At 30.8% G+C, this 57,671-nt stretch carries 52 protein-coding genes, 1 pseudogene and 1 riboswitch (2 of these 54 cut by a window edge); of the genes and pseudogenes, 48 read left to right on the top strand and 5 right to left on the bottom strand.

Features of this window, described 5'->3' with window-relative positions:
• From H8923_RS09770 to H8923_RS09805, 8 genes are all read left to right on the top strand, one after another.
• Positions 1-210, top strand: partial view of a single-stranded DNA-binding protein gene (locus H8923_RS09770; RefSeq protein WP_153972219.1) — the 3' portion only. It extends 429 nt beyond the left edge of the window; 210 of the gene's 639 nt are visible here — the last part of the coding sequence; the start codon falls outside the window, past its left edge; its stop codon occupies positions 208-210.
• Between the two features lie 90 nt (positions 211-300).
• Entirely contained in the window at positions 301-870 is a 570-nt protein-coding gene (locus H8923_RS09775) for a class I SAM-dependent methyltransferase (protein ID WP_187127908.1), read from the top strand.
• An 81-nt stretch (positions 871-951) separates the two neighbouring features.
• Complete coding sequence (locus tag H8923_RS09780) at positions 952-1,089, top strand: hypothetical protein (protein ID WP_172976738.1); 138 nt, start codon at positions 952-954, stop codon at positions 1,087-1,089.
• Positions 1,086-2,867, top strand: coding sequence for a sigma-54 interaction domain-containing protein (locus H8923_RS09785; RefSeq protein ID WP_153972218.1), 1,782 nt, complete (start codon positions 1,086-1,088; stop codon positions 2,865-2,867). The genes H8923_RS09780 and H8923_RS09785 overlap by 4 nt, the downstream gene beginning before the upstream one ends.
• A gap of 216 nt (positions 2,868-3,083) precedes the next feature.
• Positions 3,084-4,388 carry an L-cysteine desulfidase family protein gene (locus H8923_RS09790; protein ID WP_153972217.1) on the top strand — a complete coding sequence of 435 codons (1,305 nt, stop codon included), beginning with the start codon at positions 3,084-3,086 and terminating at the stop codon, positions 4,386-4,388.
• A gap of 69 nt (positions 4,389-4,457) precedes the next feature.
• On the top strand, positions 4,458-4,997 hold the full coding sequence (hpt, locus tag H8923_RS09795) for a hypoxanthine phosphoribosyltransferase (RefSeq protein ID WP_153972216.1): 540 nt from the start codon (positions 4,458-4,460) through the stop codon (positions 4,995-4,997).
• A 199-nt stretch (positions 4,998-5,196) separates the two neighbouring features.
• Complete coding sequence (locus H8923_RS09800) at positions 5,197-5,601, top strand: VOC family protein (RefSeq protein WP_153972215.1); 405 nt, start codon at positions 5,197-5,199, stop codon at positions 5,599-5,601.
• 132 nt (positions 5,602-5,733) lie between these two features.
• Positions 5,734-6,336 carry a DUF4397 domain-containing protein gene (locus tag H8923_RS09805; protein ID WP_153972214.1) on the top strand — a complete coding sequence of 201 codons (603 nt, stop codon included), beginning with the start codon at positions 5,734-5,736 and terminating at the stop codon, positions 6,334-6,336.
• Between the two features lie 74 nt (positions 6,337-6,410).
• On the opposite strand, the gene dapD is transcribed toward H8923_RS09805, so the two are convergent.
• Genes dapD through H8923_RS09825 form a run of 4 tightly spaced genes read right to left on the bottom strand, consistent with a single transcriptional unit; the run spans position 6,411 to position 9,818 of the window.
• Positions 6,411-7,127: a 2,3,4,5-tetrahydropyridine-2,6-dicarboxylate N-acetyltransferase gene (dapD, locus tag H8923_RS09810; RefSeq protein ID WP_153972213.1), complete on the bottom strand. Its 717-nt coding sequence runs from the start codon at positions 7,125-7,127 to the stop codon at positions 6,411-6,413.
• Between the two features lie 30 nt (positions 7,128-7,157).
• A complete protein-coding gene (gene dapB, locus H8923_RS09815) occupies positions 7,158-7,901 on the bottom strand; it encodes a 4-hydroxy-tetrahydrodipicolinate reductase (protein WP_153972212.1) in 744 nt (247 codons plus the stop codon).
• 8 nt (positions 7,902-7,909) lie between these two features.
• Positions 7,910-8,791 (bottom strand): 4-hydroxy-tetrahydrodipicolinate synthase, encoded by an 882-nt coding sequence (gene dapA / locus H8923_RS09820; protein ID WP_153972211.1) that lies wholly within the window; start codon positions 8,789-8,791, stop codon positions 7,910-7,912.
• Between the two features lie 28 nt (positions 8,792-8,819).
• Entirely contained in the window at positions 8,820-9,818 is a 999-nt protein-coding gene (locus H8923_RS09825) for an aspartate-semialdehyde dehydrogenase (RefSeq protein WP_153972210.1), read from the bottom strand.
• A 126-nt stretch (positions 9,819-9,944) separates the two neighbouring features.
• Positions 9,945-10,115: riboswitch (Lysine riboswitch) on the bottom strand.
• 202 nt (positions 10,116-10,317) lie between these two features.
• Between H8923_RS09825 and H8923_RS09830 the strand changes: the two genes are divergently transcribed.
• From H8923_RS09830 to eno (H8923_RS09995), 34 genes and pseudogenes are all read left to right on the top strand, one after another.
• Positions 10,318-11,511: an L-serine ammonia-lyase gene (locus tag H8923_RS09830; protein WP_153972209.1), complete on the top strand. Its 1,194-nt coding sequence runs from the start codon at positions 10,318-10,320 to the stop codon at positions 11,509-11,511.
• Positions 11,512-11,655: 144 nt separating this feature from the next.
• Positions 11,656-12,774: an amidohydrolase gene (locus tag H8923_RS09835; protein ID WP_153972208.1), complete on the top strand. Its 1,119-nt coding sequence runs from the start codon at positions 11,656-11,658 to the stop codon at positions 12,772-12,774.
• A 72-nt stretch (positions 12,775-12,846) separates the two neighbouring features.
• Positions 12,847-13,116 carry a small, acid-soluble spore protein, alpha/beta type gene (locus H8923_RS09840; RefSeq protein ID WP_153972207.1) on the top strand — a complete coding sequence of 90 codons (270 nt, stop codon included), beginning with the start codon at positions 12,847-12,849 and terminating at the stop codon, positions 13,114-13,116.
• Positions 13,103-13,852 (top strand): class I SAM-dependent DNA methyltransferase, encoded by a 750-nt coding sequence (locus tag H8923_RS09845; protein ID WP_153972206.1) that lies wholly within the window; start codon positions 13,103-13,105, stop codon positions 13,850-13,852. Before H8923_RS09840 ends, H8923_RS09845 begins: the two co-directional genes overlap by 14 nt.
• A 23-nt stretch (positions 13,853-13,875) precedes the next feature.
• Positions 13,876-14,751: an Hsp33 family molecular chaperone HslO gene (gene hslO, locus H8923_RS09850; RefSeq protein WP_153972205.1), complete on the top strand. Its 876-nt coding sequence runs from the start codon at positions 13,876-13,878 to the stop codon at positions 14,749-14,751.
• Between the two features lie 174 nt (positions 14,752-14,925).
• Complete coding sequence (locus H8923_RS09855; RefSeq protein ID WP_153972204.1) at positions 14,926-16,746, top strand: sigma-54 interaction domain-containing protein; 1,821 nt, start codon at positions 14,926-14,928, stop codon at positions 16,744-16,746.
• A gap of 223 nt (positions 16,747-16,969) precedes the next feature.
• The gene (gene dpaL / locus H8923_RS09860) at positions 16,970-18,187 is read left to right on the top strand and encodes a diaminopropionate ammonia-lyase (protein ID WP_153972203.1); all 1,218 of its coding nucleotides are present in this window, start codon (positions 16,970-16,972) and stop codon (positions 18,185-18,187) included.
• A 58-nt stretch (positions 18,188-18,245) separates the two neighbouring features.
• Entirely contained in the window at positions 18,246-19,433 is a 1,188-nt protein-coding gene (locus tag H8923_RS09865; RefSeq protein ID WP_153972202.1) for a YgeY family selenium metabolism-linked hydrolase, read from the top strand.
• A gap of 15 nt (positions 19,434-19,448) precedes the next feature.
• Positions 19,449-21,047 (top strand): N-acyl-D-amino-acid deacylase family protein, encoded by a 1,599-nt coding sequence (locus H8923_RS09870; protein ID WP_153972201.1) that lies wholly within the window; start codon positions 19,449-19,451, stop codon positions 21,045-21,047.
• Entirely contained in the window at positions 21,038-22,366 is a 1,329-nt protein-coding gene (gene ssnA / locus H8923_RS09875; protein ID WP_153972200.1) for a putative aminohydrolase SsnA, read from the top strand. Before H8923_RS09870 ends, ssnA begins: the two co-directional genes overlap by 10 nt.
• Before the next feature lie 22 nt (positions 22,367-22,388).
• Positions 22,389-23,732, top strand: a complete 1,344-nt coding sequence (locus tag H8923_RS09880) for a nucleobase:cation symporter-2 family protein (protein ID WP_153972199.1) — start codon at positions 22,389-22,391, stop codon at positions 23,730-23,732.
• 38 nt (positions 23,733-23,770) lie between these two features.
• Positions 23,771-24,859: a 4Fe-4S dicluster-binding protein gene (locus tag H8923_RS09885; RefSeq protein WP_153972198.1), complete on the top strand. Its 1,089-nt coding sequence runs from the start codon at positions 23,771-23,773 to the stop codon at positions 24,857-24,859.
• 12 nt (positions 24,860-24,871) lie between these two features.
• Entirely contained in the window at positions 24,872-26,245 is a 1,374-nt protein-coding gene (gene hydA, locus H8923_RS09890; protein WP_153972197.1) for a dihydropyrimidinase, read from the top strand.
• 14 nt (positions 26,246-26,259) lie between these two features.
• On the top strand, positions 26,260-28,821 hold the full coding sequence (gene xdh / locus H8923_RS09895) for a selenium-dependent xanthine dehydrogenase (RefSeq protein WP_153972196.1): 2,562 nt from the start codon (positions 26,260-26,262) through the stop codon (positions 28,819-28,821).
• Between the two features lie 16 nt (positions 28,822-28,837).
• Positions 28,838-29,215: a RidA family protein gene (locus tag H8923_RS09900; RefSeq protein WP_153972195.1), complete on the top strand. Its 378-nt coding sequence runs from the start codon at positions 28,838-28,840 to the stop codon at positions 29,213-29,215.
• Positions 29,216-29,372: 157 nt separating this feature from the next.
• Complete coding sequence (rpoN, locus tag H8923_RS09905; protein ID WP_153972194.1) at positions 29,373-30,722, top strand: RNA polymerase factor sigma-54; 1,350 nt, start codon at positions 29,373-29,375, stop codon at positions 30,720-30,722.
• Positions 30,723-30,865: 143 nt separating this feature from the next.
• Positions 30,866-31,888 carry a sugar-binding transcriptional regulator gene (locus H8923_RS09910; RefSeq protein WP_153972193.1) on the top strand — a complete coding sequence of 341 codons (1,023 nt, stop codon included), beginning with the start codon at positions 30,866-30,868 and terminating at the stop codon, positions 31,886-31,888.
• Positions 31,889-31,950: 62 nt separating this feature from the next.
• Positions 31,951-32,958, top strand: a complete 1,008-nt coding sequence (gap, locus tag H8923_RS09915) for a type I glyceraldehyde-3-phosphate dehydrogenase (RefSeq protein ID WP_147539618.1) — start codon at positions 31,951-31,953, stop codon at positions 32,956-32,958.
• A gap of 103 nt (positions 32,959-33,061) precedes the next feature.
• Positions 33,062-34,261, top strand: a complete 1,200-nt coding sequence (locus H8923_RS09920) for a phosphoglycerate kinase (RefSeq protein WP_153972192.1) — start codon at positions 33,062-33,064, stop codon at positions 34,259-34,261.
• Between the two features lie 176 nt (positions 34,262-34,437).
• Positions 34,438-35,181, top strand: coding sequence for a triose-phosphate isomerase (gene tpiA, locus H8923_RS09925; RefSeq protein WP_153972191.1), 744 nt, complete (start codon positions 34,438-34,440; stop codon positions 35,179-35,181).
• Between the two features lie 13 nt (positions 35,182-35,194).
• Positions 35,195-36,724: a 2,3-bisphosphoglycerate-independent phosphoglycerate mutase gene (gpmI, locus tag H8923_RS09930; protein WP_153972190.1), complete on the top strand. Its 1,530-nt coding sequence runs from the start codon at positions 35,195-35,197 to the stop codon at positions 36,722-36,724.
• 206 nt (positions 36,725-36,930) lie between these two features.
• Positions 36,931-38,223: a phosphopyruvate hydratase gene (eno, locus tag H8923_RS09935; protein ID WP_187127909.1), complete on the top strand. Its 1,293-nt coding sequence runs from the start codon at positions 36,931-36,933 to the stop codon at positions 38,221-38,223.
• A 135-nt stretch (positions 38,224-38,358) separates the two neighbouring features.
• The gene (locus H8923_RS09940; RefSeq protein WP_153973143.1) at positions 38,359-38,622 is read left to right on the top strand and encodes a sigma factor; all 264 of its coding nucleotides are present in this window, start codon (positions 38,359-38,361) and stop codon (positions 38,620-38,622) included.
• A 32-nt stretch (positions 38,623-38,654) separates the two neighbouring features.
• Positions 38,655-38,915, top strand: a complete 261-nt coding sequence (locus H8923_RS09945) for a CPBP family glutamic-type intramembrane protease (protein WP_153973144.1) — start codon at positions 38,655-38,657, stop codon at positions 38,913-38,915.
• Between the two features lie 287 nt (positions 38,916-39,202).
• On the top strand, positions 39,203-40,579 hold the full coding sequence (locus H8923_RS09950; protein WP_153973145.1) for a GntP family permease: 1,377 nt from the start codon (positions 39,203-39,205) through the stop codon (positions 40,577-40,579).
• A gap of 200 nt (positions 40,580-40,779) precedes the next feature.
• Positions 40,780-40,947, top strand: a complete 168-nt coding sequence (locus tag H8923_RS09955; RefSeq protein ID WP_153973146.1) for a hypothetical protein — start codon at positions 40,780-40,782, stop codon at positions 40,945-40,947.
• Positions 40,948-41,169: 222 nt separating this feature from the next.
• Entirely contained in the window at positions 41,170-42,297 is a 1,128-nt protein-coding gene (locus H8923_RS09960) for a glycerate kinase family protein (protein ID WP_153973147.1), read from the top strand.
• Between the two features lie 184 nt (positions 42,298-42,481).
• Positions 42,482-43,540 carry a CdaR family transcriptional regulator gene (locus tag H8923_RS09965; RefSeq protein ID WP_153973148.1) on the top strand — a complete coding sequence of 353 codons (1,059 nt, stop codon included), beginning with the start codon at positions 42,482-42,484 and terminating at the stop codon, positions 43,538-43,540.
• A 150-nt stretch (positions 43,541-43,690) separates the two neighbouring features.
• Positions 43,691-45,223 carry a galactarate dehydratase gene (garD, locus tag H8923_RS09970; RefSeq protein WP_153973149.1) on the top strand — a complete coding sequence of 511 codons (1,533 nt, stop codon included), beginning with the start codon at positions 43,691-43,693 and terminating at the stop codon, positions 45,221-45,223.
• A gap of 88 nt (positions 45,224-45,311) precedes the next feature.
• Complete coding sequence (gudD, locus tag H8923_RS09975; protein WP_153973150.1) at positions 45,312-46,664, top strand: glucarate dehydratase; 1,353 nt, start codon at positions 45,312-45,314, stop codon at positions 46,662-46,664.
• A 16-nt stretch (positions 46,665-46,680) separates the two neighbouring features.
• On the top strand, positions 46,681-47,598 hold the full coding sequence (locus H8923_RS09980) for a dihydrodipicolinate synthase family protein (protein ID WP_153973151.1): 918 nt from the start codon (positions 46,681-46,683) through the stop codon (positions 47,596-47,598).
• 47 nt (positions 47,599-47,645) lie between these two features.
• Positions 47,646-48,554: a 2-hydroxy-3-oxopropionate reductase gene (garR, locus tag H8923_RS09985; protein WP_317982866.1), complete on the top strand. Its 909-nt coding sequence runs from the start codon at positions 47,646-47,648 to the stop codon at positions 48,552-48,554.
• 272 nt (positions 48,555-48,826) lie between these two features.
• Positions 48,827-50,248: pseudogene (gene pyk / locus H8923_RS09990) on the top strand (pyruvate kinase); the annotation flags it as partial.
• Positions 50,249-50,350: 102 nt separating this feature from the next.
• Complete coding sequence (gene eno / locus H8923_RS09995) at positions 50,351-51,643, top strand: phosphopyruvate hydratase (protein WP_187127910.1); 1,293 nt, start codon at positions 50,351-50,353, stop codon at positions 51,641-51,643.
• A gap of 77 nt (positions 51,644-51,720) precedes the next feature.
• Here the strand turns inward: eno (H8923_RS09995) and H8923_RS10000 are convergent, their stop codons facing one another.
• The gene (locus H8923_RS10000; protein ID WP_153924368.1) at positions 51,721-52,062 is read right to left on the bottom strand and encodes a winged helix-turn-helix transcriptional regulator; all 342 of its coding nucleotides are present in this window, start codon (positions 52,060-52,062) and stop codon (positions 51,721-51,723) included.
• 217 nt (positions 52,063-52,279) lie between these two features.
• Between H8923_RS10000 and H8923_RS10005 the strand changes: the two genes are divergently transcribed.
• The 6 genes from H8923_RS10005 to H8923_RS10030 form a co-directional block, all read left to right on the top strand.
• Positions 52,280-52,915, top strand: coding sequence for a flavodoxin family protein (locus H8923_RS10005; RefSeq protein ID WP_153924371.1), 636 nt, complete (start codon positions 52,280-52,282; stop codon positions 52,913-52,915).
• A 132-nt stretch (positions 52,916-53,047) separates the two neighbouring features.
• The gene (locus tag H8923_RS10010; protein WP_153924374.1) at positions 53,048-54,610 is read left to right on the top strand and encodes a sigma 54-interacting transcriptional regulator; all 1,563 of its coding nucleotides are present in this window, start codon (positions 53,048-53,050) and stop codon (positions 54,608-54,610) included.
• Between the two features lie 280 nt (positions 54,611-54,890).
• The gene (gene megL, locus H8923_RS10015) at positions 54,891-56,084 is read left to right on the top strand and encodes a methionine gamma-lyase (protein WP_153924377.1); all 1,194 of its coding nucleotides are present in this window, start codon (positions 54,891-54,893) and stop codon (positions 56,082-56,084) included.
• 304 nt (positions 56,085-56,388) lie between these two features.
• Positions 56,389-56,964: a 2-oxoacid:acceptor oxidoreductase family protein gene (locus tag H8923_RS10020; protein ID WP_153924380.1), complete on the top strand. Its 576-nt coding sequence runs from the start codon at positions 56,389-56,391 to the stop codon at positions 56,962-56,964.
• The gene (locus tag H8923_RS10025) at positions 56,965-57,273 is read left to right on the top strand and encodes a 4Fe-4S binding protein (RefSeq protein ID WP_153924383.1); all 309 of its coding nucleotides are present in this window, start codon (positions 56,965-56,967) and stop codon (positions 57,271-57,273) included.
• A protein-coding gene (locus tag H8923_RS10030) for a pyruvate ferredoxin oxidoreductase (protein WP_243139882.1) crosses the window boundary here: on the top strand, positions 57,274-57,671 show its start. Its footprint extends 829 nt past the window's final position; the window shows 398 of its 1,227 coding nt (coding positions 1-398); it begins with the start codon at positions 57,274-57,276; its stop codon lies beyond the right edge, outside the window.

Consider the following 57,671-nt stretch of genomic DNA (forward strand, 5'->3'; position numbering starts at 1 on the left):
AAATCAGATTATATACCATCAATTGTTTGGGGACGTAATGCTAAATTTGCAAAGACTTTAAAAGTAGGGGATAGAATACAAATGTGGGGAAGAGTACAAAGTAGAGAATATGAGAAAAAGACAGAAAATGGAGAGACTGTAAAGAAAGTAGCATATGAGGTATCTATATCAAAAATTAAAAAATTATCTGAAAATAACAGTCAATCTTAAATACTTATATTTAGCTATTGAATAGTTGCTCATGATTTATTATAATCTATTCTATGATAAATTTTAGAGGAAGATAAGAGGGGGAGCACTGTGAAAAGCGTATTATATCATGACTATGAGCCAAATGCAGACTTAATTGAAGAATCTGATGATGTAACGTGTTTTTTGGATACCATTAAATATGATATAGGAGACAAAATACTACTTGTTGGAGATATAGGCAACTTAGGTAAAAGGCTTAGGATGCTTGGAGTTAATGTTACTATATTAGAGCATAGCAACTATCAAGATGTATGTCCATCTTTAATAAACAATGAAAATTGTACTGTTGTAAGAGGTGCATTAGAATATATGCCTTTTAATGATAGTTTTTTTGATAAAGTAATAGTATTAGATCATTTTAACCATACGAGCAATTGCAAGAAAGCATCAAATGAAATACGTCGAGTTCTAAAGCGTAAGGGAGAACTTATACTAGAAGATCGTAATTTGAAAAATTTAAAGGTGAAACTAAAATATCTTAAGCATAGACTTTTTGGAGAGCATGTACATTATAACTATCCACAAGAAATACTTAATATATTTGCAAAATTAAACTTTGAAGGTGCCCTTAAAGAAATAGAGAACGAAAGATACATTTATATAGGAAAAAGAAAATAAATGAATTAAAATATAATTGTAGATAAAAATATTTAAAGACTAGGTTATCCTGGTCTTTTATTATAGGAGAGAATAATAGGTATGAATATTAATTTTACATTAATAGTAATAGTAATGTTATTTGTAATACTTATGTCAATTCAATTAACTTTAAATAAAATATATGTGATATTAAGAGAAATAAGAGAATTGATGAAGCTAAAGAAAAATAAGGAATGATAATTATGAATAGTTTGGAGTATATAAAAGAAGATATTCAAAATATAGCAGAGGCTATACTCTCTGTTCTTAACATTGATGTTACTATAGTAGATGAAAATTTAATTAGAATTGCAGGTACAGGTAGATACTTACGAAAAATTGGAGAAAGATTAGATGGCTACTCAGCATTCAAAAAATCTTTAGAAGAGCAAATATCTATAATTATCGATGATCCACATGCAAGTAATATATGTAAGGAATGTGACCATAAAACTTACTGTAAGGAACATGCAGAGGTTTGTTGTCCAATTACATTAGATGGATATTCATATGGTGTTATAGGATTGATTGCCTTTACAGAAAGTCAAAAAGAAATAATAAGAGAAAATAGAGATGGACTTTTAAATTTTTTAGGAAAGATGGCAGATTTAATTTCAAATAAATTAAAAGCTCAAATTAATACTGAGGAGTTAGAATTAGAAAAGAAAAAGCTTGAAACTCTTATAGATAGCATGGATAGGGCTATAGTATCTGTAGAGACAAATGGAAAAATAGATAAGTATAATTCTAAGTTCAAAGAAATATTCAATTTAAATGATAGTGAAGTAGAAGGTAAAAGTGTAGTTAAGGTTTTAAGTTTTATAAATGAGCCATTAAATAAAGATTTTAAAAGATATAAATCAGGTATGTTTTTTTACAGAAAAGATGGATATGAGATAAAAGGGATTTATAATATTAATAAAATCTCAGTCAAAGATAAGCTAAAAGGGTATGTAATTGATTTTATAGATAAAAGAGAAGCTATAAAAAACTATAATAGAATTAATAAAGATTATAAAATAGTATTAGATAATATTATAGGAGAAAGTAATATAATAAAAGCTATTAAAAATGAATCATACATAGCATCTAAGTCGAGTTCTACAGTCCTAATAACAGGTGAGAGTGGTACAGGAAAAGAGTTATTTGCAAGAGCAATTCATAATCATAGTGATAGAGCAGATAATCCTTTTATAGCTGTAAACTGTGCAGCTATACCAGATAATCTTTTAGAGAGTGAATTATTTGGTTATGAGGAAGGTGCTTTTACAGGAGCTAAAAAAGGTGGAAAATTAGGAAAGTTTGAATTAGCTCACAAGGGAACAATTTTTTTAGATGAAATTGGTGATATGAGCTTACATCTACAAGCGAAATTACTTAGAGTTTTACAAGAAAGAGAGCTTGATAAAATAGGTGGAAAATCAAATATTTCAATTGATGTAAGAATCATTTCAGCTACGAATAAAGATTTAGAAGATATGGTTTCGAAGGGTATTTTTAGAGAAGATTTATACTATAGATTAAATGTTATACCAATACATTTACCAAGTTTAAAAGAAAGAAGAGAAGATATACCATTATTAATAGATTACACTATAAAGGAATACTCAAATAAACTTGGAAAAAATGTAGATCATGTAGATAAAGATGTTTTGAAGGTTATGATGGATTATAGATGGCCAGGTAATATAAGAGAACTTCAAAATATCATAGAATATAGTATTAATATGTCATCTTCTTCAGTAATAACTTTAGATTCTATTCCTCAAAAAATAAAAAGTACAAATATTAATGAATTAATAGATGATAATAGAGAAATAAGAACATTAGAAGACTTAGAAAAACAGGAAATTATAAGAGCTTTAAATAAATTTAAAAATTTTAAAAAGGATAAAGAATTGGTAGCTAAGGCCTTAGGTATATCTAGAGCTACTTTATACAGAAAGTTAGAAAAATATAACATAGTCTCAAAATGAAACTAAATCTCATTTTGAGACTATTTTTTATTATATTGAGATTTTATATAATGAAAAAATAATACCTACAAAAAAATTAATCAAATATATACATGTGAACATAAGTAAAATACTAAAAAATAAAATATATTATTTTAAAATAAAACTTGGCATGAAAATTGCTAGATTATAAAATAGAATTAAATATTAAAAATAATTTTTTTGGAGGTTAATATTATGAGAGATATAAGAAATAATTTAATAAATATATTAATAGAAGAAGTTAAACCGGCACTAGGATGTACAGAGCCAGTTGCAGTAGCATTAGCTTGTGCAAAAGCAAAAGAATTACTAGGGGAAGATGTAGTTTCTAATAAGATACTATTAAGCCCAAATGTTTATAAAAATGGTATGTGTGTAGGAATACCAGGAACTGAAAGATTAGGATTGAAGATAGCTGCAGCAATGGGGTTACTAGGTGGCCATTCAGAAAATGGTCTTCAAGTATTAGAAACTTTAGATGAAAATCAAGTAAAAGATGCTGAAAATTATATGGATAATAATCCTATAGATATATCACCATTAGATACAAACGAAAAGGTTTATATAGAAGTTACATTAAAAGGCAAAAATCATAACTCAAAAGTAGCTATAAGAAGTAAACATGATAACTTTGTTTATTTAGAAAAAGATGGTGAGGTATTATTAAGTAATGAAGAAGTAAGTACTACTACAAAAACGCTAGTAAAAGAAGAAAATATAATGGATAGTATAACTATAAAAGAATTGGTTGAAAATATTGAAAAGCTTAATTTTGAAGATATTAAATTTTTATTAGATGGTATATCTATGAATGAAGAGATAGCTGAGTATGGATTAAACCAAAAAGTAGGGATAGGTGTAGGCTATGGGATGAAAAAATCTATGGAAGAAGGCCTTTTAGGAGATGACTTAATGAATCAGGCTATGATGATAACTGCAGCTGCATCAGATGCTAGAATGGCTGGAATAAAGATGCCAGTTATGAGTTCTAATGGTAGTGGTAATCATGGATTAACAGCAATACTTCCAATAGTAGCTTATAATAGAAAATTCCCTCAAAGCGAAGAGAGATTAGCTAAATCTTTAGCAGTATCTCATTTAGTTACAGCTTATGTTAAAAACTTTACAGGAAGACTATCAGCAGTTTGTGGTTGTGGAGTAGCAGCATCAACTGGAGCAACAGCAGGTATATCTTGGCTAATGAGTGGAGATATAAGACAAATAGAAGGTGCCATAGAAAATATGGTAGCAAATTTAAGTGGAATGATTTGTGATGGAGCAAAAGCCGGTTGTGCCTTAAAGTTAGCATCAGCAGCATCAGCAGCAGTTCAAAGTGCTATAATAGCTAAACAAGAATGCTACGTACCACCAATGAATGGAATAGTTGGGTCAAAGGTAGAACAAAGTATACAAAACCTAGGTAAGATAAGCGATAAAGGAATGTCAGTAACTGATAAAGTAATAATAAATGTAATGGATGAGATGAATAAAATAAACTAAATCCTCCTTGCAAAACAAGCCAATCTCTTATAAAATGGATTTATCATCATTATAAGTGGAGGTTACGTTATGGATATAGAAACTAAAAAATGGGAAGTTCTATGCTCTAAAGAACAAATAGATGAAAGATTAAAAGAGCTAGGCTCTCAAATATCAGAAGATTATAAGGGTAAAAACTTATTAGTAGTATCATTACTTAAAGGGAGTTTTATATTCTGTGCGGATTTAGTTAGACAAATAAATGTTCCGGTTAGAATAGAATTTATGACAACTGCTAGTTATGGTCATGGAGAAGAAAGTAGCGGAACTGTTAATGTAGTATCGGATGTAAAAGCAGATTTAGAAGGATACGATGTATTAGTAGTAGACGATATAACTGATAGTGCTCTTACAATGGACTTTGTTATGAAGCATTTAAGTTCTAAAAATCCAGCTAGTATAAAATCTTGTGTATTATTAGATAAACCAAGTAGAAGAAAGGTTGATTTAGTACCTGATTACTGCGGATTTACTATAGAAGATAAATTTGTTGTTGGATATGGATTAAACTTTGGTGATTATTATAGAAATGTACCATATGTATTCAACGTAACAAACGAAGATAGATAGAGTTAACATAAAAAGAGGGTATTTCGGATGTATTTGCCAGAGCTCGGGCGTGAATTTATAATTCACACCCTCTGCTCTAGCTTGCACGTACTGTGAAATAGCCTCTTTTTTTATATAAATGATAGAGGAAAGAAAAGCAAAAAAGATTTAATAATTAAATAGAATATTTAATGAATAAATTTATACGGAGGTATGTTTAATGAGTAAAAGAGTTATGCATCATGTTTGTATTCAGACTGAGAAGTATTATGAGTCACTTAGGTTTTATAGGGATATTTTAGCGTTTGAGGTTGTTAAGGAGACTAAGGGGTTTCATGGTAGGGATTATAATACTTGGCTTAAGCTCGGTGATTTTATGATAGAACTTCAAACTCCTAAAAAGGGTAATACTTTGAATAAGTGGAGTTTTTTAAATGAAGGTATAGTTCATATGTGCTTTTTAGTAGAGGATATTGATGAGGAATACAATCGAATAATAAGCCTTGGATATGATAATTTTAAAGTCAAGAATGGAGAGATTATTTATAATGTAGAAGGTGGAAAATTATTTAAAGTAAAAGCGCCAGAAGGAACGGAAGTAGAAATTAGAGATACCAATATATAGTAAGGAAAAATAGCTTCTAAGTGAATTAACTAAACTTTAATATTTAGTTAATATGTTAGAGGCTTTTTTTGTATCAAAAACCTCTAAATATCAATATTATAGTAGTAGTAGACTAAATAAGGGGGTAAAAAAATGAGACAATGGAATAAAGAATATTCACTTGTTAGATTTCTTCATGCAGTTCCAGAGGGAGAAGATGTAGATATATATATAAATAATATACCTTTTTATAAAGGATTGGAATTTACAGAATTTAGCCCATATGTATATGTACCACAAGGAAATTATACAGTTACAATATATCTAGAGGATACTCAAGAAAATCCATTAGTAAATGAAAGAATAGATGTGAGTGTAAATCAATTGGTTACAATAGCTATAACAGGAGAGGGGGAAGATGTAAAACTATTGCCTATAGTAGAAGAAACTGAAGTAGTAAGCGGAAGTAATGCTAAGGTTAGAGTGGTTCATCTATCTCCAAATGCGCCTTCAGTAAATATAACTGCAGATAACCAAGAGTTATTTGCAGATGTAAAATATAGAGATGTTACACCATATATAGCAATTCCAGCTAAAGAGTATACCGTAAATGTGGAAGAATCGAGAACGAATAGACTAATGCGTCAAAATCAAGTAACAGTAAATCCAGGAAGAATATATACTTTTTATGCAGTAGGAAACATACCAAATGTTCAAATATTACAATCACTAGACGGAGCAACTTTCATGAATTAAATAATTAAAAGCCTAGGTAATTAATGTGGAAATAAACTACCACTAACCTAGGCTTTAATATAGATTTTTGACTATTAGTCTAAATCTCTTAAATCTTGAAGAGTTTTTGTTTTATTTGCAGTTTTCTCATCTTTCTTTTTTACCACTCTTGCAGGAGAACCAGCAACAACTGTATTAGGATCAACATCCTTAGTAACTACAGAACCAGCAGCAACAACTGCACCTTTACCAACTCTTACACCTTCTAAAATAACTGAATTAGCGCCGATCATAACATCATCTTCTATTATAACTGGAGTTGCAGACGGAGGTTCTAACACACCAGCGATTACAGAGCACGCTCCAAGGTGAACATTTTTACCTATTATACCTCTAGCCCCAATTACAGCATTCATATCTACCATAGAGTTATCTCCAACAACAGCTCCTATATTAATTACAGCTCCCATCATTATTACAGAATTTTTTCCGAGAGTAACCATATCTCTAATAATAGCACCTGGTTCTATTCTAGCTTCTTCATGTAAGAAATTATATAAAGGAATAGCAGAATTTCTTCTATCAAAATCTATATAAATATCTTCAATGTGTCCTTTTCTAGTTTCAAGTTCACTCATAATTACATTGTAATCACCAATTAAAGTATAAGAACCATTAGATCCAAAAACCTTAAATTTATCATTCTTTTTAAAACTCAAAAGCTTTCCGCAAACATATATTTTAACTGGAGTTTGCTTTTCAGAGTCTTTTATATATTTAGCAATTTCATAAGCATCATTTAAATTTATCATAAGTTAAATCCCCCCTTAATAATGTCTTAATTAAAACATATTATCCATATTATAGTATCCAGGTTCTTGAGCTACTATAAATTTAGCCGCAGCAAGAGAACCTTTTGCAAAAATATCTTTAGATTGAGCTATATGCTTTATCTCAACAATTTCATCATGACCTGCAAAGATAACATCATGCTCACCAACAATTGTTCCACCCCTGATAGCATGGATACCAATTTCATTTTGTTTTCTTTTAGCTTCACGACCATATCTTCCATAATTATTTTCTAATGAAGGTAAAACCTCCTTTATAGCATTAGCAATCATTACAGCAGTCCCACTTGGAGCATCTACTTTTTTATTATGGTGTTTTTCAATTACTTCAATATCAAAATCACTTAAAACTTTAGCAGATTCTTTTACTAATCTAAGTAAGACATTTACACCCAGAGACATATTGTAAGAGTGGAAGATAGGTATAATTTTCGATGCTTCGTAAATTTTTCCTAATTCTTCATCATTATATCCAGTAGTAGCGATTACTAATGGCGTTTTAGTTTTTATTGTATAATCTAAAACATCATCTAGAGTAGAGTGATGAGAAAAATCTATTACTACATCAGATTTTTCATTTACTTCATTCATAGTAGAGTATGTTTTTAAGTTTAAGTCATCTGTGTTTTGATGACTTACTCCACATATTAGTTCAAAGTCAGATGATTCATTAATGCATTTTGTCAAAACTCTACCCATTTTGCCACTGCAACCATTTATTATAACTTTTAGCATGTTTCCTCCTATATATCTAATCCCCAACTAGATAATTCTTTTTTTAAAACTTCAACATTTTTACTATCCATTTCTGCAAGAGGTAGTCTTAATCCTCCAACATTAAATCCTAATAGATTAGCAGCAGTTTTTACTGGAACAGGATTTACTTCTATAAATAAAGCATCTATTAAAGGCTTCATTCCAAGTTGCAAATCTCTAGATCCTTTTAAATCACCTTCAAAAAACTTATTAACTAAGTCATGAGTTTCTTGAGGGCATATATTAGCAAGAACTGATATTACACCACTACCACCAAGAGATAATAGAGGAAGTATACTGTCATCATTACCTGAATATATGGCGAAATCATCTGGAACTAATCGCGCGATTTCAGCAACTTGAGCTAAATCTCCGCTAGCTTCTTTTATAGCAACTATGTTGTCTATTTTAGCAAGTTCTGCAACCAAAGCAGGAGACATATTTACACAAGTTCTTCCAGGGACGTTATACATTATTATTGGAGTTTTAACACTTGCAGCAATAGCCTCAAAATGTTTCTTTATTCCAGACTTATTGCCCTTATTGTAATAAGGAGTTATGACAAGTAATCCATCTACTCCAAACTTTTCGGCCTCTTGACTCATATAGATAGAATGTTGAGTATCGTTACCACCAGTACCGGCTATAACTGGTATTCTTTTATTAACTTTATCTACAATATATTTAATAACAGCAAGATGTTCAGCATCATCAAGAGTACTTGCTTCACCAGTAGTTCCACAGGCAACGATTGCATCCGTATTATTTTCAATATGATATTCTACTAATTCACCTAATTTTTCAAAATCTACTTTATTATCTTCATTAAATGGAGTTATTAAAGCAACTGCAGACCCTTTAAATATCATAAAATTTATCCCCCTTAATATAAAAGAATTATACTAGATTATATTTTATTAATAGTTCAGCTATTTGCACTGCATTAGTAGCTGCACCTTTTCTAATGTTATCAGCTACACACCAGAAATTTATTCCATTATCTATACTAAAATCTCTTCTTATTCTTCCAACAAAAACTTCGTCGTTGCCATTAGAATCAATTGTTGTAGGATACTCTAATTTTTCAGGATTATCAATGACTATAATTCCATCTGTATTTTTTAATTCTTCAATAACATTATCAAGTTCAAATGGTTTTTTTAGTTCAACATTTATAGATTCGCTATGGCAGTTTTTAACTGGAACTCTTACAGTAGTAGCAGTAACTTTTATATCGTAATCATTAAATATTTTCATAGTTTCATTAACCATTTTCATTTCTTCCTTCGTATATCCATTTTCAGTAAACACGTCTATATGAGGAAGACAGTTATAAGCGATAGGTTTAGGATAAAATTCGTTAGATTCTCCATTTATACCATTTTCTAAATCTTTTACTCCTTTAACACCAGAACCAGAAACAGCTTGGTATGTAGAGTATACGATTCTTTTTATTTTATATTTTTCTTGAAGTGGTTTTAAAGGAACTACGGCCTGAATAGTAGAACAATTAGGATTTGCAATTATTCCATTATGATCTTTAACTGCTTCTGGATTAACCTCAGGAACTACTAATGGAACTTTAGGATCCATTCTCCAATAGCTTGAATTATCTACAACTAAAACACCTTTAGAAGCTGCAATAGGAGCAAATTTTTCACTTATAGCTCCACCTGCTGAAAATAATGCAATTTGGATATCTCTATCAAAAGAGTTTTCTGTTAATTCTTCAACTACATAATCTTTTCCTGCAAATTTAACTATATTACCAGCTGATTTAGCAGATGAAAATAAATAAAGATTGTCTATTGGAAATTTTCTTTCTTTTAATACCTTTAAAAAAGTTCTACCAACCATACCAGTAGCACCTACTATTGCCACATTTACTTTTTTCATTTTAATCACCCCAATTAATATATATTTACTAAAATCCCATTTAAACACAAAAATAAATTAATTTTATAAAACTATATAAAAAAACGCACAAAGGAATACTTTGTACGTTAGAAAATATATCAAAGTAAACCTTGTAGCCCAACACTTAATATATAAGTGACAGTATTACATATATTTTATGTAATCCCAGAAAATATCTTTGCCAAGATACATCTTCGGCCATAATTCCTTTTTCTAATTATCAACACTTGCCAGTTACAATTAGATACTAATAATTACGGCACCTCTACCTTAGGTTAAGAGGCTATTAAATTTAGTATTATTTTAATAGATAAAATAGAAAAAATCAATAAAAATTTAGAAAATTCAAAATTTAACAATAAAATTCAAAATACTACAATTTTAAAAATTTTCATAATAAATATACCTAATCATATTACAAAAAAGTTATAATTATGTTAGAGGAAAATGTTATCTATAATAAAAAGGGGGAAGTTTTATGGATACTCTAAAAGAATTATTTAAAATTGGGTGTGGACCTTCAAGTTCACATACTATGGGTCCACAAAGAGCAGCAAAAAAATTTAAAGATAAAAATTTAAATGCAAATAGTTATAAAGTTAGATTATATGGTAGTTTAGCAGCAACAGGTGAAGGACACTTAACAGACTATATAATCAAAAAGACTTTGGAACCAAAAGAAGTTGAAATAATTTGGGAACCAGAAACAATAAAAGAATTTCATCCAAATGGAGCAACGTTTATAGCGTTGGATGAAAATAAAAATGTAATTGATGAATATACGGTATTTTCTGTAGGTGGAGGAACAATAAAAGAAGAAGATGAAGAAATATCTAAAGAAGGACAAACATATCCGCTTACTACAATGGATGAAATAATGAAGTGGTGCAAAGAATATAATAAAACATTACTAGACTATGTGTTAGAGCATGAAGATGAAGATATATTAGATTATATAGAAAGTATCAAAAAAGCCATGAGAAAATCTATAAATGAAGGATTAGAGGCTACAGATTTGATACCAGGAAAATTGTTATTAAAAAGAAGAGCTAAAGATTTTTATAATAAATATTTAGAAAGTGAAAAATTTACTACAATGTTATTTTCTTATGCATTAGCTGTATCAGAACAAAATGCATCAGGGAACATAATAGTAACAGCTCCAACTTGTGGGTCAGCAGGTGTTATACCAGGGGTACTTTTAAGTTTGCAAGATCATAGCGGATATAGTGAAAGACAAATAAATGAAGCACTATTAGTCGGTGGATTAATAGGTAACATAATTAAACATAATGCATCTATTTCAGGTGCAGAAGTTGGATGCCAAGGAGAAGTGGGAGCAGCTTGTTCAATGGCAGCTGCAGCTATTACATATCTTAAAGGAGGAACAACTGAGCAAATAGAATATGCAGCAGAAATAGCATTAGAACATCACTTAGGGATGACTTGTGACCCTGTGTATGGATATGTTCAAATTCCTTGTATAGAAAGAAATGCAATAGGAGCAGAGAGGGCTTTAGATTCTGCCAACTATGCACTATTAACTGACGGAACTCATTTTATATCTTTAGATCAAGTTATTCAAACTATGAAAGAAACCGGGATAGATATGATGGATAAATATAAAGAAACAGCTAAAGGTGGATTAGCAAAGCATTTCTTCTCCTGTTAGTATTAATTATTAATATACATAATTATATTTGTATTTATTAACAATAAAAATTAATATATAATATATTTTGAATATTTCAACATTGATAAAATATACTATATTTTATACAAAGATAATTTATTTACTTAGGGGAGGCAAATAATAATGAGAGATATAGAATACTTATTTGATCAGCTTAAAAATCATAGATGCGAACTACATAATATAGGTGAGGTTGGTAGAAAAGAATATAAAACTTCTCAGTATATAAGAGATTATCTAGATAAATTAGGGATAGAGTATAAAGTTTATTTGGAGACTGGAACAGTTGGAGTTATAAAAGGTCATAATCCTAAAAAAACTATTGCATTTAGATCAGATATAGATGCTTTAAGTACAGATAAGGGCGTTGAACATTTATGTGGTCATGATGGTCATATGAGTATACTATTAGGTCTGATAGAGTATTTAAATGATACTAAGGATTCATTAAATGATAATATTGTATTTATATTTCAACCAGCAGAAGAGGCACCTGGAGGAGCTGAAGAATTAGTTAAATTAGGTGTTTTAAAAGATTATGATGTAGATGAAATATATGGACTTCATATATATCCAGAGATACCAGAAGGATATGTAGGTGTTAGAGATGGTTATTTTCTAGCACAAGCAGGAGAAGTTGATATAGACGTAGTTGCAAAAAGTGCTCATGGTGCTATGCCTCAAAATGGAATTGATGCTATAGTAATAGCATCTAATATTATAAATAGTTTACAGACTATAGTATCTAGAAATATAAGCCCTATAGATAACGCAGTAGTAACCATAGGTAAAATGACTTCAGGTACTGTAAGAAATATAATTGCAGAGAATGCAAGATTAGAAGGCACAATAAGAACATTTAACCCAAAAACTTATGAACTGATGAAAAAAAGAATAAAAGAAATTATTTTAGGATATGAGCAAGTTTATGATTGTAAAATAAATCTAGAAATAAGAGATTTTTATCCGTCTGTAAATAATGATAAAAGACTATATGATGAATTTTTAAATATAGTAGAAAGTGATAAGATTATCAGATTAGATCCGCTAATGGTATCGGAGGATTTTTCTTACTACCAAAAAGAAGTCCCAGGATTATTCTTTATGCTTGGTTCTAGAAATGAAGAAAAAGGATATATAAATGGTCTTCATAATGCAAAATTTAATTTTGATGAAAATATATTTTTAAATGCTTTAGATATATATATAAAATTATTAAAATACAAAAATTCAATAGATTAAAAAATTACACCCCTTATTTTTTGTATAAATTTTACGCAGATGATAAAAATACAGAAAAGAAGGGGTGTTTTTATGGATAATAATAAATTAACAAAAGAACTAATAGAAAAGTGTGAAAAAACTAAAAAAGGAGCTACTAAAAAGCAAAAACCATTGACAAATGATGATATAATGAAATATGAGATAGCATCAGAGCTAGGCTTAATAGATAAGGTTAGTGAAAGAGGATGGTCTGGTTTGACAGCAAAAGAAGCAGGTAGAATTGGCGGAATGCTTACATCACGAAAAAAGAAAATGAAGAAGATGATGGAGGACAAAAATAAAGAGGATGAATCAGTATAAAGATTTTGCATTTGTCTATGATGAACTTATGAATGAAGTTGACTATGACGGATGGGTTGACTATATAGAGAATATAATAAAGAATGAAGAAACTCAGGTTAAAAATATATTAGAACTAGCTTGTGGAACAGGTAATTTAACTATACCTCTTACTAAGAAAAATTATGATATAGCTGGAATAGATATATCGGAAGAGATGCTTAGTGTGGCTAGAGAAAAAGGTGAAGAAGAAGGCGTAGAGTTAGTATTACTTCAGCAAGATATAGCAGAACTAGATTTCGATATTCCAAATCTAGATTGTATATTATGTGCTTGCGATGGGTTTAATTACATAACATATGACGAAGATTTAGAAAATGTATTTGCTAAATCACATGAGTTACTAAAAGAAGATGGATTATTCATATTCGATATAAGTTCATACTATAAATTATCGACTATATTAGGTAACAATATGTATGGTGAAAATAGAGAAGATATAGCTTATATGTGGCAAAATTACTTTGATGGAGAAGATAATTTAGTTGAGATGGAATTAGCATTCTTTATAAGAGATGAAGAAGATGAGAGGTTTGACAGATTTGAAGAAACTCACTTACAAAGAGCCTATAAAGAAGAAGAAATAATAAACTTACTTAAAAAAGTAGGATTTAATAAAATTAAGACATATGGAGATTTTACTTTTGAAAGTCCTAAAGATGACAGCGAAAGAATATTCTTTGTATGTAAAAAATAATTAGGATTTATCGGAGGAATACAATGAAAGACTATGTAATAAGAGCAACAGCAGGAGATGGACAGATAAGAGCATTCGTAGCTACTACTAGAAATTTAGTTGAGGAAGCTAGAAGTTTACATGAAACAACTAAGGTTGCAACAGCAGCATTAGGGAGAACATTAACAGCTACATCTATGATGGGGTTAATGATGAAAAATGAAAATGATAAGATAACAGTTATAATAAAAGGTGGCGGACCAATAGGGACGATATTAGTTACATCTGATTCTAAAGGAAATGTTAAAGGATACGTAACAAATTCAAATGTAGAAGTAGAAAACTATCCAAATGGAAAATTAAACGTAGCAGGAGCTGTAGGAACGCAAGGTCATGTTAAAGTTATAAAAGATATAGGACTTAGAGAACCATATAATGGATCATATCCATTAGTTAGTGGAGAAATTGCAGAAGACTTTACTCACTATTTTGCATTATCAGAACAAACTCCATCAGTAGTATCATTAGGAGTTCTTACAAGAGCAGATGAAGTTGAACATGCAGGAGGATTTATAGTTCAATTAATGCCAGATGCTCAGGAAGAAAATATAGCTAAATTAGAGCAAAATATAGGAAAATTATCTTCTATAACTAATATGTTAAAGGATGGTAATACTCCAGAAGATATATTAAATATAGTATTAGATGGTTTAAATCCCAAAATATTAGATACATGCGAAGTAAAATTTGAATGTGAGTGTTCAAAAGAAAAGGTTAAAAATGCCTTAGTTGCTATAGGAAAAAATGCTTTAGCTGAAATTATAGAAGAAGATAAAAAAGCAGAGGTTGGATGCCAATTCTGTAACAGAAAATATAATTATACAGAAGAAGAACTGATAGAAGTATTAGAAAACATGTAGATATATGTAATAAATCAGTTATTAAAATAATAGGTGTATCTCAAAATAAAAGTAATAACATTATTGATATTATTCATTTTATTTTGGGGTAGACCTACTTTTATATATTATTTAAAATAATATATAAGAAAATAATTCTATAATATAATTCATAGTGTCACAGGGGGATAGATTATGGATAGTAAGTTAAAACCATTTCAAAGTTATTTAGATAAACATACACACATTATATCTAGTGTATTGAATATAGATATTGAAATAGTGGATGATAAATTAATTAGGCTTAATGGTACTGGAGTATATAAAAGTAAGATTAATGAAAGCGTTATTTCGGAGGGGAATATATATAGTCAAGTTCTTGAAACTGGTAGAGAATTAGTTGTGTTAGATATGCAGAATAATGATATTTGTAGAGATTGTGACAATTATGAGAAATGTTTAAACAAAGTTATTATAGCAGTACCTATAAAATACAAAAATCAAACACTAGGGGTTATAGGAGCAATAAGTACTGATCCTCAAAAAAAGAAAGATATAACAGAAAAAATAGATTCATATCTTCCATTTATAGAAAATATTTGTGATTTAATATCTATGAAAATAGATGAATCTGAAATAAATAAAAATAATGATAAAAAAATTAAATTATTTCATGAAATAATAAATAATTTAGAAAAAGGGGTAGTTATATTAGATATACAAAATAAAATATCATATGTTAATAATATAGCTCAAATATCACTGAATTTAAGCAATAGTTCAATAGGGGAAGATTTAAAAATAGTTAACTATGAAAAGTCTACTAATAGTAAAGAAATCATTAATATAGAAATAAATAAACACATTTACACTATGACAGCAAAAATATTACCAGTGTATCCTTATATAAAAGAATATGATAAGATTATTATATTTGATAAGGTAATCAATGAAAAAAGTGATGTTGAAAATCTTATTGATAATGGATGGGGCATATATAAAAGTGACTCTATAATAGGAAATTCTGATGCAATGTGTAAGGTAAAAAATAGGATAAAAAAATTAGCTAAATCTAACTCTACAGTTTTAATTACTGGAGAGAGTGGGACTGGAAAAGAACTTATCGCAAGAGCAATACATGCACAAGGGAACAGAAGTAAAAATCCTTTTATAGCTATAAACTGTGCAGCAATACCAGAAAATTTACTCGAAAGTGAACTTTTTGGTTATGTAAAAGGTGCATTTAGTGGAGCAAGTAACAGTGGGAAAATAGGAAAATTTGAATTAGCAAATGAAGGTGTTATATTTTTAGATGAAATAGGAGATTTATCATTTCATTTACAAGCTAAATTACTAAGAGTTTTACAGGAGAGGAAATTTGCAAGGGTAGGTTCTAATAAGCTTATAGACCTAGATATTAAGGTTATTTCTGCAACCAATAAAGACCTTTTAAAGTTAGTCAATGAAGGGAAGTATAGAGAAGATTTATATTATAGGCTAAATGTAATTCCAATAAATCTGCCACCATTAAGAGAGAGAAAAGAGGATATTAATGAAATAATGGAATCCTTCATAAATAAATACTCAATAGAACTTGGTATCTTAGATATAAAGATTGAAGAAAAAGTTATTAAAATGTTGAATAATTATAATTGGCCGGGAAATATTAGAGAATTAGAAAACGCAGTAGAGTATATGATGAATTTAGTAGGAGAAGATGGAATAATAGTTGAAGATATGCTTCCTATAGACATATTAAATTATTATAATAAAAAAAATTATACAATAACTTCATATAGAAGAGAAGAGTACATAAGTAATCAAAATAATAGTTATAATATAGAAGAATTTATAAGTGATGGAAAACAGGATATACTTTCTCTTAAGGATTTAGAATTATTATATATTAATAAGATATTAGATAGATTTGGAAGAGATACGAAAAGTAAAAAGGAAATAGCTAAGAGACTAGGAATTGGTCTAGCCACTTTATACAGAAAGCTTGATGAAAAATAAAATAAGAAATTCTCAAAAATAATTCTCATATTGGGAAAATTTCCTAATATGAGAATTATTTTTTTTGTTTTTTAAAAGTAAAAGTTTAATATTAAATCATAGAAGTAATCTCAGATGTGTAATCACAAGGAATACAATTTATTTATTTTAAAAAATCAATTTTGGCACAGGAATTGCTTTATAAAATAGTATAACTTATAAAAAATTCAAAAGGAGAAATAATATGGATCAAATAAAATGGAAATTAAATACACTGCCAAAAGCAGATGATAATGAAAAACAAAAGGGGATAGAGTTTTTAAGAGATAAAGAAATATCAAAAGTTAAAGGATTTCATGAAAGTATTCCTCAGTATGAAAGAACTCCATTAGTTAAATTAGAGAACCTAGCTAAAATGTTAGGTGTAGAAGGTGTTTACTTAAAAGATGAATCATATAGATTTGGATTAAATGCATTTAAAGTTCTTGGAGGATCTTTTGCAATGGCTAAATATATGGCTGATAAATTAGGAAAAGATATATCGGAACTTCCATATGAGAAATTAATATCTGATGAAGTAAGAAATGAATTAGGGGATATAACATTCTTTACTGCAACAGATGGTAACCATGGTAGAGGGGTAGCATGGACTGCAAATAAATTAAAGCAAAAATCTGTAGTGTATATGCCAAAAGGATCATCACTAATAAGATTAAATAATATAAAAGCTGAAGGTGCCAAAGCTAGTATAACTGAGTTAAACTATGATGATGCTGTAAGACTTGCAACTGAAGATGCAGCAAAAGTAGGAGGACTTGTAGTTCAAGATACAGCTTGGGAAGGTTATGAAGATATTCCAGCATGGATAATGCAAGGATATGGAACTATGGCCAAAGAAGCTGTGGAGCAATTATCTGAATATGGAGTAGAAAGACCTACTCATGTATTTATTCAAGCAGGTGTTGGTTCTTTAGCAGGAGCTGTTCAAGGGTATATGGCAGCTAAATTTGAAGATTGTCCAATAACAGTAGTGGTTGAAGCAGATAAAGCTGATTGCTTCTATAAATCTGCAGAAGCAGGAGATGGAAAGCCAAGATTTGTAGGTGGAGATATGCAAACTATAATGGCTGGTCTTGCTTGTGGAGAACCAAATACAATTGGGTTTGAAATATTAAAGAACTACTCTGAAGCTTTTATATCTGCACCAGATTGGGTTTCTGCAAAAGGTATGAGAATATTAGGAAATCCATTAGTAGGAGATAAAAGAGTAATTTCGGGAGAATCTGGAGCAGTTACTACAGGTACATTAGTATCTATAATGCAAGATGAAAGTTTATCTGAGTTAAGAAAAGCATTAAAATTAGATAAAAATTCAAAAGTATTATTAATAAGTACAGAAGGAGATACAGATCCAGATAAATATAGAAGCATAGTTTGGGATGGAGAATGTCCAAGTGTATAAGTTGATTCTTATAAGATAATTTTAGATTATAAATAAAAAATTTTAGGGGGATCCATAAATGTTAAATGAAATAAGAAAACAAGAATTAATAGAATTATGTCAAGACTTAGTAAGAAACTCAAGCTATTCAGGTAAAGAAGAAAATGTAGTAAAAGCAATAGAAAAGAATTTTGAAAAATTAGGTTTTGATAGCTGGTTTAGAGATGAGTATGGAAACATAATAGGATGCATAAAAGGAAATAAACCAGGTAAGAAGATTTTATTCGATGGTCATATAGATACAGTTCCAGTTCCTGATGAAAGTAAATGGAGTGTACCACCTTTTGAAGGGTTAATAAAGGACGGAAAAATATATGGAAGAGGAACTTCTGATATGAAAGGTCAGCTAAGTGCAATGATGGCTGCTGTTTCATACTTTGCAAAAGATACAAACAAGGATTTTGAAGGAGAACTTTACGTAGCAGGTGTTGTACATGAAGAGTTATTCGAAGGAATAGCTTCTAGAAAAATTAGTGAAGCTGTAAAACCTGATTATGTTGTAATAGGAGAATCTTCAGAATTAAATTTAAAAATAGGTCAAAGAGGTAGAGGCGAAATAGTAGTAGAAACTTTCGGAAAGCCTGCTCATTCAGCTAATCCTCATAAGGGAATAAATGCAGTTTATAAAATGAGTAAGATAATAGAGAAAATACAAGAATTAGTACCACCAACTCATCCAGTATTAGGAGAAGGTATATTAGTCTTAACAGATATAAAATCATCTCCATATCCAGGAGCATCAGTAGTACCTGATTATTGTAAAGCAACTTTTGATAGAAGGTTATTAGTTGGGGAAACAAAGGAAGATGTTATAGCACCGATAAAAGAATTAATATATGAAATGATGAAAGAAGATAAAGAATTAAATGTAAAAGTATCTTACGCTATAGGTAAAGAAATGTGTTATACAGGAAATGTAATAGAAGGAGAGAGATTCTTCCCAGGTTGGTTATACGATGAAAATGATGAGTTTGTTCAAGCTGCATATAAAGGTTTAAAAAAAGCAGGAATAAATCCAGAAATAACTCAGTACTCGTTCTGTACAAATGGTAGTCACTATGCAGGTGAAGCGGGAATAAAAACTATAGGTTTTGGACCTTCTAGAGAAAATTTAGCTCATACAATAGATGAGTATATAGAAATAGATCAATTAGCAATAGGATCTAAAGGATATTATGAGATACTAAAATCAGTTTATAAAAAATAATTGGGAGATGGTTTTTTGAGAACTTTAATAAAACATGGACTTATAGTTGATGGAAATAAAACTAAAGCATTTAAAGGAGATTTATTAATTGAAGATGATAGAATAACTAAAATATCATCAGAAATAAATGAAGATGTAGATAGAATAATAGATGCAAGAGATAGAGTAGTTTGTCCAGGTTTCATCGATACTCATAGCCATTCAGATTTAATGATTCTAGTTAATCCATATAATGAAGTTAAAATTAGACAAGGAATAACAACGGAAGTATTGGGGCAGGATGGAATTTCTATGGCCCCACTTCCAAAGGATCATATATCTCCTTGGAGAAAGAATCTAGCAGGTTTAGATGGTGAGAGTGATGATATTAACTGGGAGTATGAAACTACAGATAATTATCTATCTATGATGGAGGATAATGGAGTAGGATTAAATGAAACTTACTTAGTTCCTCATGGAAATATCAGAATGGAAGCAATGGGACTTGAAGATAGACCAGCTACTAAAGAAGAAATTCAAAAAATGTGCGAAATAACAGAAAGAGAGTTAAAGGCAGGAGCAATAGGGTTATCTACAGGACTTATATATATACCATGTGCTTATTCATTGACTGAAGAAATGATAGAAATATGCAAGGTAGTAGCTAAGCATGATGGTGTGTTTGTAGTACATCAAAGAAGTGAAGCGGATACTATAATAAGTTCTATGGAAGAAATAATAGAAATAGGTAAAAAATCAGGTGTAAAGGTTCACTTCTCACATTTTAAAGTATGTGGAAAAGATAACTGGAAGTACATACCTGAAGTTATTAAATTATTAGAAAAAGCAAAATCAGAAGGTATAAATGTTTCTTTTGACCAATACCCATACGCAGCAGGAAGTACAATGCTTGGGGTTGTTTTACCTCCATGGGCTCATTCTGGTGGAACAGATAAATTATTAGAAAGATTACAAGATGAGAAGCAAAGGCAAAAAATGAAAGATGATATAGCAAATGGCATTGAAGGCTGGGATAATTTTATACAGTTTGCAGGTATAGATCAAATTTTTGTAACTAGTGTTAAAAATAAAAAAAATGAGTTTGCAATAGGGAAAAGTTTATTAGAGTTAGGTGAAATAAGAGGAATCGATCCATTAGATGCCACATTTGATTTGTTATTAGAAGAAGAAAATGCAGTCGGAATGGTAGATTTTTATGGATTAGAAGAACATATTATAGGATTTATGAAAAGAGAAGAACAAAATGTATGTACAGATGGACTTTTAGCAGGTAAGCCTCATCCAAGAGCATATGGTTCTTTTCCTAAGATATTAGGTAGATATGTAAGAGAATTAGGTGTATTAGAGCTTGAAGAAGCTGTTAGTAAAATGACTAAAAAGGCAGCAATTAGTTTTGGAATAAAGGATCGAGGAGAGCTAAAAGAGGGATATTATGCGGACGTAGTAATATTTGATAAGGATACTGTAAGTGGATGTGACGATTTTATAAACTCTATGCAATATCCAACAGGTATAGATTATGTAATTATAAATGGAAACTGCGTAATAGAAGAAGGAAACTATAAGCATATTAAAGCAGGTAAAGTTTTAAGGGGGAATAATCTATGTTATTAGTTGGAAATGGTAGATTAGTAACTCACGATAGTCTAAATCCTTTTATGGAAGATGGATGCGTAGTTATTAATGAAAATATAATAGAAGATTTAGGAACAACATCAGAAATGAAAGCTAAGTACTCTGATTATGAATACTTAGATGCTCAAAGAAAGGTTATAATGCCAGGACTTATAAATTCTCATATGCACATATATAGTTCATTTGCTAGAGGTATGGCAGTACCAGGCAAACCATCAGAAAACTTTATGGAGATATTAGATAATCTATGGTGGAGGTTGGATAAAAAACTTACATTAGAAGATACAAAGTACAGTGCTTATGCAACTTATACTGAATGTATTAAAAATGGTGTAACAACAGTATTTGATCATCATGCAAGCCCACATTCAATAGAAGGAAGTCTATTTACTATAAATGATGTGGCTAGAGAACTTGGAATTAGAACTTGTCTTTGTTATGAAGTATCAGATAGAGACGGAAAAATAATAGCTGATCATGGCATTGAGGAAAACGTTAAATTTATAAAATATGCTATGAAAGATAATAGTGATATGTTTAAAGGTATGTTTGGACTTCATGCAGCATTTACCCTATCAGATGAAACTTTAGATAAGTGTGCTAAGGAAATGGCAGGATTAGATACTGGGTACCATGTTCATACGGCAGAAGGCATAGATGACTTAAAATATAACTTAAAGAAATACGGAAAAAGAGTAGTTCAAAGATTACATGATTTTGATGTACTAGGTAATAAAACAATAGCAGTTCACTGTATACATGTAAATTCTGCAGAAATGAGTTTGCTTAAAGATACTAATACTTTTGTAGTTCACAATCCAGAATCAAATATGGGAAATGCAGTTGGATGTTCTCCAGTAATAGAGTTATTAGATAGAGGGATTACTGTTGGATTAGGAACTGATGGATATACAAGTGATATGTTTGAATCTTTAAAAGTTGCAAATATAATACACAAGCATCATTTATGTGATCCTAGATTTGGATTTATGGAAAGCCAAAAGATGTTAATAGAGAATAATCAAAAAATCACTAAAGCTTACTTTAAAAATGATTTAGGGATAATAAGAAAAGGTGCATATGCAGATATAATAATTGCTGATTATATACCTCATACTCCGATGAATGAGAATACATTAGGTGGACATATGATATTTGGCTTAAGTGGAAGATGTGTAGATACAACCATTATTAATGGGAAAGTTGTAATGAAGGATAGGGTGTTAGTAAATATTGATGAAAGTGAAATACTTTCAAAATCAAGAGAAGTATCTAAAGAATTATGGAATAGAATTTAACTGTTGATTGGAGATAAGTGAAATGAGTGAGGGCCAAGTTAGAAATGTTAGTAAGGCAAGTGACTCAGAGAATATTTTAACTAATTCGAAGGCATTTATTTATGGGTTACAGCATGTATTTGGTATGTGTGCAGGGATATTAGCAGTACCCATAATGATAGGAAATGAAGCTAAGGTTACAAGTACTGAGATGATGATACTTATAAGTGCGACACTTTTTGTATCTGGAATAGCAACATTAATTCAAAGTATTGGATTTAAAGAATTTATAGGAGTAAGAATGCCCCTTATGCTAGGGGCAAGTGCAAATCCTACTTCTACTATGCTTGTTATAGTTGCATCTACTTCAATTGGAGAAGGTAAAGCACTTAGTATAATATTTACCTCAACGATAATTGCAGGTTTATTCTGTTTTTTAATCGCACCGATTTTTAGCAAGCTACTAAGATTTTTCCCTAAAATAGTTACAGGAACAATAATTACTTTAATGGGGATATATTTAATTCCTATAGCAGTTAGATGGTGCGCAGGAGGTGTTACGACTGCTCCTGATTATAGAAGTGTTGAAAATATAATTCTTTCATTTATTGTTTTACTGATAATAGTGGCTCTAAATAAATGGGGTGGGAAAACATTAGGTAGTATGGCAATACTTATTGGGATAATACTTGGAACTATTATATCAATAAGTATTGGTAAATTTGATTTTACAATGGTCAATTCAGCAGGGATATTATCTATTCCAAAGCCATTCTTCTTTGGAGCACCTGTGTTTGATATACCCGCGATTGTATCTATGATAGTTGTAATGTTCATTATGATGATTGCTTCAACTGGAAACACTGTTGCAATTCACGATATATTTGGAGAAGATGTAACTGAAAAGAAGGTTACAAAAGCATTAAGAACAGATGGATTATCTTGTATGATAGCAGGAATATTTAATACATTCCCTCAAGCACCTTGCGCTCAGAACTTAGGTATAGCAAATATGATAGGTATAAAGGGAACAAAAATAACTATAATGGCAGGGATAATATTACTTATTCTAGGTATTATACCGAAATTTGCAGCTATAATAGCATCAATACCGTACCCAGTGCTAGGTGGAGCAGGTCTTGTAATGTTTGGGATGATAATATCAGCAGGGATTAATAGTATAAAACAAGTAGAATTTAATGGAACTAAAAATGGTTTTATATTTTGTGTAAGTATAGCAGTAGCGATGATTCCCATAGCAGTTCCAGATTTTTATGCGAACTTTCCACAAGGAGTTATTCAAACAATTTTAAGTAGTGGGATAACAAGCGGTAGTATATGTGCAATAGTATTAAATCTGATTTTTAACTATAAAGATGTGAAATAAGATAAAGCATTAAATAAATAATTTAGGGGGATGCAAAAATGGCAAATTTAAAAGTTAATATATATGGAATGGAATTCAGTAACCCGGTAATGACAGCAGCAGGACCAGGAGCAAAAGATGGAGATTTATGTATAGAAGCAGTAAAAGGTGGAGCTGGAGGATTATGTACAAAAACTATATCTGTACTTCCTGCAGATGTACCTAGACCATGTATGGGACTTACAAATAGTGGATTTTTAAATACTGAATTATGGTCAGAATTACCAAAAGAGCAATGGATAAAAGAAGAATATCAAAAAGCTAAAAGTGCTGGAGTTCCAGTAATAGTAAGTATGGGTTATACAGCAGATGATATAGAAAAGGTTGCACCACTTGTAAAGCCTTATGCTGATGCAGTTGAATTATCAACTCACTATGTTGGAACAGATGTAGCTCCAATAGTAAATGCATTAAAAGCTGCCAAATCTGCTTTAGATTGTCCAGTATTTATGAAGATGAGTCCACACACAGATATCCAAACAATAGCTAAGGCTGTTGAAGAAGCAGGTGCAGATGGTCTTGTAATGATAAACTCATTTGGACCATGCATGGCTATAGATGTAAATACAGGATACCCAATAATGGGAAGTAAAACAGGATACGGATGGTTATCAGGAGCTCCAATAAGGCCATTAGCAATAAGATGTATATATGAAGCTTCTCAAGTTGTGAATATTCCAATAATAGGAGTTGGAGGTGTTACTTGTGGAAGAGATGTTGCAGAAATGATGATGGCAGGAGCAAGCGCAGTTCAAGTCTGTACAGAAGCAATACTTAGAGGTCCAGGAGTATACGGAAAAATAGCTAAGGAATTAAATGAGTTTTTAGATGAACATGGATATTCAGATGTAAATGAGATAAAAGGATTAGCTCATAAGAAAGTTGATGAAAGGGAATTTAGAACTCACACTGTAGTACCGAAAGTAGACCAAGATAAGTGTATAAAATGTAAGAAGTGCAAGGCAAGCTGTGTTTATGAGGCAATAGAGGTTGGTGAAACTTTAGAAATAGATAAAGATAAGTGTTTTGGGTGTGGATTATGTGTAACAAGATGTCCAAAAGGCGCATTAACAATAAGCTATAAATAAGGTGGAGATTATATGAGTCTAATATTAAAGGGTGGAAAAATAGTAAGTTATAAGATAACTTATTTTTCAGATATAAAAGTAGACGGTGAAAAAATTGTTGAGATAGGAGAAAATCTAGAATCTAAGGATTGTGAGATTGTTGATGTAAGTGGATCTTACATAATTCCAGGAGGAGTAGATACTCATACCCATTTTGATTTAGATACAGGTACAACTATAACGGCAGATGATTTTATATCAGGTACAAAAGCAGCTATAGCAGGAGGAACAACTACTATATTAGACTTTGCAACTCAAAGTAAAGGTAAGTCATTAAAGGCAGGTTTAGAAGAGTGGCATCATAAGGCACGTAATAAAGCTTACTGTGATTATGGATTCCATATGGCAATCACAGACTGGAGTGATTCAGTCTGTGATGAGATGGATGAGATGATAAAACAAGGGGTGTCTTCATTTAAATTATATATGGCTTATAAAGGTACACTTCAAGTTGATGATAGCGTTATTTACAAGGCTCTAGAAAAATCAAAAAATATAGGCGCAATAATAGGGTTTCATTGTGAAAATGGGGATCTTGTTTGTGAACTTGTGGATAAGAATTTAAAAGAAAATCATATATCTCCACAATATCATGCAGCTTCAAGACCTCCAATGCTAGAAGCAGAGGCAACATCAAGACTTATGAAAATAGCAGAGATTACAAAATCAAAAGTTTGTGTAGTACATTTAAGTTGTAAAGAGTCATTAGATGAAGTTCTTAAGGCTAAAGAGAGAGGAGTAGATGTAGTAGTTGAAACTTGTCCACAATATTTACTTTTAAATGAAGATAAATATAAGTTAGAAGGATTCGAAGGAGCTAAATATGTGATGTCACCTCCACTTAGAAATGTAAAAAACAATGATATATTGTGGAAGGCTCTAGAACAAAACCAAATAGATACAATAGGAACAGATCATTGTTCATTTAATTATAAAAAACAAAAAGAGCTTGGAATGGAGGATTTTAGCAAAATACCAAATGGAGCACCTGGGGTAGAACATAGAGTAGGGCTTTTATACACATACGGAGTATCCACAAATAAAATTTCTATCAACAGAATGGTAGAACTTTTATCTACTAATCCAGCTAAAATATATGGACTTTATCCACAAAAAGGAGCTATAGAGGTCGGAAGTGATGCAGATTTAGTAGTGCTAAATCCTAATAAAACTAAGGTAATAAAGGCAGAGGATCAAGTTCAAAATGTAGATTATACACCTTATGAAAATTATAGACTAAATTGTGAAATAGAAAGAGTTTATTTAAGAGGAAAAGAAGTTAGCAGAAATGGAAAGGTTATTGATAATTTTCCAACAGGAAAATATTTAAAGAGGTCATCTAATTAAGGGGGATAACTTGTATGTTTGAATTTATATTGAATAATGAGAAAGTTATTGCTGCAGAAAACAAGAAGCTCTTACAATTTCTTAGAGAAGATATGAATATAACATCTGTAAAGAATGGATGCTCAGAAGGTGCATGTGGAACTTGTATGGTTATTGTCGATGGGCAAGCTAAAAAAGCCTGTGTTCTTACAACTCAAAAACTAATTGGAAAGAATGTAATAACTATAGAAGGTATGAGCGAAAGAGAGAGAGATGTATATGCCTATGCCTTTTCTAGTCAGGGGGCAGTACAGTGTGGTTTCTGTATACCAGGTATGGTAATAAGTGCAAAAGCTTTATTAGATATTAATAATAATCCAACAGAAAGCGAAATAAAGAAAGCTCTAAAGGGTAACATATGCAGATGTACAGGATATGTAAAAATTATTAAAGCTATAGAACTAGCAGCTAAAATATTTAGAGAAAATATAGATGTACCTAAAGTTGCTTGTAAGGGATTGATAGGAGAAAATCTTCCAAGAATAGATGCAGTATCTAAAGCACTTGGAATGGCCGAATATGTAGATGATATAAGAATAGATGGAATGATTTATGGTTCAGCAGTAAGAACAAAGTATCCGAGAGCTCTTGTAAAAAAAATAGATATAGAAGATGCTAAGGCATATCCTGGTGTAGTAGCAGTACTTACATCTAAAGACATACCAGGAACTATAAAGGTTGGTCACTTAAAAAAGGACTGGGATACTTTGATACCAGAAGGAGAAATAACTAGATATCTAGGAGACGCAATAGTATTAGTTGCAGCTGAAACTAAGGAGGCCCTTGAAGAAGCTAAAAAACTTGTAAAAATAGATTATGAAGAATTAACTCCTATTACGTGTCCAGAAGAAGCATTAAAGGAAGATGCTCCTAAAATACATGAAACAGGAAATGTTTTAGTAAATGAGCATTTAGTTAGAGGCAATGCAGATGAAAAGATAAAGAATTCTAAGTACGTTGTCACTAGGAAATATTCTACACCATTTACAGAGCATGCTTTTTTAGAGCCAGAATGTGCAGTAGCAGGCCCACATGGTGAGGATGGAATAATAATATACTCATCTGATCAAGGTGTATTTGCAACTCAACACGAATGTGCAGATATGTTAGGACTACCTTATGAAAAAGTAAGAGTAATAAATAAAATGGTAGGTGGAGGATTTGGTGGAAAAGAAGATATGAGTGTTCAACATCATGCAGCTCTTTTGGCCTATCATACAAAGAAATTTGTAAAAGTACTTCTTACAAGAAAAGAAAGTATAATAATACATCCTAAAAGACATGCAGTGGAGCTAGAGTTAACTACGGCCTGTGATGAAGATGGATATTTAACAGGTATGAAAGCTAAAATTATATCTGATACAGGGGCCTATGCATCTCTTGGAGGGCCAGTACTTCAGAGATTGTGTACTCATGCAGCTGGTCCGTATAATTATCAGGATATAGATATTGATGGGACTGCAGTTTATACCAATAACCCTCCAGGAGGAGCATTTAGAGGATTTGGAGTTACTCAAAGTTGTTTTGCAACAGAATGTAATATAAATCTTTTAGCTGAAAAAGTAGGAATATCTCCTTGGGAAATTAGATATAAAAATGCAGTAAGGCCAGGTCAAGTTTTACCAAATGGTCAGATTGCAGATGAGGGTACTGCTATAGTAGAAACATTAGAGGCTGTTAAGGAAGAATATGAAAAGCATCCTTATGCAGGAATAGCTTGTGCTATGAAAAATAGCGGTGTCGGAGTTGGAATACCAGATATAGGTAGATGTAGATTAGTAATTATAGATGGAAAAGTTCACATAAGAACAAGTGCATCTTGTATAGGTCAAGGAATGGGTACTGTTGCAACTCAAATGATATGTGAAACAGCAAAGATTAGTCCAGATCTTATAGTACATGATGCCCCAGATACATTTTTAACACCAGATTCAGGAAATACTACTGCATCAAGACAAACAGTGTTTACAGGAGAGGCTACAAAGGTAGCTTCTAAAAAGTTAAAAGAAGCATTGGATTCTGGAAAAACATTAGCAGATTTAGAAGGTGAAGAATTTTATGGAGAGTACGCTAGTGTAACTGATAAGATGGGGTGTAATAAAGAGAATCCAATAAGTCACGTAGCGTATGGTTATGCAACTCATGTAGCAATATTAAATGAAGATGGTAAATTAAAAAAACTTATAGCTGCTCATGATGTAGGTAGGGCTGTAAATCCAATTAGTTTAGAAGGTCAAATTGAGGGTGGAGTTGTAATGTCTATAGGATATGCATTAACTGAAGACTATCCATTAGAAAATTGTATTCCTAAAGCTAAATATGGAACATTAGGATTATTTAAGTCTATAGATATACCAGAAGTAAAAGCTATAGTTGTAGAAAAGAATAAGTCAGATTTAGCTTATGGAGCTAAGGGAGTAGGAGAAATAACATCAATACCAACAGCGCCAGCAATACAAAACGCATATTATGTATATGATAACGAGTTTAGGACAAAACTTCCATTAGCAAAAACACCATATAGTAAGAAGAAATAAATTATGGAGGAACGATATGAGTAAAATAGTAATTGATACAAAAAATGCACCAGGGGCAATAGGACCATATTCACAAGGAATAATCGTTGGAAATTTAGTATATACTTCTGGACAGCTTCCAATAGATATAGCAACAGGAGAGTTAGTACAAGAAGTTAAATCAGCTACAAAAGCTTCATTAGATAATATTAAAGCTATATTAGAAGAAGCTGGAACATCAATGGATAATATATTTAAGACTACAGTATTTGTAAAAGATTTAAATGATTTTAATGCAGTAAATGAAGTTTATGCAACTTATTTTAAATCTAATCCACCAGCTAGGTCTTGTGTTCAAGTTGCAAAATTACCAAAAGATGCAGTAATAGAAATAGAAGCAATAGCAGTTTTATAAAAATAATAAATATTAATAAAGCCTAATAAAATTCCATAATCTTTAAGACCCATAATTTTCAAAACCCTATGCTATAGTATAAAATAAATGTTAATATATACTATAGCATAGGGTTTGTTTTAGTGAAATAAAATTAAATGTTGATAGGGGGTTCGGTATGAATTTTAATAATGGTATAGAATTAACACAATCTCAAAAATTAATAATGACAGCGAATCTAAGGCAATCTTTAGAAGTATTAAATATGAATAGGATGGAGTTAGAAAGTGAGATTGTAAAAGAGCTTGAGAGTAACCCTTTATTAGATGCCGAGAAAAACAGTGAAATAAATTGGGAACAGTATATAAAGGATATGGAAAATTCAAGAAGCTTCAATAGGTTTGAAAACGTATTCAATGGCGATAGTGAGGTTAACTTAGAGAATATTATTAAAAGTAATTCTAATATATATGATGATTTAAAATTTCAAATAAGTTTATATAAATTAGATAATTTAGAAAGAATGGTATGTGAGTATATTATAGATAGCTTAGATGAAGATGGATATCTAAATATTAGCGATTACGAAATAATTGAATCATTAAATATAGATGTAGAGACATTTGAAGAATGTATGCATAAGGTTCAGAATTTAGAACCAAGTGGTGTTGCTGCGAGAAATCTAGAAGAATGTTTAATAATACAAATTAATAATCATGGAATATTTGATGAAATATTAGAAAGTATAATAAAGCAAGACTTAAAATTAATTGCAAGTAATAAATATAAAGATATCTGTAAAAAGTACAAAATAACTTTACAAGAATGTAAAAGGTTCGCTGAGTTAATAAAGGATTTAAACCCAAAACCATGTGAAGGTTATTTTAATTCTAGTAAGGAATCTATCTATGTACAACCAGATGTAATTGTAGAAAAAATAGAAGATGAGTTCATTGCATATCTTAATGAAAGAGATTCTTATAAGTTAAAAATAAATAATTTCTATAAAGAAGTTCTAAAAAATTCTCAGGCAGATAAAGATGCAAAGGATTTTATAAAAGAAAGACTAAATTCTGCATTAAGCTTAATAAAGAATATAGACAGTAGAAAGAGCACCATTTTAAAGATAGCTGAAATAATATTAAAAAAACAAGAAGGATTTTTTAATAAAGGAGCTAAATATATAAATCCTATGACTATGAAAGAAGTAGCAGAAGAATTAAGTTGCCATGAATCAACGATTAGTAGAGGGGTAAATGGCAAATATATGTTAACACCATTTGGAACTTATGAGTTTAAGTATTTCTTTAATAGTTCATTAGAAAATGATAATAATGAGGCTATATCTAGTGCCAGCATAAAAAACATGATAAGGGATAAAATAAAGGCAGAAAAAAAGGACAAGCCACTTAGTGATGATAAAATTGCAAAATTACTAAAAGAGGAAGGTATAAATGTTGCTAGAAGAACTGTAGCAAAATATAGAGAAGAGTTAGGTATACTATCTTCAAGTAAAAGGAAAAAATAATAAACTGGAAAAATATAAAAAAATATCCTGAAAACTATTGAAATATATAAAGATATGATTTAAAATTAAATTATCTTGTGGGACTTAAATTGAGTGTAGGGACAATTAACGTCCCTGGTAAAATTATAACAAGGAGTTATAACATGAAAGACCTAATTAAATTTCAGAAAAAATTGATTCCCCAAGTTGTTGAGCTTATGGAAAGAAGATATTCGATTTTAAGACAAATATCTTTAAGTGAGCCAGTAGGAAGGAGAACCTTATCAAGTATATTAGATATAAGTGAAAGAATTATAAGATCAGAAACTGAGTTTTTAAAAGAACAAGGTCTTATAAATGTTGCAGGTTCAGGTATGACAATAAGTCTAGAAGGTGAAGAGCTTCTAGATGATCTTAAGGATACTATGAATTATGTAACAGGACTTTCAAAACTGCAAGATAAGGTAAAAGAAAAACTGGGTGTAAAGAAAGTATTATTAGTACCTGGAAGTTTTGATAAAAATGAAAGTATTTTATATGATATAGCAAAATGTGGAGCTGATTATTTTCTTCAAGTTCTAAAGCCAGAAGATGTGGTTTCTATAACTGGAGGAAGTACAATGCTTGAGTTTTCAAAAGCTCTTAAAACAGATAAAAAATACAATAATGTTACTGTAGTACCAGCTAGAGGTAGTATGGGTAAAATTGTAGAAACTCAAACAAGCAATATAGTTTCTATTATAAGTAAGAAGCTTAGCTCGCATTACAAATTACTTAATATACCAGATGAATTAAGTGAAGAAGCAAAAAATAGTTTAATTCAAGAGCCAGAAATTAAAAGTACATTAGAACATATTGAGAAAACTGATATATTAGTATTTGGCATTGGAAGAGCTGATGAGATGGCAAGAAGAAGAAAGCTATCTGATGATCAAGTTGAAGAAATAATATCAAAGGGAGCAGTGTGTGAAGCATTTGGATATTATTTCAATAAAGATGGAGAAATAGTATATAAGCTAAATACTGTAGGTATAGACTTAAATACTGTTAATAATGTTAGGGAAACAATTGCCGTATTTGGAGGCACAACAAAGGTAGAAGCTTGCATAGCAATCTCAAAGGTGGATAAGAATATAGTTCTTGTTACTGACGAAGAAAGTGCTTGCAAAATTCTAGAATCAATTTAGTTAACCACTAGCCAAGCTAGTAAAATATATTATAAATATGCATACACTTAGGAGGTAGAACGATGGTTAAAGTAGCTATAAATGGATTTGGGAGAATAGGAAGACTTGCATTAAGAAAATTAATGGAGCAAACTGATAAGTTTGAAGTTGTTGCAATAAACGACTTAACAGATGCTAAAACTTTAGCACACTTATTTAAATATGATACTGCTCAAGGTAGATTCAATGGTGAAATAGAAGTTAAGGACGGAGCTTTCGTAGTTAACGGACAAGAAATAAAAGTAACTGCTGAAAGAAATCCTGCAGACTTACCATGGAAAGAATTAAATGTTGATATAGTATTAGAGTGTACTGGATTCTTTACTTCTCAAGAAAAGGCTGGTCTTCACTTAGAAGCTGGAGCTAAGAAAGTTGTTATATCTGCACCAGCAACAGGGGATGTAAAAACTGTAGTTTACAATGTAAACAATGATGTATTAGATGGAACTGAAACTGTAATCTCAGGAGCTTCTTGTACTACTAACTGTTTAGCACCAATGGCTAAAACATTAAATGATGCTTTCGGATTACAAAAAGGATTCATGACTACTATACATGCATACACTAATGACCAAAATACTTTAGATGGTCCTCATGCAAAAGGTGACTTAAGAAGAGCTAGAGCTGCTGCTTCTAACATAGTACCTAACACTACAGGAGCTGCAAAAGCTATAGGTTTAGTTATACCTGAATTAAAAGGTAAATTAGATGGAGCTGCTCAAAGAGTTCCAGTTGTAACTGGTTCAATAACTGAGTTAGTTTGTACTTTAGATAAGAACGTAACTGTAGAAGAAATAAATGCTGCTATGAAAGCTGCTTCAAATGAATCATTCGGATACACTGAAGAACCATTAGTTTCTTCTGATATAATAGGAATAAGCTACGGATCATTATTCGATGCAACTCAAACAAAAGTTATGGAAGTAAACGGAGAACAATTAGTTAAAGTTGTTTCTTGGTATGACAATGAAATGTCTTACACTTCTCAATTAATAAGAACTTTAGGATACTTTGCTAACTTAGCTAAGTAGTTTTAACTAGTCCGGGTTTGTAGTTTTATACTACGGGCTCCGGACTTTTTTAAACAAGGGGAAGATATATTATAAGAATTCGGTTTTGAAAGGAGAACTCAACATGTCAATGCTTAACAAAAAAAGTATAGAAGATATAAATGTGAACGGAAAAAAAGTATTAGTAAGATGTGACTTCAATGTACCTTTAAAGGATGGAGTTATAACTGATGAAAATAGATTAAATGGTGCATTACCAACGATAAAATACCTAATAGAACAAGGAGCTAAAGTTATATTATGCTCTCATCTAGGGAAACCAAAAGGTGAAGCTAAGCCAGAATTATCTTTAGCACCAGTTGCAAAAAGATTATCTGAAATGTTAGGTCAAGAAGTAGTATTTGCTGCTGACGAAAATGTAGTAGGAGAAAATGCAAAGGCTGCTGTAGCTAAAATGCAAAATGGTGATGTAGTATTATTAGAAAATACTAGATATAGAAAAGAAGAAACTAAAAATGAAGAAAACTACTCTAAAGAATTAGCTTCTTTAGCAGAAGTATATGTAAATGATGCATTCGGTACTGCTCATAGAGCTCACTGTTCAACAGTAGGTGCTGGAGAATTCTTACAAGAAAGAGCTTGTGGATACTTAATTCAAAAAGAATTAAAGTTCTTAGGAGAAGCTGTAGCTAATCCTGTAAGACCTTTCACTGCTATATTAGGTGGAGCAAAAGTTTCTGATAAGATAGCTGTTATAAATCAATTATTAGATAAAGTTGATAACTTAATAATTGGTGGAGGAATGGCTTATACATTCTTAAAAGCTCAAGGATATGAAATAGGAACTTCTTTAGTAGAAGAAGATAAAGTAGAATATGCTAAAGAAATGATGGAAAAGGCAGCTGCTAAAGGTGTTAAATTATTATTACCAATAGATAATGCTGTTGCTGATAAATTTGCTGATGTTACTCCAGTTATAACTGAAGATGCTAACATACCAGCAGGACATATGGGTCTAGATATAGGACCAAAAACTATAGAAGAATATGTAAACACAGTAAATGCTTCTAGGACAATAGTATGGAATGGACCAATGGGAGTTTTCGAATTTGCTAACTTTGCAGAAGGTACATTAGCAGTAGCTAAAGCAATGGCTGCTTTAACTGATGCAACTACAGTAATAGGAGGAGGAGACTCTGCTGCTGCTGTTAACCAATTAGGATTCGGAGATAAAATGACTCACGTTTCTACTGGTGGAGGAGCATCATTAGAGTTTTTAGAAGGAAAAGAATTACCAGGAATAGTAGCTTTAGATAATAAATAAGAAATTGCAATTACCAATAGAGTATTTATTGTACTCGATTTTGATACTATAAATATGTTACCACAGAAGTTTTATTTTAATAAAACTACCTTAAATTTTGTTATAATTAAGCTTAGGAAAATTTATCCTTGAATGAATTTTCCTAATGACTTGATTAAAGTGTGGAGGAATTGAAAATGAGAAAACCTATAATAGCTGGAAACTGGAAAATGAATAAGACTATAGCAGAGGCTTTAGCTTTTGTTGATGATGTTAAAGAAAGAGTAAACAATGAAAATGTAGATGCAGTAATATGCGCACCGTTCATAGCTTTAAAAGATTTAAAAGAAGCAACAAAAGGAACTGACATAAAAATTGGAGCTCAAAATATGCATTTTGAAGAAAGTGGAGCTTTTACAGGTGAAGTTTCACCTGGAATGTTAAAGGAAATAGGAATTGACTACGTGGTTATAGGACACTCTGAGAGAAGAGAATATTTCAATGAAACAAATGAAACAGTAAACAAAAAGGTAGTAAAAGCTTTAGAACATGGCATAGATCCAATACTTTGCTGTGGAGAAACTCTAGAACAAAGAGAAGCTGGAGAGACTAAAGCTCATTGTAAAATACAAATTGAAGAGGGATTAAAAAATGTAGCTAAAGAAGATATATCTAAGGTTGTTATAGCTTATGAACCAATATGGGCTATAGGAACTGGAAAAACTGCAACTGCTGAAGATGCTAATGATGTTATATCTTACATAAGAGAAGTAGTAGCAGGATTATATGGAGAGTTAGCTCAAGATGTTAGAATACAATATGGTGGAAGCGTTAAACCATCAAATGTTGCTGAAATAATGGCACAAAGTGATATAGATGGGGCTTTAGTTGGTGGGGCTAGTTTAGCTGCTGACGACTATGTAAAGCTTGTAAATTTCTAAGGAGTGAAATAATATGAAAAAACCAGTTGCTTTAATCATAATGGATGGTTATGGATATACTAGTGAAACTAAAGGGAATGCTGTAGCTGCGGCTAACACTCCTAACTTAGATAGAATATCTAAAGAATATCCAAGCACATTAATAAATGCGAGTGGTCTAGATGTTGGATTACCAAATGGACAAATGGGTAATTCAGAAGTTGGTCACACAAATATAGGTGCAGGAAGAATAGTATATCAAGACTTAACTAGAATAACAAAAGCAATAGAAGATGGCGACTTCTTTACTAATGAAGTTTTATGCCAAGCTATGGATAATGCAGTTGATAAGTCACTTCACATAATGGGATTATTATCTGATGGTGGAGTACATTCACATATAGACCACCTAAAAGCGTTAGTTAAAATGGCTAAAGAAAAAGGTGTAAAAAAAGTATATGTTCATGCATTTACAGACGGTAGAGATACTGATCCACAAAGTGCAATTACATATGTAAAAGAAGCTGAAGAAGTTATGGCTGAAGTAGGTGTAGGGGAATTTGCTTCTGTAAGTGGTAGATACTACGCAATGGACAGAGATAAGAGATGGGAAAGAGTTCAACTTGCATATGATGCAATGGTAGAAGGAAAAGGTGAAACTGCTACTTCTGCTACTGAAGCTATTCAAAACTCTTATAATGAAGGTAAAAATGATGAATTCGTTTTACCAACAGTTATAGTTAAGGATAAAAATCCTGTTGGAACTATAAAAGAAGGAGATTCTGTAGTATTCTTTAACTTTAGACCAGACAGAGCTAGACAAATAACTAGAGCATTAGTTTGTGATGAATTTGTAGGATTTGAAAGACCTTGTATGAAGACTTTCTTTGTATGCTTAACTGAATATGATATAACTATTAAAAATGTTCATATAGCATTTGGACCTCAATCATTAAGCAATACTTTAGGTGAGTATCTAGCTAATAATGGAAAAGTTCAATTAAGAGCTGCTGAAACAGAAAAGTATGCACATGTTACTTTCTTCTTCAATGGTGGAGTTGAAGAACCAAACCAAGGTGAAGAAAGATTATTAATACCATCTCCAAAGGTTGCAACTTATGATTTACAACCAGAAATGTCTGCTGGTGAGTTATTAGAAAAGGTTGTAGCTAAAATAGATGAAGATAAATTTGACTTTATAGTTGTTAATTTTGCAAATCCTGATATGGTTGGACATACAGGAAATGTAGAAGCTGCTATAAAAGCAGTAGAAACAGTTGATAGCTGTGTAGGAAAATTAGTTGATAAAATAATAGAAAAAGGTGGAAGCGCAATTATAACAGCTGACCACGGAAATGCAGAATTAATGGAAGATGTTGAGTCTGGAAAAACAATAACAGCTCATTCTACTAATCCAGTACCATTTATAGTTGCAGGTGAAGAATTTAAAACATCTACATTACTAGAAGATGGAAGGTTATCTGATATAGCACCAACTGTATTAGATATGATGCATTTAGAACAGCCAGAAGAAATGACTGGTCATTCATTAATAAAAAAATAATTATTTAAATAAAAATAATTATTAATATATAAATAAAATAAGGTTTACAAGATATACAATATATTATATAAATTACCCAAATACAAAACTAGATATAAAATTTATCCATCAAATAATATTTATTCTAAAATGTAAAAAGGGGAAAGGGTATTATATTGTATAAGAGGTTAACTATTATATTATAAAATCTGAAGGGAGATATAAATATGTCAGTTATAGAATCAGTATACGCAAGAGAAGTATTAGACTCAAGAGGTAATCCAACTGTAGAAGTTGAGGTAGCATTAGAAAGTGGAGTAATAGGTAGAGCTATAGTTCCATCTGGAGCATCTACAGGGGCTTTTGAAGCTGTTGAATTAAGAGATGGTGACAAAGGAAGATACTTAGGAAAAGGTGTAGAAAAGGCTGTTGCTAACGTTAATGAAATAATAGCTCCAGAATTAGAAGGAATGGAATCTACAGATCAACCTGCAATAGATGCAGTTATGATAGAATTAGATGGAACTCACAATAAAGGTAAATTAGGGGCTAATGCTATATTAGGTGTATCTATGGCTGTTGCTAGAGCATCTGCTGAAGAATTAGGATTACCATTATTCCAATACATAGGTGGAGTAAATGCTAAGCAATTACCAGTACCAATGATGAACATATTAAACGGTGGAGAGCATGCTGATAACAACGTTGACGTTCAAGAATTTATGATATTACCAGTAGGAGCTAAGAGCTTTAGAGAAGGTTTAAGAATGGGTGCAGAAGTATTCCATTCATTAAAGAAAGTTCTTGGAGAAAAAGGACTTGCTTGTGGTGTAGGTGATGAAGGTGGATTCGCTCCAAACTTAGGATCAAACAGAGAAGCTTTAGAATTAATAGTTGAAGCTATAGAAAAAGCTGGATACAAGCCAGGAGACGATATAAGATTAGGTCTTGACGTTGCTGCTACAGAAATGTACAACAAAGAAACTAAAAAATATGTTTTAGCTGGAGAAGGAAAAGAATTAACTGCAGCTGAAATGGTTGATTTATATGAAGATTGGGCTAACAACTTCCCAATAGTAACTATAGAAGATGGTTTAGATGAAGAAGATTGGGATGGATGGAAGTTATTAACTGATAGATTAGGAAAGAAATTACAATTAGTTGGAGATGACTTATTTGTTACTAACACTGAAAGATTAGAAAGAGGAATAGAAGCTGGTGTTGCTAACTCTATATTAGTTAAAGTTAACCAAATAGGTACAATAACTGAAACTTTAGATGCTATAGAAATGGCTAAGAGAGCTGGATACACTGCAGTTATATCTCACAGATCTGGAGAAACAGAAGATACTACTATAGCTGACTTAGCTGTAGCTGTAAATGCTGGACAAATAAAAACTGGTGCTCCATCAAGAACTGATAGAGTAGCTAAGTACAACCAATTATTAAGAATAGAAGAAATGGTTGGAGAACAAGCTAGATACTGTGGAATGAACTCTTTCTACAATTTAAAGAAATAATAATAATTTAAAATTATAATAAGAGAGCCAATAATAAACGTATTATTGGCTCTTTTTATGTTTTTAAAAATAATTTATATTAAAAATGAACCGATAATAAAGTTATGACAATAATAAGTGTAGGTAGTGATAAGATTGGAGTTAGAAGACATAGAAAATATTATTTCTGAGTATGGAAATGTTATATATAAATTTTGTATAAAACTTACTCAGAACAAAGAGGATTTATATCAGCAAACATTTTTAAAAGCAGTAGAGTTAAGGCATAAATTAGATAAAAATAATAATCCAAGAAGTTTCTTAGTACCTGTAGCCATAATTCCAAGTTTTATAACTTGTTTTATTCAAAATGGATTGTGTGAGGAGATTTTATTTAGAGGGTTTATTGGAAAAAATTAATAGCAAAATTTGGAGATAATAATGGGATATTAATGCAGTCAATTTTATTCGGATTAATGAACATAGGATTGGGATTATTGATGGGAATAGCTATAAATGTAAGCTTGCTTATTAGCTACTTTATAATTCCAACTTTAGCGGGGTGGATGTTAGGATATATTGATGAAAAAATATATAATGGATCTATTATTCCAAGTATATTATTACATGGTTTAGTTAACTTTGGAAGAGATATGATTCTTGCATTTCAAATTCGTATCCAACTAATGGATAAGGTTTTTCGTATGTTATAATAGATATTTAGATGAGATTTTATAGTGCTAAAAAGGTTGATTGCTTATTTAAGCTAGAAATTATGTTAGATTTTACAAAAATTACATATAAATATATGCAAAAACATAAAAAAAAGTGTTAATTTTCAGTCAAACGAACGATGAAAACACACTTGGAAAACGTTTATAATATTAATATAAACAAAAGGTTTTCTAATAAAAGGTGTAGAAATTTGGAAAATTTTAAAGAAGTTTAATTATGATTTTAAATGTTAAAAAATAAGCAATTATAGGGGAGGAGTAAAATCATGCCACAAGCAAGTAGTACACAAATGATTTTAGGGTTAGTAATAGGAATTGCAGTTTTAATATTCTTATCTATGAAGACAAAGGTACATACATTTTTAGCATTAATTTTCGCAGCAATGATAACAGGTTTAATTGGGGGAATGGACGTATCATCAGTACTGTCTTCAATAACAACAGGATTTGGTAACACATTAAGCAGTACAGGTATCATCATAGGCTTAGGAGTAATGATGGGTGCAGTTCTTGAAAAGTCAGGAGCAGCAGAACAATTAGCTTTTTCAGTAATAAAACTTGTAGGTAAGAAGAAGGAAGAATGGGCGCTTGGAATTACAGGATATATAGTTTCTATACCGGTATTTGCAGATTCAGCTCTTGTTATATTAACACCATTAGCGAAGGCGCTTTCTAAGGTCAGCGGAAAATCAGCTGTAAGTTTAGGATTATCATTAGCAATAGGTCTTCAACTTACACATACATTCGTACCGCCAACACCAGGTCCTTTAACAGTTGCTGGTTTACTAGGGGTAGATGTTGGTATGATGATACTTTCTGGTGTACTTGTTACAATAATACCTTTTATAGCTTGTATATTCTACTGTAAGTGGATGGGAACAAAAGTATACCAAATACCAAATGATAATGGTGATGGATATACTAAAAAAGATTTTAAGAAAGAATATATAAAGGAAATAGAAAATGTAGAAGAACTAATGAAAAATAAAGATTTACCACCATTATTAATGTCAGTTTTACCAATATTAGTTCCATTAATAATGATATTTACAAATACAATTTGTAGTTTTTCAGGTATAGAGTCTCAAATAATAACTTTTATTGGTTCACCAATAGTTGCTTTATCAGTGGGGGTTCTTATAGCAGTATATGGTCTTGCTAGAGATAAAGATAAGTCAACAGTTATGAGTTATATGGAAGATGGAATAAAATCAACAGGTATGATAATGTTAATCACTGGTGCTGGTGGAGCATTAGGATTTATAGTTAAAGATTCAGGTATAGGAACTGCATTAGGAGAGTTGGTTGTAAATTTACCAATACCAGCTATATTAATACCATTTATAATAGCAGCATTAATGAGAATAGCTTTAGGAAGTGCTACTGTTGCATTAACTACAGCTGCAACTTTAACAGCACCATTATTATCAGTAGTTGGACTAGATCCAATAATCGCAGCTATGGCAACTTGTGCTGGTGGGGTAGCATTTAGTTATTTTAATGATAGTGGGTTCTGGGTATTTAATGGAATGTATGGATTAAAAGAAATGAAAGATCAAATGTATGCTAAATTTGGGGTATCTATGGTTGGTTCATTAACAGCTTTGACTGTAGTTATAATAGCAAATATGTTGTTCTTTTAATATATAAAAATAGCGATAGGCTGATATCAGTTTATCGCTATTTTTATATATTAAAAAGTTTAGGTTATTTATTAAGGAACTAATTACATAATTAGTTAATATAATAAAGTATAAAAATGGGTATTATATGAGTATAATAAATAATAAAAATTGAATTAGATATACGCAGAAAATACAAAATAATGAGGAGGTCTCGGAGGATGAATGAATTTGAAAGAAATTTATCAGACCTAGAACTAGAATCAGTAAAAACTTTAATAAATAATAAAATAATAGGTTTATGTAATGGACTTGAGTTTAGACCAGATAAAAAGGAAGTTATGAATAAAATACAATCATATAGAGAATTATTAGAGAAAATAAAATAATAAAATAGTTCTTTAGATATTTAGTATAAAAAATAGTAATCTGATATTTTGAATAGGTCAAATATATATTCAAAGTATTGGATTACTATTTTTATGTGGATTTCTTGTGCATAAGCACAATAAAAATTAAATTATATTAGTAAACTGCCGATGAAAACGATATTAAAATGATTTAAAATATTATATATAAAGATAAAATAAAAAATATTATGGGGGGATGGTATGAAATTTGTATTAGCACCAGACTCATTTAAAGAGAGTTTGACAGCACAAGAAGTAGCAGATGCTATGGAAATAGGTATAAAAAAAGTATTTCCGAATGCTGAATGTGTAAAAGTTCCTATGGCAGATGGAGGAGAAGGAACAGTTCAATCTCTAGTGGATGGGACAGATGGTAAAATATATGAAGTTGCTGTAACAGGACCTTTAGGTAAAATTGTAAATGCAAGGTATGGAATATTAGGAGATAATGAAACTGCAGTAATTGAAATGGCAGAAGCTAGCGGTATTCATTATGTAGAAAAAGAAAAGAGAAATCCTTTAATTACAACTACTTATGGAACGGGAGAAGTTATAAAGGAAGCTCTAAATAAGGGAGTAAAAAAGATAATAATAGGAATAGGTGGAAGTGCTACTAACGATGGTGGAGCAGGTATGATACAAGCTTTAGGGGGGAGACTTTTAGATAAAGAAGGCAATGACTTATCTTTTGGTGGAGGCTCATTGGATAAATTAGATAGAATAGATTTAACTAAATTTGATGAAAGAATAAATAAAGTCAAGGTAGAAGTTGCATGTGATGTTAATAATACACTTACAGGAGAAGAAGGAGCCTCTGCAATATTTGGACCTCAAAAAGGAGCAACTCCAGATTTAGTAAAACTCCTTGATAAGAACCTTGGTCATTATGCACAAATAGTTAAAGAACAATTAGGCAAAGATATGGCAAATGAAAAAGGTGCAGGAGCAGCAGGTGGCTTAGGATTTGCATTATTAACATTTTGCAATGGAGAGCTTAAACCAGGTATAGACATTGTTATAGAGTATTCAAATTTAGATACAAAAATTCAAGGAGCATCATATGTACTAACTGGAGAAGGAAGTATAGACGGACAGACTAAGTTTGGAAAAACTCCTTATGGTGTAGCACAAGTAGCTAAAAAATATGATATTCCTGTAATCGCAGTAGCTGGAAATGTTGGAAGTGGTACAGAAGAGTTATATGGATTAGGTTTTAATTCAATTTTATCAATAATGCCAGGTGTAATGACATTAGATAAAGCATTAGTTACAGGAAAAAAAAATATAGAAAACACAGTAGAAAATATTGCACGATTATTAGAAATTTAAATAATATTAGCTTATATAAACAAGATGTACTATGCCTGAAAAATCGTTATAATATAGATTGTTAAAAAAATAATAAAAATGTGTACGGATGGTTTATATTATAGTAAAATCAATATTAAATAAAATAATTGTACAAATCTACAAAATTGTATTTATTTACTATGGGTAAATAGGGGGACATAGGATGCATAGTATAGATAGTAAAATAGCTCAAGGTATAGTTAATAGAGTTATGAAAGTTATACCGTATAATGTAAATATTATGAATCAGGATGGTGTAATAATTGCAAGTGGAGATAGAAGTAGATTAAATAAAATACATAGTGGAGCTTTATTAGTTTTAGAAGAAAAGAAGAGTGTAGAAATACACAAAGATACTGATAAAGAGAAGGCTGGTATAAATTTACCTATAATGTTTTCAAATGAAACAATTGGTGTTATAGGGGTTACAGGGAATCCAGATGATATAAGACAATTTGGTGAATTAGTAAGGATAACAGCTGAATTACTTGTAAATGAGCATTTTATTTTTTCTAAGAAAAAAGCTTTTGAAATGCATAGAGATAAATTCTTATATGAATTAACTCAACTAGATGGTGAGTATAGTGAGCGAATAAAACAGGAATCTAATGAGTTAGGTATAAATTTAGATGTACCAAGAATTGCATTGGTTATAAGTATGAAAAATAAGGATTTTAATTATTATGTAAAGATAAAAGATAAGTTATGGATGTTCTTAGAAAAACAAGAGTTTATAATTGAATACTTTGAGAATACTTTTGTTGTATTGGTCAATACACCATCAAAACAAAATATAATTATAGATATCTTATATAATGAAGAAGTAGAAATAGGTGTAAGTTTAAAAGAAGCACTTATATCAACTGCTGTCAAACAAGGTGATTTAGCTATAAAGGTAGGAAAAGCATTAAATAAGGATGAAAAAGTTTTAAGGTATGAAGAATTATATTTTTTGTCAACTTTAACAACTTGCAAAGGAAATGAAATACTTAAAAGACATATAGAAATTTTAAAAAACGAGGGTAATAAGTTAGATTTAATAGATACAATATTATCATATATAGAAAACAGTGGGGAAATAAATACTATTTCTAAAAATCTTAATATTCATAGAAATACGCTTAATTATAGGTTAGAAAAAATACATTCATTAACAGGAAAAAATCCTAAAAACTTTTTAGATTTATTAGAATTATATACAGCTTATATACTTTATAACTAAGGTTGTGCAAATGACTAAAAAAGAATGTTAAAGATTGGTCAAAGAAACGATGATTACAAAACCCTGAAGTTTTATAATAAAAATATAGAAATATAAGTAAAAAATAAGAAATCAGATATTAATTTAGTATATATGAAAAAGAGGGATTATATGGAGAGTAAAATGACTAATGAAAGACAACCTCTATACATAAAAGTAAATCCAAAGGATAACGTTGCCATAATCGTTAATCAAGGGGGATTGAGTAAAGGGACTGTTTTTTCAGATGGATTAGAATTGCTACAAGATATACCAGAAGCTAATAAGGTAACTCTTGATAATATAAAAAAAGATGAACCTATAATTAGATATGGTGAAGTAATTGGATACGCAACAGAAGATATACAAAAAGGAAGTTGGTTAAGAGAAGATAGAGTAATCTTACCAAGAGCATACTCATTAGATGAATTAGAAAGTGAATGTATAGGTAATAATATAGAACCATTAGAAGGATATACCTTCATGGGATATAAAAACTCTGATGGAAGTGTTGGAACAAAAAATATACTAGGAATTACAACTACAGTTCAGTGTTCAGAAGGGGTTCTAAATGTTGCTGTAGATAGATTGAAAAAAGAAGTACTACCAAAGTATGAAAATGTAGATGATATTATTGCTTTAAATCATCTTTATGGATGTGGGGTAGCTATAAAAGGTAAAGGAGCAGAAGTTCCAATAAGAACTATAAAGAATCTTGCTAAAAATGCTAACTTTGGAGGAGAAATATTAACAGTATCACTAGGTTGTGAGAAGTTAGTACCAGATATGTTATTTCCTGAGTTAGAAAGGGAAAACCTTGTTATACTACAAGATTGCTATGGATTTAATGCTATGGTTGAAGAAATAATGGTTAAGGCTGAAACTAAACTAAAAAAACTAAATGAAAGAACTAGGGTAGAATGTCCAGTATCTGATTTAGTAGTTGGACTTCAATGTGGAGGAAGTGATGCTTTTTCTGGAGTTACAGCAAATCCAGCAGTAGGATATGCTGCGGATTTATTAGTAAGAGCAGGAGCTAAGGTAATATTCTCAGAAGTTACTGAAATAAGAGATGCAGTTCATTTATTAGCACCAAGAACTGTTAATGAAGAAGTACTTTCAAAACTTGTATCTGAAATGAAATGGTATGATAATTATTTAGAACAAGCTGATGTTGATAGAGATGCTAATCCGTCTCCAGGTAATAAAAAAGGTGGATTATCAAATGTAGTTGATAAGGCCTTAGGTTCAGTAGCAAAATCAGGAAGTACTAGAATAGTAGATGTACTATCTCCTGGTGAAAGAATAAAAAAACATGGTATGACATATGCGGCTACTCCAGCAAGTGACTTCGTATGTGGTACTCAACAATTAGCATCAGGAATAACAATGCAAGTATTTACAACTGGAAGAGGAACTACATATAACTTGAATGTATCTCCAGTAATAAAGGTATCAACAAATTCAACACTTAAAGAAAAGTGGTTTGATTTAATAGATGTAGATGCAGGAACAATTGCAACAGGTCATAAAACAATAGAAGAAGTGGGTTGGGAAATATTCAATTTAATATTAGATGTTGCAAGTGATAAACAAAAAACTTATGCAGATCAACATAAAATATATAATGCATTAGCTGTGTTTAATCCAGCACCAGTAACTTGATTAAAAAAATTAAGCTAGTTTAAATTTAAAATATACAAACACCATTAATTTGATTAAATAAATATAACTTTTAGGGGGAAAATTTACGATGAGTAAAACACCAGTAATAACTAAAATGCAAGTAATACCAGTAGCAGGACATGATAGCATGTTACTTAATTTAAGTGGAGCACATTCACCATTCTTCACAAGAAATATAGTTATATTAGAAGATAGTAATGGAAACACAGGAGCTGGGGAAGTTCCAGGTGGAGAAGGAATACGTAAAACATTAGAAGATGCTAAAGAATTAGTAATAGGCCAAAGTATAGGTAATTACAATAATATATTAAATACAGTTCGTCATAAATTCAATGATAGAGATGCAGCTGGTAGAGGACTTCAAACATTCGATTTAAGAATAACAGTTCATGCAGTAACAGCATTAGAAGCTGCTTTACTTGACTTATTAGGACAACACTTAGATGTACCAGTAGCTGCATTATTAGGTGAAGGTCAACAAAGAGAAGAAGTTGAAGCTTTAGGATACTTATTCTACGTAGGTGATAGAAATAAAACTGATTTACCATACTTAGATGGAAAAGATGGAGAGTGTGAATGGTACAGAGTTAGAACTGAAGAAGCTTTAACTCCAGAAGCAGTAGTTAAGTTAGCAGAAGCTTCTCATGAAAAATATGGATTTAAAGATTTCAAATTAAAAGGTGGAGTTTTAACACCAGATCAAGAAATAGAAGCTATAACAGCTATAAAAAATAGATTCCCAGATGCTAGAGTTACAATAGATCCAAATGGATGTTGGTCATTAAAAGATGCTATAAGAGTTTGTAAAGGAAAACAAGATGTACTGGCTTATGCAGAAGATCCATGTGGAGCTGAAGATGGTTATTCAGGAAGAGAAATAATGGCTCAATTTAGAAGAGCTACAGGTTTAAAAACTGCTACAAATATGATAGCAACTGACTGGAGACAAATGCAACATTCTATACAAGTTCAATCAGTAGATATACCACTTGCTGATCCACATTTCTGGACTATGCAAGGTTCTGTAAGAGTTGGTCAAATGTGTAATGAATGGGGATTAACTTGGGGATCTCACTCAAATAATCACTTCGATATATCACTTGCAATGTTTACTCATGTTGCAGCAGCAGTTCCAGGAGAAATAACTGCAATAGATACTCACTGGATATGGCAAGAAGGAATAGATAGATTAACAAAACAACCATATGAAATAAAAGGTGGTAAAATAGCTGTTCCTAAAAAAGCTGGTCTAGGTATAGAGTTAGATATGGAAAAAATAATGGAGGCAAATGCACTATACAATGAACATTGCCTAGGAGCAAGAGATGATAGTATAGGAATGCAATACTTAATAAAAGATTGGAAATTTGATAATAAAAAACCTTGTTTAATAAGAGAAGAACAAGCAGTACTTGCTTAATTTTAGGGGGATTAAAATGGATACTAGTTCAATAAAGGGGATAATTGTTCCAATAGTTACTCCTGTTGATGAAAATAATTGTATAAATGAAGAAGCTATGTCAAGAATGGTAAATTACGTTATAGATGGTGGAGTACATGGAATACTTGCTTTTGGAAGTAACGGAGAATTCTTTGCAATAGACTATAAGGAACAAAGAAGAGCATTAGCTTGTATGGTAAAAACTGCAGCTAAGAGAATACCTGTATACATGGGTATAGCTGGAATAACTACAAAAGAATGTGTAGAAACTGCAAAAATGGCTATAGAAGAAGGTGCGGATGGTTTATCTATCCTACCTCCAATGTTCATATCACCAACTGAAGATGAGTTATATGCACATATAGTTGCAATAGCTGAAACTGCTCCAGAATTACCAGTACTTTTATACAACAACCCTGGTAAAGTTGGATATGGATTAAGTGTTAATTTAGTAAAAAGACTTGCAGATGTACCTAACATAGTAGGTATAAAAGATACTAGTGGAAATATGACTTTAACTGCTGAGTTCATAAGAACTACAAGAGATAAAGATTTCAAAGTTATGGCAGGAAAAGATACTATGATATTAGGTTCACTAGCATATGGAGCAGTAGGAGCAATAGCATCAACTGCAAATATAGTACCAGAATTAGTTGTTGAAATATACGACAAATATATGGCAGGGGACATAGAAGGGTCTTGTGAAGCTCAATTTAAATTAACACCTTTTAGAAATACTTTTGATAAAGTATCATTCCCAGCAGGAACTAAAGATGCTTGTAATTTAATAGGACTTGAAGTTGGAAATAGTATAAAACCAAATACTACAGCATCTAAAGCTGTATTAGATGAAATGAGAGAAATACTAACTGATTTAGGTTATATAAAAAGAGAAGCTTTATTAGAAGCTTAATAAATTTAAAAATTAGTACGAAAAATAGATAAAAGGAGTAAATGAATATGAAAAGAATAGGATTTATAGGATTAGGAATAATGGGTAGACCAATGAGTAAAAACCTTATAAAAGCAGGTTTTGAACTTGTTGTATTAGATAGAAAACAAGAAGTAGTAGATGAATTAGTATCTTTAGGAGCTAAAGCTGCATCTACTCCAAAAGAAGTTGCAGAACAAGTTGAAGCTGTTATAACTATGCTTCCAAATTCTCCACATGTTAAGGAAGTTGTTTTAGGAGAAAATGGTGTAATAGAAGGAGCTAAAGAAGGTTTAGTAGTTATAGATATGAGTTCAATAGCTCCATTAGTAAGTAGAGAAATACATGGAGAATTAGCTAAAAAAGGAATAAAAATGATAGATGCACCAGTAAGTGGTGGAGAACCAAAAGCTATAGATGGAACAATATCTGTAATGGTTGGTGGAGAAAAAGAAGTATTCGATGCTTGCTACAATGTAATGGATGCAATGGCTGGATCTGTTGTTTATACAGGTGAAATAGGAGCTGGTAACATAACTAAATTAGCTAACCAAACTATAGTTGCATTAAATATAGCAGCTATGTCAGAAGCTTATATATTAGCTACTAAAGCTGGTGTTGACCCAGAATTAGTTTACCAAGCTATAAGAGGAGGACTTGCTGGAAGTACAGTTTTAGATGCTAAATCTAAGATGGTTATGGATAGAAACTTCGAACCAGGATTCAGAATAGATTTACATATAAAGGACTTAGGAAATGTATTAGAAACAGCTCATGAAGTTGGAGCTCCATTACCATTAACTTCTTCAGTTATGGAAATGATGCAAGCTTTAAAAGTAGATGGGTTAGGACAAAAAGATCACTCAAGTTTAGTAAAATACTATGAAAAGTTAGCTAATGCTGAGGTTGTTAGACACGAAGATTTAGTTAAAGCTTAATACCATAAAATTATAAAATAGCGAATTTTAATAATTCGCTATTTTCATGCAAGTTGTTAACCAAACATTATAGATTTAATAAAATAAATACAATGTTAGAAGTTAGATTATATTTATATTAAAATTATTAAAAAAATTAACTTCATAAATCTTTAAAAGTCTTGTAAAAAAATGTATAATAAGAAATGGAATATAAATATTAATTACAATGATGAGTAGATACTAGTATACAAGTGTATCAGTATATATTCGGGAGTATAGGAGAAAGCACTATGATAAACAACACAAAAAGAACTAAAATAGTATGTACTTTAGGTCCAGCAAGTGAAAAAGAAGAAACTCTTAGAGCGCTTATAGAAAATGGATTAAATGTATGCAGAATGAACTTTTCTCATGGATCTCATGAAGAACACAAGGGTAGAATGGATTTAGTTAAAAAAGTAAGAGAAGAATTAGGTCAACCTACAGCTATACTTTTAGATACTAAAGGTCCAGAAATAAGAACAGGACAATTTGATGCTCCAGAAGTTCTTTTAGAAGAAGGTCAAACTTTCACTATAACAATGAAAGATGTTATGGGAAGTAAAGAAATGTGTACAGTAAGTTATAAAGGTTTAGCTGAAGATGTAGAACCAGGAAATACTATATTAATAGATGATGGTTTAGTAGGTCTTACAGTTAAAGAAGTTAACGGAGACGACATAGTTTGTGTAGTTGAAAATTCAGGAATAGTGAAAAATCACAAGGGTGTTAACGTACCGGGGGTAAAGGTTAACCTACCTGCAATAACTGAAAAAGATAGAAGTGATATAGAGTTCGGTATAGAACAAGGAATTGATTTTATAGCAGCATCTTTCGTAAGAAAAGTATCTGATGTATTAGCTATAAGAGAAATATTAGAAGAAAATAATGCCACAGATATAAAAATAATATCTAAGATAGAAAACCAAGAAGGTGTAGATAACTTAGATGAAATAATAGCTGTATCTGATGGTATAATGGTTGCAAGAGGTGACTTAGGAGTTGAAATACCAACTGAAGAGATACCTGTCGTTCAAAAGTTAATGATAAAGAAATGTAATGAAGCAGGAAAGCCAGTTATAACAGCTACTCAAATGCTTGATTCTATGATGAGAAATCCTAGACCAACAAGAGCAGAAGTAACTGACGTTGCCAATGCTATATATGATGGAACAGATGCTATAATGCTTTCAGGAGAAACTGCTGCAGGTAAATATCCAGTAGAAGCAGTTAAAACTATGGCTACAATAGCTAAAAGAACTGAAGAAACTATAGATTACAACAAAAACTTAAGAAATAAGAGCTTAGCTAATGCTAATGTAACAGACGCGATAAGCTACTCAACTTGTACAACTGCTATAGATTTAAATGCAAAAGCTATAGTAAGTGCAACATCTTCAGGACATACAGCAAGAATGGTTTCTAAGTTTAGACCACAATGCCCAATAGTAGCTACAACTGATAACGAAAGAGTAATGAGACAATTATCATTAACTTGGGGCGTATTACCAGTAGCATGTGAAAATGGTAAAAATACAGATGAAGTTATATCTAGCGCAATAAATGCAGGTAAAGAAAAGAACTATTTAGCTGAAGGTGACTTAGTAGTTATAACTGCAGGAGTACCAGTTGCAACAAGTGGAACTACTAACTTAATAAAGGTTGAAACTATATAGATATAAATAATTTATAAATTTATAAATAGATGCAAACAATAGATAGTAGGTTTTTTTAATCTACTATCTAATTACATATAAATCTCGGAGGTAAGGTAAATGTCAGTTATAGAAGCAGTATTAGCAAGAGAAGTATTAGATTCAAGGGGAAATCCGACTGTAGAAGTTGAGGTTATATTAGAAAGTGGAACTATGGGTAGAGCAATAGTACCATCAGGAGCATCAACAGGAGCTTTTGAAGCTGTTGAATTAAGAGATGGTGACAAAGGAAGATACCTAGGAAAAGGTGTAGAAAAGGCTGTTGAAAACGTTAACGAAATAATAGCTCCAGAATTAGAAGGTATGGATTGTTTCGATCAACCAGCAGTAGATGCAGTTATGATAGAATTAGATGGAACTCCAAATAAAGGTAAATTAGGAGCTAATGCTATACTTGGTGTATCTATGGCTGTAGCTAGAGCTGCTGCAGAAGAATTAGGATTACCATTATTCCAATACATAGGTGGAGTAAATGCTAAGCAATTACCAGTACCAATGATGAATATAATAAATGGTGGAGAGCATGCTGATAATAATGTAGATGTTCAAGAATTTATGATATTACCAGTTGGAGCTCCAACATTCAGAGAAGCTTTAAGAATGGGTGCAGAAGTATTCCACTCTTTAAAGAAAGTTTTAGCTGATAATGGATTAGCTTGTGGTGTAGGTGATGAAGGTGGATTTGCTCCAAACCTAAGTTCAAACAGAGCCGCTTTAGAATTAATAGTTGATGCGATATCTAAGGCTGGATATGAGCCAGGAAAAGATGTTATGTTAGGTCTTGATGTTGCTGCTACAGAAATGTACAACAAAGAAACTAAAAAATATGTTTTAGCTGGAGAAGGAAAAGAATTAACTGCAGCTGAAATGGTTGATTTATATGAAGATTGGGCTAACAACTTCCCAATAGTAACTATAGAAGATGGTTTAGATGAAGAAGATTGGGATGGATGGAAGTTATTAACTGATAGATTAGGAAAGAAATTACAATTAGTTGGAGATGACTTATTTGTTACTAACACTGAAAGATTAGAAAGAGGAATAGAAGCTGGTGTTGCTAACTCTATATTAGTTAAAGTTAACCAAATAGGTACAATAACTGAAACTTTAGATGCTATAGAAATGGCTAAGAGAGCTGGATACACTGCAGTTATATCTCACAGATCTGGAGAAACAGAAGATACTACTATAGCTGACTTAGCTGTAGCTGTAAATGCTGGACAAATAAAAACTGGTGCTCCATCAAGAACTGATAGAGTAGCTAAGTACAACCAATTATTAAGAATAGAAGAAATGGTTGGAGAACAAGCTAGATACTGTGGATTAAATTCTTTCTACAACTTAAAGAAGTAATTTTTAAAAGTATTATTTTAATATAAAAAATGCCCAGACCATTAAGCTGAAAATGCTCAATGTTCTGGGTTTTTTATTTATTCACCTTTTTCATCTATATCAGGATAGTATTTAATAGACCACTTTTTAAGAGGTGCAATAATTTCATAAAGTTCTTTTCCTTTATCAGTTAAAAAGTACTCTACTTTAGGTGGGATTTCAGCATATATAATTTTATTTATCAAACCTTCACCTTCAAGTTCTTTAAGTTTTTCATTTAAAACTTTCTGACTTAAACCTTCAATAGATTTCTGAAGTTCTAAAAATCTTTTAGGCCCTTCATATAAATGGCATAATAAAATAGATTTCCATTTACCTCTAATAAATTCCATTGCAAAATCTAATAAACATATAAACTCTTTACCATTATAATGAATCATTAATTTTACCTACCTGCTAATCATCTTTTATATAATTTTATTTTAAATAAGTTATATTATACTATAAGTTAAATTTATTTTTCACATAAATCATATAGATTATAGCAATTCTTACTTAATAGTAAGTAGCCTAACTAAAAAGTGCGTACTTGTAGGGTATTTATAGTATCCATATAATAGTCTCATGAAATAAATATATTATATGGAGGCAAATATCATGAAAGTAGTCGCATTTAATGGAAGTCCTAAAAAAGAAGGGAATACTTATAACGCTATAAAAACTGTAGCAACAGAATTAGAAAAAGATGGGATAGAAGTAGAGATTGTTCACGTAGGAAATAAATTAGTACGTGGATGTTTAGCTTGTGGTGGATGTGCAAGAAATAAAAATGAAAGATGTGTTATAGAAACAGATGAAGTAAATGAATGGATTCAAAAAATGAAAGATGCAGATGGGATAATATTAGGATCGCCAGTATATTATTCAGCTATAGCTGGAACTATGAAGTCATTCTTAGATCGTGCATTTTATGTAGGTTCATCTAATGGAGGAATGTTTAGACATAAAGTTGGTGCAAGTGTAGTTGCAGTAAGAAGGTCAGGAGGGATACCAACTTTTGATCAATTAAATAATTATATTAATTATTCTGAAATGCTGATGCCAACATCTAATTATTGGAATGTTGCATATGGAACGAAACCAGCTGAAACACTTAATGATGAAGAAGGTATGCAAATAATGAGAGTATTAGGTAAGAATATGTCTTGGCTAATGAGACTTGTTGAGTTTGGCAAGGATTCTATAGAAGCGCCAGAACAAGAAAATAAAACATTTATGAATTTTATAAGATAAATATTATGATAATGGTGGCAGTTCATACAAATGAATTGCCACTTTTTTATGTTGAATAAATGAAATATAATGAAAATGTAATATATTATACATCAAGATAAATCCTTGGTGTAAAATAGGGGAGATATTTTTATGATTAGATTTGAGATAAGTACTAGAGATAGACTAGGTATAACTACTGAAATACTATGTAAAATTTATAATAGAGATATAGATTTAGTTTCTATGGAGGTTTTTACAGAAAAGGTTTGTATAAAAATTAATGATATAGATTATGCAACTAAAAAAAATCTTAAGGAAGAAATTAGTGGAATTGAGGATGTTATTTTTATAAAAGAAATAGAACTTCTAGATCATGAAAAGAATGAGCAGAAGTTATTGGCTGTAATTGATTCCGTAGATGAAGGCATAATTTCTATTGATAAAAATTTCGAAATTAATATATTTAATAATTACTGTGAAGAGTTGTTTAATTATAAAAAAGAAGATGTTATAGGTAGAGATATAAGGGATATTGTTGGTGAAGAAGATGTAATTGTAGATTTAATTAGATACGGTTATGAATATGATAACATTAAGTCTAGCATAAAACATAATGATATAAAAAGTAATTATATAACTACTGGTAGAAGGATAACTAATGATAATGATGAAACAATAGGGGCTGTAGTCTCAATAAAAGATGTAAACAAAGCTAGAGAGCTTGTGAATATAATTAATAAAAATAATGATGGACCTTTTAAAAATATAATAGGCAATAGTAAGAGCATTGAAAAGGTAAAGAATATGACCATATCTATATCAAAAAGTAATTCAACCGTCTTACTAAGAGGAGATAGTGGTACTGGTAAGGAGCTTTTTGCAAATGCTATACATGATTTAAGTGATAGGAGAGATAAACGTTTTGTTGCTATTAACTGTGCAGCTTTACCAGACAGTTTACTAGAAAGTGAATTATTTGGATATGAGAAGGGCAGTTTTACAGGAGCTATGCAAAATGGAAAGGAAGGTCTTTTTAAGGAAGCAAATGAAGGAACTATTTTTTTAGATGAAATAGGAGAATTATCAATGCTTTTACAAGCAAAACTTCTAAGGGTACTACAAGAAGGAAAAATAAGAAAGATAGGTAGTAGTAAAGAAGAAGGTGTTGATGTAAGGGTTATTGCAGCAACTCATAAAAACCTTGAGAAGATGATAAAAGATGGAGAGTTTAGAGAAGATTTATATTATAGATTAAATGTTATTCCAATAAAAATTCCAAGCTTGAAAGAGAGATTAGATGATATACCTATATTAGTTCACTTTTTTATAAATAAACTTAATAAGAAACTTAGAACTAATATAAGAGGGTTCAAAAAGGATTTCTTAGACGAATTAATGAATTATGATTGGCCTGGGAATGTAAGAGAGTTACAAAATGCGGTAGAAAGAGCTATGAATTTATGTAATGGAGACGTATTAACTAGACAAGATATTATTATTGACTGTATATATAAGGATGAGGATATTGTAGATGATTTAATTGAAGAAGAGCAGGATTTTAAATCTTTAAAAGAAGAGATGGAGAAGTATGAGAAAGAGATAATTATGAAAGTATATAATGATAATAAAAGTTATAGAGAAAGTGCTAAGATACTTGGAATTTCACATACCGCAGTTATGAATAAAATTAATAAATATAATATAAAAGAATAGTGTAAATAATTATTTACAAATGTAAAGAATTATTTACGGAGTTTGGAAAATATGTAAAGATTTCTTTACAACATATAAAATTAATTTAAAACAGCCTTAAAATATTTATGTGAAAACGTTTTTAAAGAATGGGTTTATTTCAATATGTTCGGAAATAAAAAATAAAAAATAATTTTTTAAAACTTTAATTAGAAATTTGGCATGAGAGTTGCTTTTATAATATAGCGTAAACAAAAATAATTATAAATTATATTAAGATAAATTATAGGGGGAACTTAAAATGGAAAACTTAAAAAATAAAAAATTTGCAACTCAGGCTATACACGGAGGACATAAAAAAGATCCAGTTTCAGGAGCATTAACTACACCTATATTCCAAACATCAACTTTCGTATTCGATAGTGCAGAACAAGGAGGAAGAAGATTTGCACTTGAAGAAGACGGTTTTATATATTCAAGACTAGGAAATCCTACAAATATGCAATTAGAAGAAAAAATAGCATTACTTGAAAAAGGAGAAGCTTGTTTATCAACTGCTTCAGGAATGGGAGCTATAACTTCAGCATTATGGACTGCATTAAAGGCAGGGGACCATATAGTAGCAAGTAAAACTTTATATGGATGTACTTATGCATTATTAAATCATGGAATAAGTAGATATGGGGTTGAAGTTACATTTGTTGATGCTGCTAATTTAGATGAAGTAAGATCAGCTATGAAAGAAAATACTAAAGTTGTTTACTTAGAAACTCCAGCAAATCCAGACTTAAAGTTAGTAGATATAGAAGCTATATCAAAGATAGGACATGAAGTAGAAGGGTGTATGGTTATGGTTGATAATACTTTCTGTACTCCATATATACAAAGACCATTAGAACTTGGAGCTGATGTTGTCCTTCACTCTGCTACTAAATACTTAAACGGACATGGAGATGTTATAGCTGGATTTGTTGTTGGTAAAAAAGAGTTTATAGACCAAGTAAGATTATTTGGTGTTAAAGATATGACTGGTGCTGTTCTTTCTCCATTCGATGCATATTTAATAATGAGAGGTATGAAAACTTTACAAATAAGAATGGATAGACACACTAAGAATGCTATGGAAGTTGCTAAATTTTTAGAATCTCATGAAAATGTAGAGTTAGTTAACTATCCAGGATTAGAAAGTTTCCCACAATATGAATTAGCTCAAAAGCAAATGGATATGCCAGGTGGAATGATTGCATTTGAGGTTAAAGGTGGACTTGAAGCTGGTAAGAAATTATTAAACTCTTTAGAATTATGTACACTTGCAGTTAGCTTAGGTGATTGTGAAACATTAATTCAGCATCCTGCATCAATGACTCATTCTCCATATACTCCAGAAGAAAGAGCAGAGGCTGGAATATCTGAAGGATTAATAAGAATATCTGTAGGGCTTGAAGATGCAGAAGATATAATAGCTGACCTAAAGCAAGGTTTAGATAGATTATAGAAACTCATACTTAAGTTATGATATTTATATATTAAACAGATTTTAAGTGATAACTCATTATGAAGTTAATGATCCACTATGATAAGCAATTTATCATAGTGGATATATTAAGATTTCCATAATCAGATAAAATTAATTGTCTGATAATTGAAATCTTAAATATAGTCCTACTAAATAATATTAATATTTCAAAATACGATAATATAAGAATATTGAAAACGTTATTTTACTTTTATTGACAGAAACTAATTTGCAGTGTTACCATAAAAATAAGCGTTAAAGCTATTATATTTAAGGGGGTATTATGGTGAATAATACAATAGAGATCAGATGGCATGGAAGGGGAGGTCAAGGTGCAAAGACAGCTGCATTACTACTAGCAGATGTTGCATTTAGTACAGGAAAGTATGTACAAGGTTTCCCAGAATATGGTCCGGAGAGAATGGGGGCACCAATAACTGCTTATAACAGAATAAGTGACTCAGAAATAAGAGTTCACTCAAATATATATGAGCCACAATTTGTAGTAGTTGTTGATGAAACCTTATTAGAAGCAGTAGATGTAACTAAGGGACTAAAAAAGGATGGAGCAATTATAGTAAATACATCTAAGCCAAAAGAGGAAATCAAAAAACACCTTAAAGGATATGAAGGTAAATTGTTTACGGTAGACGCAAGAGGAATATCAGAAAAAGCTTTAGGAAAATATTTCCCAAATTCACCAATGCTTGCATCAATAGTAAAAGTAGCAAATATTATGCCTTTAGACACATTTTTAGACGAAATGAAGACTTCTTTCAAACACAAATTTGCATCTAAACCAGAGGTTATAGGTGGAAATATGGAAGCTTTAAAATTGGCTCTAGAGGAGGTAGAATAGATGGATAAGAAAATAAGTGAAATTATTACTGAAAATATATCTTGGAAGGATATAACACCAGCAGGAAACGTATATGCTGGAGGAACTTCACAAGAATTTAATACAGGAGAATGGAGAGTGGATAAGCCTATATTTATAGAAGATAAATGTAAGCAATGTTTATTATGTGTTCCTGTATGTCCAGATAGTTCTATTCCTGTAGAAAACAAGAAAAGAGCAGAGTTTGATCTTATGCACTGTAAAGGATGTGGAATATGTGCAAAAGTATGTCCTTTCGATGCTATAGAAATGGTAAAGGAGGAAGTTTAGATGTCTACTACAGCAGTAATGGAAAATGAAAGAGCAGTAGAACCTGCAGGAATAAGGGAGAGATTATCAGGAAATGAGGCAGTAGCAATTGCTATAAAGCAAATACATCCAGATGTATTTCCAGCATTCCCTATAACTCCTTCAACAGAAATACCACAATATTTCTCATCATATGTGGCTAATGGTGAAGTACAAACTGAATTTGTTCCAGTAGAAAGTGAGCATAGTGCAATGAGTGCAGCTGTTGGTGCTCAATCAGCAGGTGCTAGAACAATGACAGCAACATCATCTTGTGGTCTAGCACTTATGTGGGAAGAATTATACATAGCAGCATCTAACAGACTTCCAATAACATTAGCTTTAGTAAATAGGGCTTTATCAGGTCCAATAAATATAAA

The sequence above is a fragment of the Romboutsia faecis genome, assembly GCF_014323405.1.
Classification (GTDB): Bacteria; Bacillota; Clostridia; order Peptostreptococcales; family Peptostreptococcaceae; genus Romboutsia_E; species Romboutsia_E faecis.

What these genes read in the sequence shown, in the direction of transcription:
- dapB (WP_153972212.1), bottom strand. Translation starts at nt 7,901, where the DNA reads ATGCTAAAAGTTATAATAAATGGTTGCAGTGGCAAAATGGGTAGAGTT.
- H8923_RS09965 (WP_153973148.1), top strand. Translation starts at nt 42,482, where the DNA reads ATGCATAGTATAGATAGTAAAATAGCTCAAGGTATAGTTAATAGAGTT.
- rpoN (WP_153972194.1), top strand. Translation starts at nt 29,373, where the DNA reads ATGAATTTTAATAATGGTATAGAATTAACACAATCTCAAAAATTAATA.
- H8923_RS09835 (WP_153972208.1), top strand. Translation starts at nt 11,656, where the DNA reads ATGAGAGATATAGAATACTTATTTGATCAGCTTAAAAATCATAGATGC.
- H8923_RS09840 (WP_153972207.1), top strand. Translation starts at nt 12,847, where the DNA reads ATGGATAATAATAAATTAACAAAAGAACTAATAGAAAAGTGTGAAAAA.
- H8923_RS09880 (WP_153972199.1), top strand. Translation starts at nt 22,389, where the DNA reads ATGAGTGAGGGCCAAGTTAGAAATGTTAGTAAGGCAAGTGACTCAGAG.
- H8923_RS09980 (WP_153973151.1), top strand. Translation starts at nt 46,681, where the DNA reads ATGGATACTAGTTCAATAAAGGGGATAATTGTTCCAATAGTTACTCCT.
- H8923_RS10010 (WP_153924374.1), top strand. Translation starts at nt 53,048, where the DNA reads ATGATTAGATTTGAGATAAGTACTAGAGATAGACTAGGTATAACTACT.
- H8923_RS09945 (WP_153973144.1), top strand. Translation starts at nt 38,655, where the DNA reads ATGCAGTCAATTTTATTCGGATTAATGAACATAGGATTGGGATTATTG.
- gudD (WP_153973150.1), top strand. Translation starts at nt 45,312, where the DNA reads ATGAGTAAAACACCAGTAATAACTAAAATGCAAGTAATACCAGTAGCA.
- dapA (WP_153972211.1), bottom strand. Translation starts at nt 8,791, where the DNA reads ATGATATTTAAAGGGTCTGCAGTTGCTTTAATAACTCCATTTAATGAA.
- H8923_RS10025 (WP_153924383.1), top strand. Translation starts at nt 56,965, where the DNA reads ATGGATAAGAAAATAAGTGAAATTATTACTGAAAATATATCTTGGAAG.
- ssnA (WP_153972200.1), top strand. Translation starts at nt 21,038, where the DNA reads ATGTTATTAGTTGGAAATGGTAGATTAGTAACTCACGATAGTCTAAAT.
- dapD (WP_153972213.1), bottom strand. Translation starts at nt 7,127, where the DNA reads ATGATAAATTTAAATGATGCTTATGAAATTGCTAAATATATAAAAGAC.
- H8923_RS09955 (WP_153973146.1), top strand. Translation starts at nt 40,780, where the DNA reads ATGAATGAATTTGAAAGAAATTTATCAGACCTAGAACTAGAATCAGTA.
- gap (WP_147539618.1), top strand. Translation starts at nt 31,951, where the DNA reads ATGGTTAAAGTAGCTATAAATGGATTTGGGAGAATAGGAAGACTTGCA.
- tpiA (WP_153972191.1), top strand. Translation starts at nt 34,438, where the DNA reads ATGAGAAAACCTATAATAGCTGGAAACTGGAAAATGAATAAGACTATA.
- H8923_RS09950 (WP_153973145.1), top strand. Translation starts at nt 39,203, where the DNA reads ATGCCACAAGCAAGTAGTACACAAATGATTTTAGGGTTAGTAATAGGA.
- H8923_RS09865 (WP_153972202.1), top strand. Translation starts at nt 18,246, where the DNA reads ATGTTAAATGAAATAAGAAAACAAGAATTAATAGAATTATGTCAAGAC.
- xdh (WP_153972196.1), top strand. Translation starts at nt 26,260, where the DNA reads ATGTTTGAATTTATATTGAATAATGAGAAAGTTATTGCTGCAGAAAAC.
- H8923_RS09800 (WP_153972215.1), top strand. Translation starts at nt 5,197, where the DNA reads ATGAGTAAAAGAGTTATGCATCATGTTTGTATTCAGACTGAGAAGTAT.
- eno (WP_187127909.1), top strand. Translation starts at nt 36,931, where the DNA reads ATGTCAGTTATAGAATCAGTATACGCAAGAGAAGTATTAGACTCAAGA.
- garD (WP_153973149.1), top strand. Translation starts at nt 43,691, where the DNA reads ATGGAGAGTAAAATGACTAATGAAAGACAACCTCTATACATAAAAGTA.
- H8923_RS09825 (WP_153972210.1), bottom strand. Translation starts at nt 9,818, where the DNA reads ATGAAAAAAGTAAATGTGGCAATAGTAGGTGCTACTGGTATGGTTGGT.
- gpmI (WP_153972190.1), top strand. Translation starts at nt 35,195, where the DNA reads ATGAAAAAACCAGTTGCTTTAATCATAATGGATGGTTATGGATATACT.
- H8923_RS09960 (WP_153973147.1), top strand. Translation starts at nt 41,170, where the DNA reads ATGAAATTTGTATTAGCACCAGACTCATTTAAAGAGAGTTTGACAGCA.
- H8923_RS09830 (WP_153972209.1), top strand. Translation starts at nt 10,318, where the DNA reads ATGGATACTCTAAAAGAATTATTTAAAATTGGGTGTGGACCTTCAAGT.
- hydA (WP_153972197.1), top strand. Translation starts at nt 24,872, where the DNA reads ATGAGTCTAATATTAAAGGGTGGAAAAATAGTAAGTTATAAGATAACT.
- H8923_RS09780 (WP_172976738.1), top strand. Translation starts at nt 952, where the DNA reads ATGAATATTAATTTTACATTAATAGTAATAGTAATGTTATTTGTAATA.
- megL (WP_153924377.1), top strand. Translation starts at nt 54,891, where the DNA reads ATGGAAAACTTAAAAAATAAAAAATTTGCAACTCAGGCTATACACGGA.
- H8923_RS09845 (WP_153972206.1), top strand. Translation starts at nt 13,103, where the DNA reads ATGAATCAGTATAAAGATTTTGCATTTGTCTATGATGAACTTATGAAT.
- H8923_RS10000 (WP_153924368.1), bottom strand. Translation starts at nt 52,062, where the DNA reads ATGATTCATTATAATGGTAAAGAGTTTATATGTTTATTAGATTTTGCA.
- H8923_RS09910 (WP_153972193.1), top strand. Translation starts at nt 30,866, where the DNA reads ATGAAAGACCTAATTAAATTTCAGAAAAAATTGATTCCCCAAGTTGTT.
- H8923_RS10020 (WP_153924380.1), top strand. Translation starts at nt 56,389, where the DNA reads ATGGTGAATAATACAATAGAGATCAGATGGCATGGAAGGGGAGGTCAA.
- H8923_RS10005 (WP_153924371.1), top strand. Translation starts at nt 52,280, where the DNA reads ATGAAAGTAGTCGCATTTAATGGAAGTCCTAAAAAAGAAGGGAATACT.
- eno (WP_187127910.1), top strand. Translation starts at nt 50,351, where the DNA reads ATGTCAGTTATAGAAGCAGTATTAGCAAGAGAAGTATTAGATTCAAGG.
- H8923_RS09855 (WP_153972204.1), top strand. Translation starts at nt 14,926, where the DNA reads ATGGATAGTAAGTTAAAACCATTTCAAAGTTATTTAGATAAACATACA.
- H8923_RS09885 (WP_153972198.1), top strand. Translation starts at nt 23,771, where the DNA reads ATGGCAAATTTAAAAGTTAATATATATGGAATGGAATTCAGTAACCCG.
- H8923_RS09790 (WP_153972217.1), top strand. Translation starts at nt 3,084, where the DNA reads ATGAGAGATATAAGAAATAATTTAATAAATATATTAATAGAAGAAGTT.
- dpaL (WP_153972203.1), top strand. Translation starts at nt 16,970, where the DNA reads ATGGATCAAATAAAATGGAAATTAAATACACTGCCAAAAGCAGATGAT.
- H8923_RS09920 (WP_153972192.1), top strand. Translation starts at nt 33,062, where the DNA reads ATGTCAATGCTTAACAAAAAAAGTATAGAAGATATAAATGTGAACGGA.
- garR (WP_317982866.1), top strand. Translation starts at nt 47,646, where the DNA reads ATGAAAAGAATAGGATTTATAGGATTAGGAATAATGGGTAGACCAATG.
- H8923_RS09785 (WP_153972218.1), top strand. Translation starts at nt 1,086, where the DNA reads ATGATAATTATGAATAGTTTGGAGTATATAAAAGAAGATATTCAAAAT.
- H8923_RS09805 (WP_153972214.1), top strand. Translation starts at nt 5,734, where the DNA reads ATGAGACAATGGAATAAAGAATATTCACTTGTTAGATTTCTTCATGCA.
- H8923_RS09900 (WP_153972195.1), top strand. Translation starts at nt 28,838, where the DNA reads ATGAGTAAAATAGTAATTGATACAAAAAATGCACCAGGGGCAATAGGA.
- hslO (WP_153972205.1), top strand. Translation starts at nt 13,876, where the DNA reads ATGAAAGACTATGTAATAAGAGCAACAGCAGGAGATGGACAGATAAGA.
- hpt (WP_153972216.1), top strand. Translation starts at nt 4,458, where the DNA reads ATGGATATAGAAACTAAAAAATGGGAAGTTCTATGCTCTAAAGAACAA.